At 72.1% G+C, this 54875-nt stretch carries 57 protein-coding genes (2 of these 57 running past the window's edge); 36 read left to right on the top strand and 21 right to left on the bottom strand.

Annotated elements, in window-relative coordinates; all coding sequences use genetic code 11:
- The 4 genes from ACFQMF_RS12530 to ACFQMF_RS12515 all read right to left on the bottom strand — a co-directional run.
- On the bottom strand, positions 1-100 hold the start of the coding sequence (locus ACFQMF_RS12530) for a 50S ribosomal protein L11 (RefSeq protein WP_256408135.1). It extends 377 nt beyond the left edge of the window; the window shows 100 of its 477 coding nt (coding positions 1-100); the start codon lies at positions 98-100; its stop codon lies beyond the left edge, outside the window.
- Between the two features lie 99 nt (positions 101-199).
- Positions 200-1579, bottom strand: a complete 1380-nt coding sequence (locus tag ACFQMF_RS12525; RefSeq protein ID WP_256408134.1) for an MFS transporter — start codon at positions 1577-1579, stop codon at positions 200-202.
- Positions 1580-1633: 54 nt separating this feature from the next.
- Positions 1634-2326, bottom strand: a complete 693-nt coding sequence (locus ACFQMF_RS12520) for a TetR/AcrR family transcriptional regulator (protein ID WP_256408133.1) — start codon at positions 2324-2326, stop codon at positions 1634-1636.
- 119 nt (positions 2327-2445) lie between these two features.
- Positions 2446-2640 carry a cold-shock protein gene (locus ACFQMF_RS12515; RefSeq protein WP_092566404.1) on the bottom strand — a complete coding sequence of 65 codons (195 nt, stop codon included), beginning with the start codon at positions 2638-2640 and terminating at the stop codon, positions 2446-2448.
- 152 nt (positions 2641-2792) lie between these two features.
- Here ACFQMF_RS12515 and sdhC point away from each other — a divergent pair, with 152 nt between their 5' ends.
- From sdhC to ACFQMF_RS12485, 6 genes are all read left to right on the top strand, one after another.
- Positions 2793-3218 (top strand): succinate dehydrogenase, cytochrome b556 subunit, encoded by a 426-nt coding sequence (sdhC, locus tag ACFQMF_RS12510; RefSeq protein WP_092566405.1) that lies wholly within the window; start codon positions 2793-2795, stop codon positions 3216-3218.
- Position 3219: 1 nt separating this feature from the next.
- Positions 3220-3591: a succinate dehydrogenase/fumarate reductase transmembrane subunit gene (locus tag ACFQMF_RS12505; RefSeq protein ID WP_256408132.1), complete on the top strand. Its 372-nt coding sequence runs from the start codon at positions 3220-3222 to the stop codon at positions 3589-3591.
- A gap of 7 nt (positions 3592-3598) precedes the next feature.
- Entirely contained in the window at positions 3599-4489 is an 891-nt protein-coding gene (locus ACFQMF_RS12500; protein WP_256408131.1) for a succinate dehydrogenase/fumarate reductase iron-sulfur subunit, read from the top strand.
- Positions 4490-4542: 53 nt separating this feature from the next.
- Positions 4543-6372, top strand: coding sequence for an FAD-binding protein (locus ACFQMF_RS12495; RefSeq protein ID WP_256408130.1), 1830 nt, complete (start codon positions 4543-4545; stop codon positions 6370-6372).
- 235 nt (positions 6373-6607) lie between these two features.
- Positions 6608-6835, top strand: coding sequence for a helix-turn-helix domain-containing protein (locus ACFQMF_RS12490; RefSeq protein WP_256408129.1), 228 nt, complete (start codon positions 6608-6610; stop codon positions 6833-6835).
- 83 nt (positions 6836-6918) lie between these two features.
- Positions 6919-7554, top strand: coding sequence for a uracil-DNA glycosylase (locus tag ACFQMF_RS12485; protein WP_256408128.1), 636 nt, complete (start codon positions 6919-6921; stop codon positions 7552-7554).
- 42 nt (positions 7555-7596) lie between these two features.
- Here the strand turns inward: ACFQMF_RS12485 and ACFQMF_RS12480 are convergent, their stop codons facing one another.
- The gene (locus ACFQMF_RS12480) at positions 7597-8772 is read right to left on the bottom strand and encodes an NAD-binding protein (protein ID WP_256408127.1); all 1176 of its coding nucleotides are present in this window, start codon (positions 8770-8772) and stop codon (positions 7597-7599) included.
- A gap of 132 nt (positions 8773-8904) precedes the next feature.
- Here ACFQMF_RS12480 and ACFQMF_RS12475 point away from each other — a divergent pair, with 132 nt between their 5' ends.
- From ACFQMF_RS12475 to ACFQMF_RS12460, 4 genes are read left to right on the top strand one after another with little or no spacing between them, the layout of a single operon-like run.
- Positions 8905-10209, top strand: a complete 1305-nt coding sequence (locus ACFQMF_RS12475; protein ID WP_256408126.1) for a potassium channel family protein — start codon at positions 8905-8907, stop codon at positions 10207-10209.
- Positions 10206-11573, top strand: coding sequence for a DUF8167 domain-containing protein (locus ACFQMF_RS12470; protein ID WP_256408125.1), 1368 nt, complete (start codon positions 10206-10208; stop codon positions 11571-11573). The genes ACFQMF_RS12475 and ACFQMF_RS12470 overlap by 4 nt, the downstream gene beginning before the upstream one ends.
- A gap of 22 nt (positions 11574-11595) precedes the next feature.
- On the top strand, positions 11596-11880 hold the full coding sequence (locus tag ACFQMF_RS12465) for a ubiquitin-like small modifier protein 1 (RefSeq protein WP_256408124.1): 285 nt from the start codon (positions 11596-11598) through the stop codon (positions 11878-11880).
- A gap of 39 nt (positions 11881-11919) precedes the next feature.
- On the top strand, positions 11920-13014 hold the full coding sequence (locus ACFQMF_RS12460) for a deoxyhypusine synthase (protein ID WP_256408123.1): 1095 nt from the start codon (positions 11920-11922) through the stop codon (positions 13012-13014).
- 391 nt (positions 13015-13405) lie between these two features.
- On the opposite strand, the gene ACFQMF_RS12455 is transcribed toward ACFQMF_RS12460, so the two are convergent.
- From ACFQMF_RS12455 to ACFQMF_RS12445, 3 genes are all read right to left on the bottom strand, one after another.
- Positions 13406-14440 (bottom strand): MsnO8 family LLM class oxidoreductase, encoded by a 1035-nt coding sequence (locus ACFQMF_RS12455; protein WP_256408122.1) that lies wholly within the window; start codon positions 14438-14440, stop codon positions 13406-13408.
- A 195-nt stretch (positions 14441-14635) separates the two neighbouring features.
- Positions 14636-14812 carry a 50S ribosomal protein L37e gene (locus tag ACFQMF_RS12450; RefSeq protein WP_094523663.1) on the bottom strand — a complete coding sequence of 59 codons (177 nt, stop codon included), beginning with the start codon at positions 14810-14812 and terminating at the stop codon, positions 14636-14638.
- On the bottom strand, positions 14809-15051 hold the full coding sequence (locus ACFQMF_RS12445; protein WP_256408121.1) for an LSM domain-containing protein: 243 nt from the start codon (positions 15049-15051) through the stop codon (positions 14809-14811). The genes ACFQMF_RS12450 and ACFQMF_RS12445 overlap by 4 nt, the downstream gene beginning before the upstream one ends.
- A 392-nt stretch (positions 15052-15443) precedes the next feature.
- On the opposite strand from ACFQMF_RS12445, the gene ACFQMF_RS12440 reads away from it, so the two are divergent.
- The 3 genes from ACFQMF_RS12440 (at position 15444) to ACFQMF_RS12430 (ending at position 18883) form a co-directional block, all read left to right on the top strand.
- On the top strand, positions 15444-16796 hold the full coding sequence (locus ACFQMF_RS12440; RefSeq protein WP_256408120.1) for a ribonuclease J: 1353 nt from the start codon (positions 15444-15446) through the stop codon (positions 16794-16796).
- Complete coding sequence (gene idsA3, locus ACFQMF_RS12435; RefSeq protein WP_256408119.1) at positions 16793-17839, top strand: geranylfarnesyl diphosphate synthase; 1047 nt, start codon at positions 16793-16795, stop codon at positions 17837-17839. Before ACFQMF_RS12440 ends, idsA3 begins: the two co-directional genes overlap by 4 nt.
- 117 nt (positions 17840-17956) lie before the next feature.
- Positions 17957-18883 (top strand): DMT family transporter, encoded by a 927-nt coding sequence (locus ACFQMF_RS12430; protein ID WP_256408118.1) that lies wholly within the window; start codon positions 17957-17959, stop codon positions 18881-18883.
- Positions 18884-19396: 513 nt separating this feature from the next.
- Here the strand turns inward: ACFQMF_RS12430 and ACFQMF_RS12425 are convergent.
- The gene (locus ACFQMF_RS12425) at positions 19397-19864 is read right to left on the bottom strand and encodes a peroxiredoxin (protein WP_256408117.1); all 468 of its coding nucleotides are present in this window, start codon (positions 19862-19864) and stop codon (positions 19397-19399) included.
- A gap of 79 nt (positions 19865-19943) precedes the next feature.
- Here ACFQMF_RS12425 and ACFQMF_RS12420 point away from each other — a divergent pair, with 79 nt between their 5' ends.
- The 3 genes from ACFQMF_RS12420 to ACFQMF_RS12410 are packed head-to-tail and all read left to right on the top strand — an operon-like array spanning position 19944 to position 23632.
- A complete protein-coding gene (locus ACFQMF_RS12420) occupies positions 19944-22118 on the top strand; it encodes a histidine kinase N-terminal 7TM domain-containing protein (protein ID WP_256408116.1) in 2175 nt (724 codons plus the stop codon).
- A 54-nt stretch (positions 22119-22172) separates the two neighbouring features.
- Entirely contained in the window at positions 22173-23081 is a 909-nt protein-coding gene (gene map, locus ACFQMF_RS12415) for a type II methionyl aminopeptidase (RefSeq protein ID WP_256408115.1), read from the top strand.
- Complete coding sequence (locus ACFQMF_RS12410) at positions 23081-23632, top strand: HIT family protein (protein ID WP_256408114.1); 552 nt, start codon at positions 23081-23083, stop codon at positions 23630-23632. The genes map and ACFQMF_RS12410 overlap by 1 nt, the downstream gene beginning before the upstream one ends.
- Before the next feature lie 467 nt (positions 23633-24099).
- On the opposite strand, the gene ACFQMF_RS12405 is transcribed toward ACFQMF_RS12410, so the two are convergent.
- Genes ACFQMF_RS12405 through ACFQMF_RS12395 form a run of 3 tightly spaced genes read right to left on the bottom strand, consistent with a single transcriptional unit; the run spans position 24100 to position 26536 of the window.
- The gene (locus ACFQMF_RS12405; RefSeq protein WP_256408113.1) at positions 24100-24852 is read right to left on the bottom strand and encodes an amino acid ABC transporter ATP-binding protein; all 753 of its coding nucleotides are present in this window, start codon (positions 24850-24852) and stop codon (positions 24100-24102) included.
- The gene (locus ACFQMF_RS12400; RefSeq protein ID WP_379792049.1) at positions 24852-25598 is read right to left on the bottom strand and encodes an ABC transporter permease; all 747 of its coding nucleotides are present in this window, start codon (positions 25596-25598) and stop codon (positions 24852-24854) included. Before ACFQMF_RS12400 ends, ACFQMF_RS12405 begins: the two co-directional genes overlap by 1 nt.
- Positions 25599-25600: 2 nt before the next feature.
- Positions 25601-26536, bottom strand: coding sequence for an ABC transporter substrate-binding protein (locus ACFQMF_RS12395; protein WP_256408112.1), 936 nt, complete (start codon positions 26534-26536; stop codon positions 25601-25603).
- Between the two features lie 239 nt (positions 26537-26775).
- Here ACFQMF_RS12395 and ACFQMF_RS12390 point away from each other — a divergent pair, with 239 nt between their 5' ends.
- The 3 genes from ACFQMF_RS12390 to ACFQMF_RS12380 all read left to right on the top strand — a co-directional run bounded on the left by ACFQMF_RS12390 (position 26776) and on the right by ACFQMF_RS12380 (position 28577).
- Positions 26776-27636, top strand: a complete 861-nt coding sequence (locus tag ACFQMF_RS12390) for a TOBE domain-containing protein (RefSeq protein WP_256408111.1) — start codon at positions 26776-26778, stop codon at positions 27634-27636.
- Positions 27637-27676: 40 nt separating this feature from the next.
- Positions 27677-28375, top strand: a complete 699-nt coding sequence (locus ACFQMF_RS12385; RefSeq protein WP_256408110.1) for an SDR family oxidoreductase — start codon at positions 27677-27679, stop codon at positions 28373-28375.
- A 76-nt stretch (positions 28376-28451) separates the two neighbouring features.
- The gene (locus ACFQMF_RS12380) at positions 28452-28577 is read left to right on the top strand and encodes a hypothetical protein (protein WP_256408109.1); all 126 of its coding nucleotides are present in this window, start codon (positions 28452-28454) and stop codon (positions 28575-28577) included.
- A gap of 48 nt (positions 28578-28625) precedes the next feature.
- Here the strand turns inward: ACFQMF_RS12380 and ACFQMF_RS12375 are convergent, their stop codons facing one another.
- On the bottom strand, positions 28626-28805 hold the full coding sequence (locus ACFQMF_RS12375; RefSeq protein ID WP_256408107.1) for a hypothetical protein: 180 nt from the start codon (positions 28803-28805) through the stop codon (positions 28626-28628).
- A gap of 43 nt (positions 28806-28848) precedes the next feature.
- Positions 28849-30642, bottom strand: a complete 1794-nt coding sequence (gene infB, locus ACFQMF_RS12370; protein ID WP_256408106.1) for a translation initiation factor IF-2 — start codon at positions 30640-30642, stop codon at positions 28849-28851.
- 183 nt (positions 30643-30825) lie between these two features.
- Between infB and ACFQMF_RS12365 the strand changes: the two genes are divergently transcribed.
- Both ACFQMF_RS12365 and ACFQMF_RS12360 read left to right on the top strand, forming a co-directional pair.
- The gene (locus ACFQMF_RS12365) at positions 30826-31071 is read left to right on the top strand and encodes a PRC-barrel domain-containing protein (protein WP_256408105.1); all 246 of its coding nucleotides are present in this window, start codon (positions 30826-30828) and stop codon (positions 31069-31071) included.
- Positions 31071-31529, top strand: coding sequence for an NOB1 family endonuclease (locus ACFQMF_RS12360; RefSeq protein WP_256408104.1), 459 nt, complete (start codon positions 31071-31073; stop codon positions 31527-31529). The genes ACFQMF_RS12365 and ACFQMF_RS12360 overlap by 1 nt, the downstream gene beginning before the upstream one ends.
- A gap of 80 nt (positions 31530-31609) precedes the next feature.
- Here the strand turns inward: ACFQMF_RS12360 and uppS are convergent, their stop codons facing one another.
- The gene (gene uppS / locus ACFQMF_RS12355; RefSeq protein WP_256408103.1) at positions 31610-32605 is read right to left on the bottom strand and encodes a polyprenyl diphosphate synthase; all 996 of its coding nucleotides are present in this window, start codon (positions 32603-32605) and stop codon (positions 31610-31612) included.
- Positions 32606-32669: 64 nt separating this feature from the next.
- On the opposite strand from uppS, the gene lwrS reads away from it, so the two are divergent.
- The 4 genes from lwrS to ACFQMF_RS12335 all read left to right on the top strand — a co-directional run bounded on the left by lwrS (position 32670) and on the right by ACFQMF_RS12335 (position 34685).
- A complete protein-coding gene (gene lwrS, locus ACFQMF_RS12350; protein ID WP_256408102.1) occupies positions 32670-33038 on the top strand; it encodes an LWR-salt protein in 369 nt (122 codons plus the stop codon).
- An 88-nt stretch (positions 33039-33126) separates the two neighbouring features.
- Positions 33127-33780, top strand: a complete 654-nt coding sequence (locus tag ACFQMF_RS12345; RefSeq protein WP_256408101.1) for an HAD family hydrolase — start codon at positions 33127-33129, stop codon at positions 33778-33780.
- 60 nt (positions 33781-33840) lie between these two features.
- The gene (locus ACFQMF_RS12340; protein ID WP_256408100.1) at positions 33841-34182 is read left to right on the top strand and encodes a PadR family transcriptional regulator; all 342 of its coding nucleotides are present in this window, start codon (positions 33841-33843) and stop codon (positions 34180-34182) included.
- A 26-nt stretch (positions 34183-34208) separates the two neighbouring features.
- Positions 34209-34685, top strand: a complete 477-nt coding sequence (locus ACFQMF_RS12335) for a CopG family ribbon-helix-helix protein (RefSeq protein ID WP_256408099.1) — start codon at positions 34209-34211, stop codon at positions 34683-34685.
- A 24-nt stretch (positions 34686-34709) separates the two neighbouring features.
- On the opposite strand, the gene ACFQMF_RS12330 is transcribed toward ACFQMF_RS12335, so the two are convergent.
- A complete protein-coding gene (locus tag ACFQMF_RS12330) occupies positions 34710-35660 on the bottom strand; it encodes a rhomboid family intramembrane serine protease (RefSeq protein ID WP_256408098.1) in 951 nt (316 codons plus the stop codon).
- Between the two features lie 3 nt (positions 35661-35663).
- Positions 35664-37931: an AAA family ATPase gene (locus ACFQMF_RS12325; RefSeq protein WP_256408097.1), complete on the bottom strand. Its 2268-nt coding sequence runs from the start codon at positions 37929-37931 to the stop codon at positions 35664-35666.
- 150 nt (positions 37932-38081) lie between these two features.
- Here ACFQMF_RS12325 and endA point away from each other — a divergent pair, with 150 nt between their 5' ends.
- Both endA and ACFQMF_RS12315 read left to right on the top strand, forming a co-directional pair.
- On the top strand, positions 38082-39251 hold the full coding sequence (gene endA, locus ACFQMF_RS12320) for a tRNA-intron lyase (RefSeq protein ID WP_256408096.1): 1170 nt from the start codon (positions 38082-38084) through the stop codon (positions 39249-39251).
- Between the two features lie 76 nt (positions 39252-39327).
- Positions 39328-39930: an LURP-one-related/scramblase family protein gene (locus ACFQMF_RS12315; protein WP_256408095.1), complete on the top strand. Its 603-nt coding sequence runs from the start codon at positions 39328-39330 to the stop codon at positions 39928-39930.
- A gap of 28 nt (positions 39931-39958) precedes the next feature.
- Here the strand turns inward: ACFQMF_RS12315 and serS are convergent, their stop codons facing one another.
- Positions 39959-41329, bottom strand: coding sequence for a serine--tRNA ligase (gene serS / locus ACFQMF_RS12310; RefSeq protein WP_256408094.1), 1371 nt, complete (start codon positions 41327-41329; stop codon positions 39959-39961).
- 357 nt (positions 41330-41686) lie between these two features.
- Here serS and ACFQMF_RS12305 point away from each other — a divergent pair, with 357 nt between their 5' ends.
- The 5 genes from ACFQMF_RS12305 (at position 41687) to yciH (ending at position 48322) form a co-directional block, all read left to right on the top strand.
- A complete protein-coding gene (locus ACFQMF_RS12305) occupies positions 41687-43102 on the top strand; it encodes a dihydroorotase (protein WP_256408093.1) in 1416 nt (471 codons plus the stop codon).
- Positions 43103-43425: 323 nt separating this feature from the next.
- A complete protein-coding gene (locus ACFQMF_RS12300) occupies positions 43426-44415 on the top strand; it encodes an AAA family ATPase (RefSeq protein ID WP_256408092.1) in 990 nt (329 codons plus the stop codon).
- Between the two features lie 6 nt (positions 44416-44421).
- The gene (locus tag ACFQMF_RS12295; protein ID WP_379792042.1) at positions 44422-45633 is read left to right on the top strand and encodes a DUF58 domain-containing protein; all 1212 of its coding nucleotides are present in this window, start codon (positions 44422-44424) and stop codon (positions 45631-45633) included.
- Complete coding sequence (locus tag ACFQMF_RS12290) at positions 45630-47861, top strand: transglutaminase TgpA family protein (RefSeq protein ID WP_256408090.1); 2232 nt, start codon at positions 45630-45632, stop codon at positions 47859-47861. Before ACFQMF_RS12295 ends, ACFQMF_RS12290 begins: the two co-directional genes overlap by 4 nt.
- 167 nt (positions 47862-48028) lie before the next feature.
- Positions 48029-48322, top strand: coding sequence for a stress response translation initiation inhibitor YciH (gene yciH, locus ACFQMF_RS12285; RefSeq protein WP_256408089.1), 294 nt, complete (start codon positions 48029-48031; stop codon positions 48320-48322).
- A 135-nt stretch (positions 48323-48457) separates the two neighbouring features.
- On the opposite strand, the gene ACFQMF_RS12280 is transcribed toward yciH, so the two are convergent.
- The gene (locus tag ACFQMF_RS12280) at positions 48458-49291 is read right to left on the bottom strand and encodes a geranylgeranylglycerol-phosphate geranylgeranyltransferase (protein ID WP_256408088.1); all 834 of its coding nucleotides are present in this window, start codon (positions 49289-49291) and stop codon (positions 48458-48460) included.
- A 171-nt stretch (positions 49292-49462) separates the two neighbouring features.
- On the opposite strand from ACFQMF_RS12280, the gene ACFQMF_RS12275 reads away from it, so the two are divergent.
- Entirely contained in the window at positions 49463-50509 is a 1047-nt protein-coding gene (locus tag ACFQMF_RS12275) for a cell division protein FtsA (RefSeq protein WP_256408087.1), read from the top strand.
- A gap of 161 nt (positions 50510-50670) precedes the next feature.
- The gene (locus ACFQMF_RS12270; protein WP_256408086.1) at positions 50671-51282 is read left to right on the top strand and encodes a helix-turn-helix domain-containing protein; all 612 of its coding nucleotides are present in this window, start codon (positions 50671-50673) and stop codon (positions 51280-51282) included.
- Positions 51283-51288: 6 nt separating this feature from the next.
- On the opposite strand, the gene ACFQMF_RS12265 is transcribed toward ACFQMF_RS12270, so the two are convergent.
- Positions 51289-52512: a TIGR04347 family pseudo-SAM/SPASM protein gene (locus ACFQMF_RS12265; protein ID WP_256408085.1), complete on the bottom strand. Its 1224-nt coding sequence runs from the start codon at positions 52510-52512 to the stop codon at positions 51289-51291.
- Positions 52509-52928, bottom strand: a complete 420-nt coding sequence (locus tag ACFQMF_RS12260; RefSeq protein WP_256408084.1) for an Htur_1727 family rSAM-partnered candidate RiPP — start codon at positions 52926-52928, stop codon at positions 52509-52511. The genes ACFQMF_RS12265 and ACFQMF_RS12260 overlap by 4 nt, the downstream gene beginning before the upstream one ends.
- 271 nt (positions 52929-53199) lie before the next feature.
- On the opposite strand from ACFQMF_RS12260, the gene ACFQMF_RS12255 reads away from it, so the two are divergent.
- Together ACFQMF_RS12255 and ACFQMF_RS12250 are read left to right on the top strand one after the other, a co-directional pair.
- On the top strand, positions 53200-53955 hold the full coding sequence (locus ACFQMF_RS12255) for a helix-turn-helix domain-containing protein (RefSeq protein WP_256408083.1): 756 nt from the start codon (positions 53200-53202) through the stop codon (positions 53953-53955).
- 78 nt (positions 53956-54033) lie between these two features.
- Positions 54034-54875: the start of a heavy metal translocating P-type ATPase gene (locus tag ACFQMF_RS12250; RefSeq protein ID WP_256408082.1), read on the top strand. Its footprint extends 1618 nt past the window's final position; the window shows 842 of its 2460 coding nt (coding positions 1-842); the start codon lies at positions 54034-54036; its stop codon lies beyond the right edge, outside the window.

Here is a 54875-nt window from a genome sequence, read left to right as displayed (position 1 = left end):
CGTCCTGGACGTCCACCGGCGTCGGTCCGAGCTCGGGACCGAGCGGCGGGCCGGGGGTGGCCTGCCCGCCGGGGACGAGCGCTTCGATAGTTCCAGCCATGTCCGTACGAACCCGACGCCGACTTTTAACGGTTGTTCTTTCGGGTAGGGGGCGCTAGCGGTTCGCATACGGCGTGACGACGAGCGGGCGCGTCCCGACCTACGACTCCGCGCCGGCCGCGTCGCCCGCGGCGGTCCCCGGGTCGCCGTCGGTGCGCCCCGGGAGGAACGTCCCGGTCTCGCGGCGGACGCCGACGAGCAGCGCGACGCCCGCGGCGAGGGGGAAGACCGCGCAGGCGGCGTACACCGGCGCGAAGCCGACCGCGTCGATCAGCGGCAGCGACACCATCGGGCCGAGCGCGCCCCCGACGTCGCCGAACACGTTGTTCGTCCCGGAGGCCCGCCCCATCCGCTCGTCGGGGGTGAGGTCGGCGAGCAGCGCCATCATCGGGCCGCTCGTGCCGCCCTGTCCGGCGCCGATACAGACGCAGGCGAGCGCGAGGTCGAGGACGGACCCCGACCGAGCGAGCAGGAGGAACCCGACGAACGAGACGACGAGGAAGGTCAGGAGGACCGGCGTGCGCGAGTCCCGAGAGTCCGATATCCGACCGCCGACGAGCATGAAGCACGCGGCCGAAACGACCGTACCGGCCATGAACAGCCCGGAGGTCCCCTGCGGGGCGAGTCCGAGGAGAGAGATGTCGTTCTCGCCGAGGAATAAGACGAGGGTGGAGAACAGCGCGCCGATGTACGCGAACAGCAGCCCGAAGTTGACCAGCCCGACCGTCAGCGCGGGGACCGCGGTGTCGACGTCCCACGGCCTGATCGAGTCCCCCGAGCGGTCGCCCGTGACGTGCGTCTCCGGGACGAACCGGTGGGCCACGACGCTGGCGGTGAGCGCGAACGCGGCGGCGACGGCGAAGGCGGCGGCGTTGCCGGCCAGCGACGAGACGACCCCGCCGAGCACGAGCCCGGCAGGGAACCCCATCGTGATGCCGCCGCGGACGACCCCCATGTTCGTCCCGCGCGAGCCGCTGTCGGAGAGGTCGGCCGCGATGGTGTAGGCCGTCGCGAACACCGCGGCGGAGCCGACTCCCCAGAGGATCCGCGCGAGGAGGAACCACGTCTCGGGCGCGACGGCGACCGAGACCGCCGCGAACCACCACTCGGGTCCGACGGTGACGGGGCCGGCCGCGATCCGCGGCAGCGACGCCGCGAGGGGGCGGAGCGACTCGGCCGGCGGCACCGCGAGCGCGACCACGTAGCCGAGCGTCGCGACCCCCTCGACGAGGAGCCCGTAGACGAACGGCCTGCGCGTCCCGTACCTGTCGACGAGGGCGCCGGCCGGCGCGTTCGCGACGAGCCGGACCCAGCGGTTCGCCGAGAGGATGAGCCCGACCGTGAACGCCGAGATGCCGAGGACCGCGCCGAGGTTCGGCAGGATCGGGAAGACGACGCCCCCGCCGAACCCGACGAAGAAGGTGCTGGCGATGACCGCGAGCAGCACGGTCGGCGGCCGGTCGAAGCCGAGCCGCCCCATCTCAGGGGCCTCGCCGAGGGGCCGAGTCCAGCCCGCGTCGCGTCGGGCCCGCGGTCATTCGGTCTCGTCCTCGCGGAGCATCGAGGCGATCCCGTCCTCCGGCGAGGGGAGCGCCACGCCCTCGGCGAGCAGCGGCTCGACGACCCGCTGGAGCGTCGCCTCGGCGACCCGCCGGGTGTACGTCGGCTCGGGGAGGTCGGCGGCGTCGACCGCGTCGTCGCCGTCGCCGCCGGTGAGGGTGATCTGTCTGGTCCGCGCGCCGTCGAGGGTGGCGACGACGAGGGCGGCCGTCTCCTCGACGTCGACCTCGCGGAAGACCCCCTCCTCGATCCCCGATTCGAGGATGTCGGCGACGGTGCCGCGCAGCAGCCGGTCGCTCCTGACCAGCTGCTCGCGGATGCGCTCGTTGAACGGGCCCTGCGTCCGGAGCTCGAGCAGGGCGATGTGGAACGCCTCGCGGTCGGCGGCGTCGGCCTCGAAGACGAACCAGCCGACGAACCCCGCGAGCCGCTCCGCCGGGGGATCGTCGGCGCGGGCCCGGATCCGCGCCTCCGAGTCGGTGATGACGTAGTCGAGGAACGCGACGAGGAGGTCCTCCTTCGTGTCGTAGTGGTAGTGGAGCAGCGACTTGCTCTTCGAGCACTCGTCGGCGATGTCCTGCATCGTGACGTCGGCGTAGCCGTGGGCGCGGAGCGCGCGGTAGACCCCGTCCATGATCTCGTCGGCCGGGCCCGGCTGGTCGCTCATTGACTGACCAGTCAGTCAGCGATCGGTAAATCCCTGTCGGTCGGCGTTGCGCGTAGCCGCCGCTCGGGGTCTAGAGCGGTCGAAAAGCCGATACAACCTTGAAACGTCGTCGTCAGCGGTTACAGACGGGTGACGTTCGTGGCGCGCGGACCCTTGTCCGCCTCCTCGATGTCGAACTCGACTTCCTGACCCTCCTCCAGGTCCGGGCCGCCGACGTCCTCCATGTGGAAGAACACGTCCTCGTCCGCGTCGTCAGTCTCGATGAATCCGTAGCCGCCGGTGTCGTTGAAGAAGTCAACCTTCCCTTTCGCCATTGCGTCCGTACGAGCGGGAGGAGTACATAAAAGGCTTCCGCGAGCGGGAGCGGCGTGACAGGCGGAGTCACACCCCGGCGAGCCGGGATCGTTTCGGGCCGTCCCCGCCGTGTTAGTAACTACTATACGACCCCAGTACGGAACCGTTAGACATGAGTCAGTCGTACAATCGAGGCCTCATCGAGGACTTCAGCCGGTGGCGGGAGTTCGAGGCGGGGATGTGGGCCTGGATCTTCCATAAGTTCACGGGGTGGGTGCTCATCGGCTACCTGTTCACCCACATCGCCGTGTTGAGCACCGGTATCCCGGCGGCGGGCGCGAGCGAGGCCGCGATCATGGCGGGAGAGGACGTGTACACCCAGACGATCGTCAGCCTCGAGAGCCTGCTCTTAGTGCGGCTCCTCGAAGTCGGGCTGCTGGCGGTGGCCGTCTTCCACATGCTCAACGGGACCCGGCTCCTCCTCGTCGACCTCGGCGTCGGTCTGGAGTCGCAGAACAAGAGCTTCTACGCGTCGCTGATCCTGACCGGAGCGATCACCGTCGCGTCGGTGCCGACGTTCATCGCGGGGGCGTTCTGAGATGGCCGAGCGCTACTCCTCGTTCCAGTCGGGCGGGCGGATGTGGCTGCTCCAGCGGGTCACGGCGGCGTTCCTGCTCGTCGTGTTAGCGTTCCACTTCTTCCTGCTCCACTTCGTCCACCACGCGGACGAGGTCTCGTTCCTCGCCAGCTCGGCGCGGATGGAGAACCTGAGCTACTACTCGCTGATGATCCTCTTCCTCGTGACCGCGACGTTCCACGGGGTCAACGGCGTCTACAACGCCCTCGTCAATCAGGGGCTCACCGGCACGAAACGCACCGTCATCAAGTGGACCCTCGTCGCCGCGAGCGTCGTCCTGATCGTGCAGGGCGTGCGCACCGCGAACGCGTGGGCCGGAATCGGACTCTACTGAACCGACCATGAGCACACAGATACCCAAGCAGACCGAGGAATCGAGCGAGACCGAGACCGAGGCCGACGTCGCCTCGAAGGGCGACGAGCGGCGGACCGAGAAGCGCCGCCGGGCCGCGGAGGAGCGCGCCCGCCGGCAGGCCGAAGAGGCCGAGAAGGCCGCGGCCGACGAGGACACGATCGAGCTGAAGGTGTTCCGGTACGACCCCGAGATCGAGGGGAAACAGGAGCCCCGGTTCGACACGTTCCACGTCCCGTTCACCAAGGGGATGACCGTCCTCGACGCGCTGATGTACTCGCGGGACAACTACGACTCCTCGCTCACGTTCCGCCACTCCTGCCGGCAGGCGGTGTGCGGCTCGGACGCCATGTTCGTCAACGGCGGCCAGAAGCTGGCGTGTAAGACCCAGATCGTCGACTTAGAGGAGCCGATCCGCGTCGAGCCGCTCCCGCACGCCGAGGTCGAGAAGGACCTCGTCGTCGACATGGAGCACTTCTACGACCAGATGGAGGCGGTCGAGCCCTACTTCCAGACGAACGAATACCCCGACGGCGAGCTGGAGGAGCAGCGCCAGACGCGGGAGAACCGCGAGAAGGTGAAGATGTCGACGCGGTGCATCTGGTGCGGCGCCTGCATGTCCTCGTGTAACATCGCCGCCGGCGACAACGAGTACCTCGGTCCCGCCGCGATCAACAAGGCGTACCGGTTCGCCATGGACGAGCGCGAGGGCGAGGACATCAAGCAGAAGCGGCTGGAGATCATCGAACAGGAGCACGGCGTCTGGCGGTGTCAGACCCAGTTCTCCTGTACCGAGGTGTGCCCGAAGGACATCCCGCTCACAGAGCACATCCAGGAGCTGAAGCGCGAGGCCGTCAAGAACAACCTGAAGTTCTGGTAGCGACGGGAGACACCCCTAAGTCACTCCAGATCCAACCGATTACCATACCAACAATGCACGAACACGACGTCATCGTTGTCGGCGCCGGGGGGGCGGGGCTCCGGGCGGCGATCGCGGCACAGGAAGCCGGGGCCGACGTGGCCATCGTCTCGAAGCTCCACCCGGTCCGCTCGCACACGGGCGCGGCCGAGGGCGGGATCAACGCGGCGCTGCGCGACGCCGACTCCTGGCAGGACCACGCGTACGACACCATGAAGGGGTCGGACTACCTCGGCGACGCGCCGGCGGTCGAGGCCCTCTGTCAGGAGAGCCCCGAGGAGGTCATCCAGCTCGAACACTGGGGGATGCCGTTCTCCCGCGAGGAGGACGGCCGGGTCTCCCAGCGCCCGTTCGGCGGGCTCTCGTTCCCCCGGACGACGTACGCCGGCGCCGAGACCGGCCACCAGATGCTCCACACGATGTACGAGCAGGTGGTCAAACGCGGCGTCACCGTGTACGACGAGTGGCACGTGATGGACCTGGCCGTCACCGACGAACCGGACCCGGCCGACCGCACCTGCCACGGCGTCGTCGCCTACGACATCCAGAGCGGCGAGGTCAGCGGCTTCCGCGCCGACGACGGCGTCATCCTCGCGACCGGCGGGATGGGCCAGGTGTTCGACCACACCACCAACGCGGTCGCGAACACCGGCGACGGCGTCGCGATGGCGTACCGCGCGGGCGTCCCGATGGAGGACATGGAGTTCATCCAGTTCCACCCGACGACGCTGCCGTCGACAGGCGTCCTCATCTCCGAGGGCGTCCGCGGCGAGGGCGGCATCCTCTACAACAGCGAGGGCGAGCGGTTCATGTTCGAGCACGGCTACGCGAACAACGACGGCGAGCTCGCCTCCCGCGACGTGGTCTCCCGCGCCGAGCTCACCGAGGTCAACGAGGGGCGCGGCATTGAGGACGAGTACGTCCACCTCGACATGCGCCACCTCGGCGAGGAGCGCATCCTCGACCGGCTGGAGAACATCCTCCACCTCGCGGAGGACTTCGAGGGCGCCGACGGGCTGACGGAGCCGATGCCGGTCAAGCCCGGGCAGCACTACGCGATGGGCGGCATCGAGACGAACGAGCACGGCGAGACCGTCATCGACGGGCTGTACGCCGCCGGCGAGTGCGCCTGCGCCTCCGTCCACGGCGCGAACCGCCTCGGCGGCAACGCGCTCCCCGAGCTCATCGTCTTCGGCAAGCGCGCCGGTCGGCACGCCGCCGGCGAGGACATGGGCGAGGCCGAGATCCCGACCGGGAAGGAGGGCGAGTGGGAGCCCGCCGACTACGAGTTCGGGGTCGAGGTCGGCGAGACGGGCGGCCAGGGGCCCGCCGCGGCCGACGGCGGCGCGGTGGCGACGGACGCCGACAGCGTGCTCGGCGCCGCGGTCGACCGGGCCAAGGACCGCGTCGACGCGCTGCTCTCGCGGCGGGGCCGCAACCACGCCGAGATCCGCTCGCAGGTCCAGGAGACGATGACCGCCAACGTCAACGTGTTCCGCGAGGAGGGCCGGCTCGAAGAGACGCTCGACGACCTCCGCGAGGCGCGCGAGGCGTACGAGGACGTCGCCGTCTCCGACCCGTCCCGGACGTTCAACACCGACCTGATCCACACGATGGAGACGCGGAACATCCTCGACATCGCCGAGGCGCTCACGATGGGCGCGCTCGCCCGCGAGGAGTTCCGCGGCGCCCACTGGCGGAAGGAACACCAAGAGCGGAAAGACGAGAACTGGCTGAAGCACACGCTCGTCTCGTGGAACGACGGGGAGCCCGAGCTCTGGTACAAGCCGGCCATCCTCGAAGGCGAGAACAAGACGTACGAGCCGAAGAGCCGCTCGTACTGAGCCGCCGACCGCGACGCGGGCCCGGTCCGACGGGAACCGCCTCGGCGCGGTCCCGTATGCGTCGTCGGTCGAAACGACCGGAGCGATCGGGAGCCGGTTCCGCCCCGACGCCGAACTCGCGGTCGCCGGTTCGCCGCGTTTCGCGCGAGTCGCTCCCGCTCTCGACCGCTTCGCGCCTTTTCGACGATCGTTGTATAGGGGGTTTATTATCGTCGAACTCAACGCTTCGAACAAGATGATAGAGACGAAGACCGCACGCACCGCGGCGCCGGCCCTGCCGCCGGAGCTGCAGTCGCCCCGCGCGAAGCTCGTGTACCTGTACCTGACCACGAACGGCGACGCCACCGTCTCGGAGATGGGCGAGTCGCTCGGCATGAAGAAAATCTCGCTGTACAGCATCCTGAAGACCCTCAAGCGGGAGGGGATGGTCGACTGCGACGGCGACACCTACGCGCTGAACTGACGCGCTCGCCGGGACCGTTCTCGACGCCGACCCCGCGACCTCGCCGGCGGAGCGTTTAGGGGCTCGGGGGGCGGAGTACGCCCGTGGACGCGAACCAAGAGGAGTTCCGGAACCCGTTCGGGATGGACGCGGCGTGCGAGAACTGTCCCGAGCTGTGCGACGCGCGGGAGCGCGTCGTCCACGGGTACGGCGACGTGGGCGCCGAGTTCCTCGTCGTCGGGACCGGGCCGACGGCGGCCGCCGAGGCGAACGGCGTCCCGTTCACCGGAGCGGGCGGCGGCGAACGGGTCCAGTCGATATTCGGCGACCTCGGGTTCGTGCGGTCGCCGCCGGACGCGACGGAGCCGGACGTCCAGAACCTGTTTCTCACGAGCCTGACGCGCTGTCGACACCCGGAGCGCGAGCCGACCGACCGCGAGGTCGACACCTGCGAGCCGTTCCTCAACGCGGAGATCCGGATGATCAACCCGCAGATCATCGTCCCCGTCGGGGACCGCCCGCTCCGCGAGCTCGCGGTCGAGTACACGACGCGCCGGCCGGACTCCTTCGACGTCGACGCCGAACACGCGACGACGATCCGCGGCCGCGGGTTCGAGCTGGTGCCGATGAAGGAGCCCGCGTCGATGACCGACGCCGAGGCCGACACGTTCCGCGAGCACATGCGCGAGAACGTGTTGAGCCGGGACTACCGGCAGACGAAGGGGCGGCAGAGCCGGTGAGAGCCGGCGGTCGGACCCCGGCGGACGGACCGCGGGCCGGCGTCAGCCGTCGAGGTCGACGTCGTCGAGGATCCCCTCGGTCGCCTCTTTGCTGTCCGCGCCGAACGCGCAGTCGACGAGGATGTGCCCGCCGAGCGTCGACGGCGAGATCACCTGGTCGGCGCCGGCGCGGCGGAGCTTGTCGACGTTCTCCCGCTGGGTCACCGCCGCGACGATCCGGACGTCGGGGTTGAGCTGGCGGGCGGTGAGGATGGCGAGCGCGTCGCGCGCGTCGTCCTCGGTCGCGGCGACGACGGCGCGGGCCCCGCCGAGGTTGACCCGTTCGAGCGGCTCCACGTCGCTGGGGTCCGCGGTGTACACCGCGACGTCGCGGTCGGCGAGCCGCCTGGCGGCGGTCTCGTCGGGGGTCACCACCGCGTACTCGACGCCGTCGCGGGCGGCGAGCTCTTCGAGAATCGGTTCCGTCAGGTCCCCGTAGCCGAGCACGAGGACGTGGTCGTCGAGGAGGTCGATCTGTCTGTCGGTCATCTTTCCGAGCGCCTTGGAGAGCTGCGCCTCGATGGCGGGCGTGAGGAGGACCCCGAGCGCCACCGCGAAGGCGGCGACGTTCACCACGAGCGAGGAGAGCGCGAACAGCTGCGCGATGTCGGAGGCGGGACCGGTCGCCGGGTGGACGTCGCCGTACCCCACGGTCGAGGCCGTGACGACCGTGAAGTAGAACGCGTCGACGATCGTCTCGATGCCCTCGAACTGGTCTCTGAGGGCGTACGAGCCGACCGTTCCGTACGCGACCGCCCCGACGAGCGCCGCGCCGGCCGCCAGCTGCGTCGGTGAGGGGCTGAACCGGCGGTCGAACCGCCCGCGGTTGATCACCAGCGTCGGCGCGGAGAGGATCGACAGCGCCACGAGCGGGAACGACAGCACGGACGCCTGTAACAGCCCCTGAAGCGCCGTCAGCGGGAGGAGCACCGCCGTCGAGTACCACCCGACGCGGTACCCGTTCCTCAGCGCGAACCCGCTCGCGAACATCGCGAAGCCGGTGATGGTCCCGGTGAACCCGACCGTCTGCCGGACGACGCCGCCCACGTACGGGGCGAGAGGTCCGTCGACCCCGAGTCCGCCGATCTGCGCCAGGCCGGCGAGGATGGAGAGAATCGCGACGGCGAACGTCAGGGCGATCGACGCCCGCACGGTCACCCAGTCACGGGTCAGCTCCATACCGGCCCGTCGCCGACGCCGAACTTAAACCCCGCGAGGGCGGGGCGGCGCCGCGGAGGGTCGCTCCGACGGCGACCACGACGCGACCGCCCCGCCGACAGGCGTTTAAACGCCCCGCCGAGTGTGAGGCGTATGTCACTGCCGGTCGAGATCGTCTTCGGGATCTACCTCGGGATCATCACGGGGATCGTCCCCGCGCTGGTCTCTGGGGTGCTCGGCTTCGTGTTCAAGTACGTCACCGGGGTGACGATCCCGGGGCTCGGGGTCGTCGTCCTCGCGCTCGCGATCGCCGGCATCAACGGCGGGCTGCTCGCGCTCAACGACGAGACGATCCGGTCGTCGGAGCGCGCGCCGGCGATCCTCACGGCCATCGTGGTCGTCCTGATGATCTCGCTGTACGCGCACGCCAAGGGCGACACGCTGGGCGCCAGCGTTCCGAAACGGCTCTCGCTCCAGCAGCTCCGCGACCGGACCCTCTCGACTGACGTCGTCGAGCTGGTCGGCGGTCGCGGGCGGGTCACCGTCGAGATCCCCGGCGAGGTGAACGACATGGAGGGGTACCCGCCGCTACCGTCTGAGACGCGCCGCGCGATCGTCGACGGCGAGTGGATCTTCCCGGCCGACCTCCCGCTCGCCGAGCTGGAGGACCGCTTCGCCGAGCGGCTCCGGACCGAGCTCGACCTGGCGGACGTCGCCGTGCGGATCGACGAGCGCGCCAACGCGACGGTGGCCGCCGCCCCGCCGACCGGCGCGCTGTCGAAGCGGGTCCCGCAGGGGAAGCGCGCGGTGTCGGTGCCCGCGCTCGTTCCCACCGGGATCGCCCGCGGCGACGTCGTGCGGGTGATCGCGTCCGACCTCAGCGTGGACGGGACGGTGCTGGCCGCCCGGACGAGCGGGAAGCCGGAGCCGGGGGCGTCGACGCCGGCGGCCGGCGGCTCGGAGGGCGACGCGGTCGACGGGAGCGAGCGGAGCGACTCCGAACCCCGCGGGGACGGCGACGCCAGGACCGACGGCGGTAGCGCGTCGGAGGCGGGCCCGCCGGCCCCGCCGGTCGCGAGCGCGCCGACGACGACCGGCGGGGAGGGGCGGGTGACGGTCGCCGTCGACCGGTCGCGGGCGACGGCGCTCCTCCGCGCGGCCCGCGGCCGGGTCCTCGTCCTCTCCCGCGGCACGCGCCGGGAGTACGAGCTGACGACGCTGCTGCGGCGGACGGGGAAGCGGTTCCGAAAGGTGTCCGTCGTCCCCGGTGGGGCCCTCGACGGCCACACCATCGGCGAGGTCGGCGTCCGGGAGGCGTACGACGTCGCCGTCCTCGCGGCGCGCCACGACTCGTGGACGATCGCGCCGAGCGGCTCGCAGCCCCTCTCGGCCGAGGACCAGCTGTTCGTCGTGGGGAGCCGAGACGCGCTCGACCGGTTCGCGGAGGTCGCGAGATGACCGCGACCGCGGGGGCGATCGCGCCGGTCGCCGCGGGGCTCGGCGATCCCGCGGGTCCCCTCGTCGCGGTCGCGGCGCCCGCGGTCGACGTCGGCTTCGCGCGGCCGCGGCAGGCGGCGGTCACGCTCGTCACGTTCGCGGTCCTGTCGGTCCTGATCGCGGGGTCGGCGGCGCTGACGTACCGCTGGTACTTCCGCGACGAGATCCCCGAGGGAGTCACGGTCCTGCTCGGCGTCTCCGTCGTCGCACTGTACCTCAACACCACCTCGCTGGGCGCCATCGCGGTCGGGGACAGCCCGGCGCTGCTCGAACCGGGGAGCGTCTTCTTCAACGTCGTCTCGCTGGGCGTCGCGGCGGTCACCGCTCCCGGCGGTCGGTACGCCGGGGACCGGCTCGCGGTCGACGTGTTCGCGCTCTCGGGCGCCAGGCAGCTGGAGGGGGAGCTGTCCGGGATCGTTCGGGCGGTCGGGCGGTTCACCGCCGTCACGCTCCCGCCGGCGGAGGAGATCGAGGACATGGACACCTACGACCCGGTGTCGCCGGAGAAGAAGGCCGAGATGGCCGGGAAGACGCTGCTGTTCGCGCGGAAGCTCTCCGGCGAGGAGCTCCGCGAGCGGCTCGTCGCCCGCGTGAAAGGCGATCACGGCGTCGGCTACGTCGACGTCGACGTCACCGGCGACGGCGGGGTCGAGTACTTCGCGGTGGGCTCCCGCGCGGCGGGGCTCGGCCCGACGCTCGCGCCGGGGTCGGCCGCGGTCGCCGTGGCCGCAGACCCGCCGAACAACGCGACCGCCGGCGACGCGGTCCAGCTGTGGCGGACCGACCCGGAACCGAAGCGGGTCGCCACCGGCGAGCTCCGGGGCGTCGCCGGCGACGCGGCCACCGTCGTCCTCGACGAGTCCGACGCGGAGCGGCTCGCCGAGGAGGGGTCGTACCGGATCGTGACGCTGCCGGCGGAGCCGCAGGCCGACCGGGAGTTCGCCTCGCTGCTCCGGAACGCCGACGAGACGATGGCCGCGATCGCGGTCGGCGCCGGGAGCGCCCTCGCCGGGAGCACCGTGGGCGAGGTCGAGGTCGTCGTCGCCGCCGTCCGGCCCGAGGCGGGCTCGGTCCAGCCGATCCCGCCGCGGTCGTACGCCTTCGCCGCCGGCGACCTGGTGTACCTGGTCGGTCGCCCCGACGCGCTCCGCCGGTTCGAGGGCGACGCCGCCGGCGAGCGCGCGGACCCGTCGACGGTCACCCCGTCGCCCGAGTCCGGCGACGGCGACGCCGCACCGGGTGACGCCGACCCCGAGTCCGGCGATCCTGAATCCGGCGACGCCGACGTCGACGCCGGATCGGAGGACGGGACGCAACGCTCTTGAGGCGTCCGTGCGGGGCTCACGTATGGAGTGGAAGCTGTTCGCGGACCTCGCCGAGATCGCCGGCGGCCGCGCAGTCGAGGTGGAGGCGTCGCCCGGCGACACGGTCGGGGACGCGCTCGACGCCCTCCTCGACGCGCACCCCGACCTCCGGGACCGCGTGCTCGACGACGGGGCGGTGGCCGACCACATCAACGTCCTCCGGAACGGGCGGAGCGTCCGCGACGACGAGGGGCTGGAGACGACGCTGGAGGCGGGCGACGAGCTGGCGCTGTTCCCGCCGGTGAGCGGGGGGTCGACCGAGCGGTAGATCGGTCGTTTCAAACGGTCGCCCGCCGCATCACCCGACATGAGCGACGGCGACGAGCACGACGGTGAGAGAGCCGACGACGGCGAGGGACACGGCGACGAGGGCGACGACGAGCGCGACGACCCCCACCGCGAGGAGTTCCACGAGGACCCGGTCGGGCACACGCGCGCGACGGCGGACATGACGGTCGGCCAGCTCGTCGAGGGGTACGGCGACGCCGGGATCGGCGCGGCGTCGGTCAACGAGGCGGGCGACGTGCTCGCGGAGATGTTCGCGAACGAGGACTGCACCGTCTTCCTCTCGCTGGCGGGCGCGATGGTGCCCGCCGGGATGCGCCGGATCGTCTCGGACCTGATCCGCGACGGCTACGTCGACGCCCTCGTGACGACGGGCGCGAACCTCACCCACGACGCGATCGAGGCGATCGGCGGGAAACACCACCACGGCCGGACCCACGACCCCGAGAAGAGCCTCCGCGAGCACGACGAGGGGCTCCGCGACGAGGGCGTCGACCGCATCTACAACGTCTACCTACCGCAGGAGCACTTCGCCGCGTTCGAGGGGCACCTCCGCGAGGAGGTGTTCCCGGCGCTGGAGGCCGATCCGGACGCCGAGGGCGACGACGCCGTCTCCATCGCCGACCTCACCCGCGAGCTCGGCCGCGCGAACGCCGCGGTCAACGAGCGCGACGACGTGGCCGAGGACCCCGGCGTCGCCGCCGCGGCCTACGACTGCGACGTCCCGATCTACTGCCCCGCCGTGCAGGACTCGGTCCTCGGGCTCCAGGCGTGGATGTACGCGCAGACGGCCGACTTCACGCTCGACGCGCTCGCCGACATGACGGAGCTGACCGACCTCGCGTTCGAGGCCGACGACGCGGGCTGCCTGCTCGTCGGCGGCGGCGTCCCGAAGAACTTCACCCTGCAGACGATGCTCGTCACGCCCCGCGCGTACGATTACGCGGTCCAGATCACGATGGACCCGGAGGCGACCGGCGGGCTCTCCGGCGCCACGCTCGACGAGGCCCGGTCGTGGGGGAAACTGGAGAAGGACGCGCGCAACGCCTCCGTCTACGGCGACGCGACCGTCATGCTGCCGATGCTGATCGCGGCGGCCCGCGAGCGCGTGGAATAGGGTTCCCGGTGCGGTTCCGTCCGCGTCATCGTTTATAAATAGCGGGTGCGGTGGCGCGTGCCTCCGAGCGGTCGCCGTCGGCGACCGCGAGGAGCACGCGCGAGGGACGCGGCGAACGCGAGCGGCGAAGCCGCGAGCCGTGAGCCGCGAGGCTGGGGAGGCGTGAGGTGCGGTCGCTGTGCGGTCGGGTGGGACTCAAAGGGGCAGCCGCGAGGACGGCGCAGGCGAAGCAAGCACTAGAGGGAGCGAACGAAGTGAGCGACTGAAGCGCGCAGCGAGCGTGCGCCGTCCTCGCGGCTGGGGCTTTGGAGGCGTTCACCGTCGATCCGTAAGCAACCATTTATAAAAGAATAGTCGCGGGACCGAGAGTACGCCTCGAATCGACACCCAACTAAGCACGCGAGTCTAGGTCCATCGCCTCGGCAAGTAGCGCGTGCGACGCCAGCGCGTCCCCGTGGTCCGGCACCGCGTGCTGGATCATCACCTCGTCGACGCCGACGCGGTCGGCCAACTGCGCTAACACCCCCGCGATCGTCTCCGGGCTCCCGGAGACCGACCGCGGCCACTCGTCGGCGTCGAGCGTCGCGGGCGTCGGCTCCGGAACGCCGCCGAGCTCGTCGATCGCCGCCTCCACGCTCGGCGTCGAGTCGCCGAGCTCGCCGCGCCGCATGCGCCTGAACGTCGCCTCCGCGGGCGCGCGGCGACGCGCCGCGGCTTCGTCGGTCTCGGCGGCGACCGCGTTGACCGCGACCATCCCGGTCGGCTCGTCGGGGCCGCCGGGGAGCGCGTCGGGCTCGAACGCCTCGCGGTAGGCGGCGAAGGCGCGCTCCGCGAACCCCGGGCGGATGAAGCCGGCGAAGCAGTAACGGAGCCCGAGCTTGCCGGCGATCTCGCCGCTGGCCGGGCTCGATCCGAGCACCCACGGGACCGGTGGGCCGTCCCCCGAGCGCGGGACCCCGAGGTCGGCGTACTCGTGCCCGTCCGGGTAGTCGTCGTAGAGGTGGCTCACGAGCGCGCGGATCCGCTCCTCGTGGTCCTCGTCCGGGTTCTCGACGCGGCGGTCGGTCCCGAGCGCGCGGTCCGCGGCCGGCGGGCCGTTCGCCCGACCGACGCCGATGTCGACGCGCCCGGGCGCGAGCCCGTCGAGCGTGCCGAACGCCTCGGCGACCTTGAACGGGCTGTAGCGGTTGAGGAGGACGGCCCCGCTGCCGAGCCGGATCTCGTCGGTCGCCGCCGCGAGCCGCCCGAGCAGCACCTCCGGGGTCGTCCCCGCGAGGCGGTCGGTCCGGCCGTGGTGCTCGGCGACCCAGAACCGCGAGTAGCCGAGTCGCTCCGCCTGCTCGGCGGCCGCGACGGTGTTCGCGAAGGCGTCGGCGGCGGTCCCGTCCGCGGGGACCGGCGAGAGGTCGACGACGGAGAGGTCCATGTCCGCGCTCGGCGACCCCCGGTGGTAAGCGTTCGGTCGACGGCGGAACTATGGGGGTTCGGTCGACGGCGGAACTATGGGGGTTCGGGCGACGGCGGAACCGTCGGGGATTCGGACGACGCGGTGAGATCGCGAGGTCCGAGCAGAGCGGCCGCTACGGGGATCGGAGGAAACGAGAGATCAGAGAGAGCGTCGTCAGTTGTCGCCGGTCTTCGACTGCCACGCGTAGTCGCGGCGCTTCGCGGACTTCCCGAAGCCGCAGGAGGAGCAGCGCTCCTTCTTGACGTGGTAGGACTTCTCGCCGCAGCGGCGGCACTTCACGTGAACCGTCTTGTTCTTCTTCCCCTGAGAGGGCGTTCCGGAGCCGGTCATGCTTTGATGGTGACGACGTTATCGCCGCGTATAATCGTTGTGTCTTCGATCGCGACGGCGAACTCCCCGTCGAGATCGCCGTCGACGCGGTCGCTCACGTCGTCCTCCGGTTCGATGACGACGTTCATGTGCTGGTCGTAGCCGGCCAGGGTCCCGTAGTAGGTCGTCCCGTCCTTCAGGTGCACCGTCACCGGCTCCTCCAGCGACGCTTCGAGCACGTCGAGGGGTCGTCCACTCATTGTACGTGTCGACTCTCGTCGCAGCAATAAAAATACCGGGACGCGAGGGCGACGGGGAGAGAGGTCCGAGCCGTCGGGTGGAGAGACGCGAGGGCGACGGGGAGCGGACGAGCGGAGGGGTCCGAGCGCGACGGATCGGAGGTAACGCCCCGCGCACGCGGCCGTGAGCGGCCGGTGACCGCCGTGTTACCGGCCGGCTCGGCGGAGCCCGAACCCCGGTGTTTTTAAGACGGGCACCTGTATCTCGGGATACCACACTCCCGCGGGACACGGTGAGCCGACGCCGGCTCGGCCGTAGCGGGGCCTCAACGACGCGCGGTCGGACGAAGCGCTGACGGCTCCTTGCGGGGTTTCAGTGATGGACGCCGGACAGGCGTTCGATATACAAAACCATGGAAATCGAAATTGCGACACTCGGCGGTTACGAAGAGGTCGGTCGACAGATGACGGCGGTCCGCGCGGGCGACGACATCGTCATCTTCGACATGGGCCTGAACCTCAGTAAGGTCCTCATCCACGACAACGTGGAGACCGAGAGCATGCACAGCCTCGACCTGATCGACATGGGCGCGATCCCGGACGACCGCGTCATGAGCGAGCTGGAGGGCGACGTCCAAGCGATCGTCCCCACCCACGGCCACCTCGACCACATCGCGGGCATCCCGAAGCTCGCCCACCGGTACGACGCCCCGGTCGTCGGCTCCCCGTACACGATCGAGCTCGTCAAACAGCAGATCGCCGACGAGGGGAAGTTCCAGGTCGACAACGACCTCGTGAAGATGAAGGCGGGCGGGACGATGGCCATCGGCGACTCCGAGCAGGTCGAGATGGAGTTCGTCAACGTCACCCACTCGATCATCGACGCGATCAACCCGGTCCTCCACACGCCCGAGGGCGCGATCGTCTACGGCCTCGACAAGCGCCTGGATCACACCCCCGTCATCGGGGACCCGATCGACATGGACCGCTTCCGCGAGATCGGCCGCCAGGACGAGGGCGTCCTCTGTTACATCGAGGACTGCACAAACGCCGGCCGGAAGGGCCGGACCCCCTCCGAGTCGTACGCCAAGAAGCACGTCGAGGACACGCTGACCTCGATGGAAGACTACTCGGGCGGGATCGTCGCCACGACGTTCTCCTCCCACATCGCCCGCGTGAAGACGCTCGTCGAGTACGCCCGCGAGATCGGCCGTCAGCCGGTCCTGCTCGGGCGATCGATGGAGAAGTACTCCGGCACCGCGGAGCGGCTCGACTTCGTCGACTTCCAGGGCGACGTCGGCATGTACGGCCACCGGAAGTCCGTCGACCGCGCGTTCAAGCGGATCATGAAGGAGGGGAAGGGGAACTTCCTCCCCATCGTGACGGGCCACCAGGGCGAGCCGCGCGCGATGCTCACCCGCATGGGACGCGGCGAGACCCCGTACGAGATCGACGACGGCGACAAGGTCGTCTTCAGCGCCAGCGTCATCCCGGAGCCGACGAACGAGGGCCAGCGCTACCAGAGCGAGCAGCTCCTCCGGATGCAGGGCGCGCGCCTCTACGACGACATCCACGTCTCCGGCCACCTCCGCGAGGAGGGCCACTACGAGATGCTGCAGGCGCTCCAGCCCCAGCACCTCATCCCGGGCCACCAGACGCTGGAGGGTCGCTCGCCGTACGTGAACCTCGCCACCTCGCAGGGGTACAAGCTCGGCCGTGACATCCACGTCACGCAGAACGGGAGCGTCGTCCAGCTCGTCGAATGACGAACGGGACGAAGGAGGCGCGGGTGCTGGACGCCATCCGCGAGCGGCGTGACCTGGTCAACGCCGCTATCGACGAGGAGCTGCCGGTACAGCACCCGGAACGCCTCTACGAGGCGACGCGGTACATCCTCGAAGCGGGCGGGAAGCGGCTCCGGCCGACGGTGGCGACGCTCGCGGCCGAGGCGGTCACGGGCACCGAGCCGATGGGCGCCGACTTCCGCGAGTTCCCCGGCCTCGACGGGACCGAGGTCGACGTGATGCGCGCGGCGGTCGCCATCGAGGTGATCCAGTCGTTCACCCTCATCCACGACGACATCATGGACGAGGACGAGCTCCGGCGCGGCGTCCCCGCCGTCCACGAGCAGTACGACACGTCGACGGCGATCCTCGCCGGCGACACCCTCTACTCGAAGGCGTTCGAGTTCATGACGGAGACGGGCGCGGCCCCCGCGAACGGGCTGGAGGCGATGCGCATGCTCGCGTCCACCTGCACGGAGATCTGCGAGGGGCAGGCGCTCGACGTCTCGTTCGAGTCCCGCGACGACATCCTGCCCGAGGAGTACTTGGAGATGGTCGAGCTGAAGACCGCGGTCCTCTACGGCGCGTCGGCCGCGACGCCGGCCGTCCTGCTCGGCGCCGACGACGAGACCGTCGACGCGCTCTACCGGTACGGGATCGACTCGGGACGGGCGTTCCAGATCCAGGACGACGTGCTCGACCTCACCGTTTCCTCCGAGGAGCTCGGCAAGCAGCGCGGCTCGGACCTCGTCGAGGGGAAAGAGACGCTCATCACCCTCCACGCGCGTCAGGAGGGCGTCGACGTCGACGGGCTCGTCGACGCCGACACCCCGGCCGAGGTCACGGAGTCGGCCATCGAGGACGCCGTGGCCGCCTTGGAGGAGGCCGGCTCCATCGCGTACGCCCGCGAGACGGCCGAGGACCTCACCGCGCGGTCGAAGGAACACCTCGAACGGCTCCCCGAGAGCGGCTCGCGGGGCCTGCTCGAAGACCTCGCGGACTACCTGATCGTCCGCGGCTACTGAGCGGGCCGGGAGGGCGAGCGGTCGGCGACGCGCCCGCGCAGGTCCGGGCGACGCGCCCGATCCGGCGGCGTCGTCCGCAACGGACACCGCTTTATCCCCGGTCGCCCTCCTCCCCGTGTGTCCCGGTATCGAGACGTCGCCCTGTTCTTCGCGCTCGCCTCGCTGTGGGGCGGCTCCTTCGTCGCCATCGAGGTCGGGCTCGACTACTACCCGCCCGTGCTGTACGCCGCCTTCCGGTTCGACGTGGCGGCGCTGGTGCTGGTCTCGTACGTCCTCCTGACCGAGTCGGAGCCGCTCCCGCGCACCCGCGGCGACCTCGCCGCGATCGGGTTCAGCGGCGGGCTCTCCGTCGCCGCCAACAACTCGCTGCTGTTCGTCGGCCAGCAGTACACGACGAGCGGCATCGCCTCGATCACCTACAGCCTCGTGCCGATCGCGACCGCCGCGGTCGCGGCCGCCTGGGTCGGCGGCTCCGACCTCGACGCCCGCGGCGCGTTCGGCGTGGTGCTCGCGTTCGTCGGCGTCGGGCTCGTCGCCCAGCCGGACCCCGCGAACCTCGCCGGCGGGGTCACGATCGGCGTCGGACTCATCTCGATCGGCGTGCTCGCGGTCGCGGTCGGCAGCGTCGGGCTCCGGACCGTCGAGACGAGCTTCTCAAGCATCGCGCTCACGGGGTGGGCGATGCTGTTCGGCGCCCTGCTGATCCACGGGCTCAGCGTCGGACTGGGCGAGCCCCAGCAGCTCCCGGTCGCGGAGCTCCCGGCCGTCGGGGCGCTGCTGTTCCTCGGCGTGCTCTCCTCGGCGGTCGCGTACACCATCTACTTCACGCTGCTCGACCGGCTGGGCGCGTTCGAGATCAACCTGGTCTCCTACGTCGTCCCGGTCGTCGCCACCGTCGCCGGCGCGGTCCTGCTCTCCGAGCCCGTGACGCCCCTGACCGTCGCCGGCTTCGCCGTCATCGTCGCCGGGTTCGCGCTGCTGAAGCGGCACGCCATCGCCGACGAGGTGCCGCGGCTGCTCTCGCGGGTCGGCGGTTTATTCTGACGTATTGATGGTCGGAGTAGTGAACGAGGCTTCCGGTGCTGGGAGTTATATGTCGACTCGGGGCGTTGCTGTCGGTTGTTTATACGTGGGCGGTGACGCTGTGTAGACTGTTTCCGGGGACCGAGCCGCTCATTCATACGTTATCAGCACCGAATCGACAGAATCCACCTCTGAAGTCACAGCCTCCTGTTTATAAATGACGGATACCGGATCAACAGCGAACACCGCCAAAGCCCCAGCCGCGAGGACTCGCGCGGCTTGCTGCGCGCTTCAGTCGCTCACTTCGTTCGCTCCTTCCAGTGCTTACTGCACCGGGCTTCGTCCTCGCGGCTGCCCCTTTGAGTCCACCCAACCGCAACCGCACCGCAGCCTCACGCCTCCCCAGCCTCGTCAGTCGCCCTCCGCGTCGCTTCGGGCGACTGACTCCCTCGCGCGTGCGACTCGCGCCCTTCGGGCGCTTGTCGGCACGCGCCACCGCACCGCTCTTTATTTAGAATCGTCGCTGTCGCCGCGTCAGTCCTCCAGCGCGGCGATATCCTCGACGATCTCGACCCCGTGGTCCTCGGGGGAGACGCCCTCGTACGCGAGGACGACGATCCCCTCGTCGTCGAGGACGTACGTGTTCCGGAACACGCCGTCGAAGGCGTTGCCGAACATCTGCTTCTCGCCGTAGGAGTCGTACGCGCTCGCGACCTCGCCGTCCGGGTCGGAGAGCAGCGTGAACGGGAGGTCGTGCTTCTCGGCGAACGGCTTCAGGTCCTCGGGCGGGTCGTCGCTGATCCCGACGACCGCGACGTCGGCCCCCTCGAAGGCGTCCCACTCGTCGCGGAACCCGCACGCCTCGGCGGTACAGCCCGGCGTGTCGGCGCGGGGGTAGAAGTAGACGACCGTGTACCGCGCGGCGGCGGGGTCGACCGCGACGGTCTCGCCGCGCTGGTCGGACAGCGTGATCGGGGGTGCGGGATCGCCCGGTTCGAGCATACCTCCCGTCGGATCGGCCGCGTCTTATGGCGTTCGGTCCGGTTCATTTTTATCCGCTACCGTCATGGGCTCGATACAGATGGCGTGGCAACCGACGCCGTACACGGCCCCGTTGCTCGTGGCGGCGGTCGCCGCCGTCTGCTTCGCCGCGTACGCCGCGACGAAGCGGCGGCGCGGAGACGGGCCCCTCGTCCACGCCTTCGTCGGCGTCGCGGTCGGGAGCGGGGTCTGGTCGCTGGCGTACGCGGCCCAGCTGTCGGCGACCGCCCTCGACGCGACCCTCTTCTGGAACCGGTTCGTCTGGGTCGGGATCGGCGTCCTCGGGGTCGCCTGGCCCGCGTTCGTGCTCGCGTACCTCGATCGGACGGCGTGGTTCCGGCCGCGCCGGTTCGCGCTCCTCTGTCTCGTCCCCGCGACCGCGGCCGGCGGTGCCCTCCTGTTCGGCGCGGAACAGCTGTTCTACCGCGCCCCGTCGCTCGCCGACGCCGGGGGGTACCTCGTCGTGGAGTTCGCCCCGACGCCGGCGCTCCTCGCGTTCGTGGCCTACTCGTACGCCGTGAACCTGCTCACCTTCGCCGCCCTCGGCCGCGCGGCGCTCGTCCGGGAGGGCGTGTTCCGGCGGCAGGCCGCGCTGCTGCTCGTCGCCGGCGCGGCGCCGACCGTCGCCGGAATCGTCGGCGTCTGGAGCGCGTCGGGCCCGCCGTTCGTCGACCTCACCCCGGTGACGTTCGCCGCCACGTCGGGGGTGATCGGCTGGGTCGCGTTCAAGGGCCGCCTCCTCGACCTCTCGCCGATCGCCCGCGACGCCGTCTTCGCGAACCTCGCCGACGGGGTCGTCGTGACGGACGCGACGGGTCGGATCGTCGACGCGAACGGGCCGGCGAGGGGGCTGTTCCCGTCCGTCGCGGTCGGACGCGACGTCGCGGCGGCGTTCGACCGCGCCCCGAGCGTCGCCGAGGCGGTGACCGGCGAGGGCGACGCCGGACCGCGCGAGGACGAGTTCCGAGTGACGCTCGACGGCGAAAGCGGTCACCGGTTCCTGACCGTGAGCGTCCACTCCATCGCCGCCGACCGCGGGGGGACGAGGCGCGACCGGAGCGGGACGGTCCTCCTCTTCCGAGACGTGACCGAGCGGGAGACGCTCCAGCGCCGGTACCGGACGCTCATCGAGAAGTCGCCGAACGTGATCGCCGTCTGCGGCGCCGACGGCCTGCTCCGCTACGTGAGCCCCTCGATCGAGCGGCTGCTCGGCCGCTCGCCCGCCGAGATCGAGGGGCGGCCGATCGTCGACCTGGTCCACCCGGACGACAGGCTGGACGCTCAGCGCGCGTTCGAGCGCGCCTTCGAGACGGGGGACCCGCAACCGATCGACCACCGGATCGCGCACGCCGACGGGAACTGGCGCCGGTTCGAGACGACCGTCGAGCGGCTGTTCGACGACGCGGAGGAGGTCGTGATCACCGCGACGGACGTGACCGAGAGCCGCCGGTACGAGCAGCGCCTGCAGGTGCTCAACCGCGTCCTCAGACACGACCTGAAGAACGACGCGAACGTGATCGGCGGGTACGCCGACCTGCTGCGCGACCACGTCGACTCGGAGGGCGACGGCTACCTGGACATCATCGACCGGAAGGTGGAGACGCTGACGCACCTCAGCGACCAGGCCCGCGAGATCGACGTCGCGCTCCACAGCGAGGGCGGACAGACGACGATCGACCTCGCGGAGCTGGTCGAGCGCCTCTGCGCGTCGCTCGGCTCGTCGTTCCCGCACGCGACCGTGCGGATCTCGACCCCCGACGCCGCCGTCGCCTGCGCCGACGAGCTGCTCGAATCGGCCGTCCGGAACGTGCTGGAGAACGCCGTCGTCCACAGCGACCGTGACCGCCCGACCGTCGAGGCGAGCGTCGCGGCCGCCGACGGGGGGTACCGGATCGAGGTCGCCGACGACGGGCCGGGCATCCCGCCGGCCGAGCGGGCGGTCTTCTCGGAGGCGCGCGAGACGGAGTTGGAGCACGCGAGCGGCCTCGGCCTCTGGCTCGTCCACTGGATCGTGACGGAGTCGGGCGGCGAGCTCGACATCGACACGCGGGAGCCGACGGGGACGCTGGTCGCGATGTGGCTCCCGGCGGCCGACGCGGGCGACGGGGAGGCGGCGGTCGCCGAGCGCGAGGGGAGCCCGCCGACCGCGGCCGACGGTGAGAGTTCGACCGCGGTCGACGGCGGGGACTCGGCCGCGGCCGACGCCCCGGACTGACGTCGTCGCCGTCGCTCCGCAACCTCTTTGCGGTCGCTGACCGAACCGACGGGCATGAGCCACGGATCCCTGGACGACGAGGCCGTCGAGAGCTACCGGGAGGCCGGCGCGGTGTTGGTCGAGGCGACGAACGAGGCCCGGAAGATGGTCGAGCCGGGGCGGACGCACCTGGAGGTCGCCGAGTGGACCGAGGACTTCGTCCGCGAGCGGGGGGCCGGGCTCGCGTTCCCCGTCAACATCAGCGTCGACCCGGAGGCGTCGCACGCCACGCCGAGCCGCGGCGACGAGACCGAGTTCGGCGAGGAGATGGTGTGTCTCGACGTCGGCGTCCACGTCGACGGCTACATCGCCGACGCCGCGGTGACCGTCGACCACTCCGGGAACCCGGAACTCGTCGAGGCCGCCGAGATGGCGCTGGAGGCCGCGGTCGACGAGGCCGGCCCGGGCGTCGAGGTCGGCGTCGTCGGCGGGGCGATCGAGGACGTGATCCGGGGGTACGGCTACACGCCCGTCCTGAACCTCTCCGGACACGGCGTCGAGCGCTACGACGCCCACACGGGGCCGACGGTCCCGAACCGCGGCGTCGACCGCTCCGTCGAGCTGGAGCCCGGACAGGCGGTCGCCATCGAGCCGTTCGCCACCGACGGGCGCGGCAAGGTCGGCGAGGGGACAGACGAGGAGATCTTCGAACGCCAGGGCTCCGCGAGCGTGCGCGACCGCCGCGCGCGGCAGGCCCTCGAAGAGATCGAGGCGTTCGACGACCTCCCGTTCGCGGCGCGGTGGCTGGAGGGCGACCGCGTCGGGATGGCGCTCCGGCGCCTCAAGCAGGCGAACGCGGTGAAGGGGTACCCCGTCCTGAAGGAGGCCGACGACGCCCTCGTGAGCCAGGCGGAGCACACCCTCCTGATCACGGAGGACGGCGTCGAGGTGACGACGGCGGGGATCCACGGCTTCGACGACTGATGGACCGGATCTACGCCCCGTGGCGGATCGAGTGGGTCGAGCGCGACGCCGACCCGATCGACGGCTGTCCGTTCTGCGTCCTGCCCGAGCGCGAGGACGCCCGCGAGGCCCGGATCGTCGCCCGCAGCGAGCGCAACTACGTCCTCCTCAACAACGCGCCGTACAACCCCGGTCACGCGATGGTGATCCCGGACGAGCACGTCGAGGACCCGACGGACCTCGGCGACGCGACCCTCCTCGACCACGCGAGACTGAAGGCGGCGACGCTGGCGGCGCTGCGCCGCGATGTCGACCCCGACGGGGTGAACACGGGCCAGAACCTCGGCGGGGCCGCCGCCGGCGGCTCGGTCGACCACCTCCACACCCACGTCGTCCCGCGGTGGGACGGCGACACGAACTTCATGCCCGTGACCGGCGACACGAAGGTGATCGTGGAGGCGATCGACCGCACCTACGAACACCTCCACGCCGGCTTCGCCGCCGACGAGGACGCCGTCGATCCGGGCGACGTCGAGGGCGGTGACCCGGTCGAGATCGACTTCGAAATCTGAGGCTGTGATACTGATCGGATACAGAAAGGGGTGCGGTGGCGCGTGCCGACGAGCGGCCACCGGCCGCGAGTCGCACGCGCGAGGGACGCCGCGAACGCCCACAGGGCGTGAGCGGCGAGGCTGGGGAGGCGTGAGGCCGCGGTGCGGTGTGGGGTGGGACTCAAAGGGGCAGCCGCGAGGACGGCGCAGGCGACGTAAGGACCGCAGGGAACGAGCGGAGCGAGTGACCGAGGACCGCAGCGAGCGTGCGCCGTCCTCGCGGCTGGGGCTTTGGAGGAGTTCACCGGCAATCTAGTAGCAATCGCGTACAGCCGAGCGGATGGGCTTTGGCGGTGTCTGCCATCGATCCGCAGTCGATCACGTATCGCCGAGCGGCTGGGGCTTTAGAGGCGTTCACCGTAGACCCCTTGATCACCGCTATCGAATCGCCGACTTCCGGCCGGGTTCCCGTCTCTTCTCGGTATCCGTCAGTACACCAGTTCGCCGGAGATGAACTTCCGGGTGCGCTCGTCCGAGGGGTCGTCGAAGATCCGCTCCGTCGGGCCGACCTCCGTGATCCCGTCGTCGAGCAGCACCGCGACGCGGTCGGCGACGCGCTCGGCCTGATGCATGTCGTGGGTCGCCACGACGACGCCGATGCCCCGACGTCTCGCCTCCTCGATCGCCTCCTCGATGACGGCCGTGTTCCGCGGATCGAGGTCGGATGTGGGCTCGTCGAGCAGCAACACGTCGGGGTCGTACGCCAGTGCGCGGGCGAACGACACGCGCTGCGCCTCCCCGCCCGACAGCGAGTCGGCGTGCTGGTTCGCCTTCTCCGTCAGTCCGACCACGTCGAGCGACTCGCGGACGGCGTCGGGCGTCTCGGCGAGCCCCAGCGCCGCGGCGATCCGGTCGCCCCACGGGCTCCGGACCCGGAGCCCGTACTCGACGTTTCGGCCCACGGACGCGTCGAAGAGGCTCGCCTCCTGGAACACCATGCCGACCCGCCGCCGCAGGGCGAGCCGGTCGGACTCGTCGACGGCCCACGCGTCCGTGCCGTCGAGTTCGACGGTCCCGGCGTCGGGTTCGAGCGAGAGCGCGAGCGTCCGGAGCAGCGTCGTCTTGCCGACGCCAGAAGGGCCGATGACGCCGAGGACCTCGCCGGCGTCCGCCGCGACGGAGATCTCGTCGAACACCCGCTCGCCCGCGAACGACTTCGAGACGCCGGTCGCTCGGAGCATCACCGCGTCACCCCGCTGTCGCCGAAGTGAACGACAACGGCGTTGATCGTCAACACGAGCGTCACGAGGACCGCGCCGAGCACCATCGCGGTTCCGTACTGTCCCTGGCGCGCCTCCAGCTGGATCGCGGTCGTCAGCGTGCGGGTCTTCGAGATCCCGTCCGCGCCCGTGATGTTGCCGCCGACGATGAGCACCGAGCCGACCTCGCTGATGGCGCGGCCGAACCCGGCGAGGATCGCGGTCGCGATCCCGTACCGCGCCTCCTTCAGGACGACGAGCGCCGTGTCGACCCGCGTGCCGCCGAGCGCGCGCGCCGCGTCGCGGACGCCGTCGTCGACCCCGGAGACGGCCGCGAGGGTGATGGCCGTGATCGGCGGCGTCGCGAGCACGAACTGCGACATGATCATCGCCTGCTTCGTGAAGATCAGGTCGAGCGCGCCGAGCGGCCCCTGGTTCGAGACGGCGAACAGCACGACGAGGCCGACGACGACGCTCGGAAACCCCATCCCGGTGTTGATGACGGACTTCACGAACCCCTTGCCCGGGAACTCGGCGAATCCAAGCACGACGGCGACCGGCACGCTGAACAGCGTGCTCAGCGCCACGGCGGTGAGGCTCACGTACAGGGAGACGTAGACGATGCTCCAGACGTACCCGTCCCTGAACGGGAGGTCGAGGAGGAGCGGCAGATCGACCGCGACCCGGACGATTCCGGGAAGCGACTGTGCGACTGGCTCGATCGGCACGCTTACTCGTCGGACGAGTCGCTACTCCAGCCTTCCGGAACGTACTGCTGGAAGTCCGGGTCCTCGGAGACCGCCCTGGGGAAGAACAGCTGCTCCCCGTTCACCTGGTACTCCGAGATGGACTCCTGGACCTCCGGGCTCGTGATCCAGCCGATGTACGCCATCGCGAGGTCGTAGTTCGCGTTGTCGTGGACGCCGGGGTTGACCGCCATGATCCCGTACGGGTTCGCGAGGGTCTCCGGCCCGCCCTCGATGGGGCCCTGCACGAGGATCGTGAGGTCGATCTCCGAGCGCTGCGAGATGAACGTGCCGCGGTCCGAGAGGGTGTACGCGCCCTGCTGGTTGGCGATGTTCAGCGCCTCGCCCATCCCGGTGCCGGTCTCCTGGTACCAGTCGCCGCCCGGCTCGGTGCCGGCCGCCTCCCAGAGGTTCAGCTCCTTCGTGTGCGTGCCGGAGTTGTCGCCGCGCGAGACGAACCCCGCCTGCGCCTCGGCGATGGCGGTGAGCGCCTCCGTCGCGGACGACATCCCCTGGATCCCGGCGGGGTCGCTCTCGGGGCCGACGATCACGAAGTCGTTGAACATCAGGTCCCGGCGGTTGACCCCGTACCCGTTGCGCAGGAACTCGTCTTCGAGCCCGCGGGCGTGGACCATCACCACGTCGGAGTCGCCGTTGCGGGCCGACTCCAGGGCCGCGCCGGTCCCCTGTGCGACCGCGTCGACGGTCACGGCGTACATCTCCTCGAAGTCGGTGTGGATCGCGTCGAGCAGCCCCGTGTCGTAGGTGCTCGTCGTGGTCGTGAGCGTCAGGGTCTCGCCGGCCACGCCGGCCCCGCTACCGCTCTCCGACTGGCCCTGACCGAACTGCGTGCATCCGGCCGTGCTCGCTACGGTTCCCGCGCCGAGCGCGGCGACGAACTGCCGTCGATGTATCGGCATAGATACACCGACGGACCGACCCCAAATATAGCTTCTGCCGTCGGTTAATCGCGAACGGTTACCCGCTCTCGGACGAGGAACCCGGAGCGAGCCGTCGGGGCCGAGGCGGTCCCCGATCGCGTTCCGCGGCCGGTCGGGACCGGAACGGGGGGCGACCGCGAACGGTTACGTTGCCGTCAGCGAGGTCGACGCTTCCGGGGAGGGAAAGCGCCAACACCTCCCGGAACGACGGCTTCCGTATGGACGAGAGCGGCGAAGAGGGCGCCGCGGATGGGAGCGCCGCGGAGGAAAGCGCCGCGGAGGGGAGCGCCACCGGAGCGGGCCGCGGCAGCGCGGCGCTCATCGAGGGCGACGCCGAGTTCGACGGGCGCGACGCCGCGCTCCTCAGGGCGGTCCATGAGGCCGGCTCGGTCGCGGGCGCGGCCGCCGAGCTGGGGCGCTCGCGGGCCCGGGCGCTCTCGCGGATCGAGGCGCTGGAGGAGTCGTTCGGCCGGCTCGTCGAGCGGCGGCGCGGCGGCTCGGGGGGCGGCGGCAGCCGGCTCACCGAGGCGGGGCGCGGGCTCCTCGACCGCTACGACCGGCTGCAGACCGTGCTCGCCGCGACCGCGAGCGTCCCCGAGACGGTGCTCGACGGGACCGTGGCGAGCGTCGACGGCGAGCTGGCCGACGTCGACACCGCGGTGGGGACGGTCCGGGGGCTCCGCGGCGGCGCCGGGGATACGGACGGCGGCGGTTCCGACGGCGCGAGAGGCGCGGGCGACGCGGTCGGCGCGAGCGACGGCCGCGACCGGGTCGCCGTCGGCGACGCGGTGCAGGTGCGGATCGGCGCCGACGCGGTGACGATCCACAGGGGCGACGTCGGCGTGGACCCGGACGCGACGAGCGCCCGGAACCGCCTGCGAGGGGAGGTGGTCGAGGTCGACGCCGGCGAGACCGTCTCGACGGTGCGGGTCGAAGTGGGCGAGACGGCGTTCCGCGCGCTGGTCACGGCCGAGAGCGCGGCGCGGCTGGACCTGGAGCCGGGCGACGACGTGGCGATCCGCTGGAAGGCGACCGCGACGCGCGTGGTGGAGCACGTGGGGCGGTCGGTCCGGGAGTGAACCCCCCGACGCTCTTTAGGCTCGGCGCCGAGGGACCGGTATGCCCACGCACGACGTCGACGCGGTCCTCGTCGCGGGCGCCACCGGCGGAACGGGTCGGGAGGTGCTGCGGCGGGCCGGACCGCGAGTCGACACCGTTCGCGCGCTCACGCGTTCCCCGGGGGCCACGGCCGACCTCCGCGCGGCCGGCGCGGACGAGGTCGCGGTGGACGACCTCCTCGACCCGTCCGACCTCGCGGCCGCCGTCGAGGGGGTCGACGCGGTGATAAGCGCCGTCGGGAGCACGACGTCGGCCGTCCGGAGCGGCCCGCCGTTCGTCGACGGGGCCGGGAACCGAGCGCTCCTGGACGCGGCGGTCGACGCCGGCGTCGACGCGTTCGTGATGGAGTCGGCGATCGGCGTCGGCCCCGAGCCGGCGAGCCCGCTGGCGTCGGCGTTCGGCGCGTTCATCGGGCCGCTCCAGGAGGCGAAGGCGGACGCCGAGGCCGCGATCCGCGAGGCGCCGATCCGCCACACGATACTCCGTCCGGGCGTCCTGACGAACGGGCGCCGGACGGGGCTCGTCACGACGGCCGAGCCGGGCGCGAAGCTGTGGGGGACCGTCTCCCGGGCCGACGTGGCCTGGCTCATGACCGCGGCGCCGACGACCGAGGGCGCGGCGGACCGGACGTTCGAGGTCGTCTCCACGCCCCGGTTCCCAGAGCGCGGCGTCGACGTGAACTGGACGCTCCCGCGGTGAGTCCGGGCCTCGCGGCCGTCACGGTGCGCCGGGGCGTCGGTAACGATTATAACCTGGTCGTGCGTAATGACAACGTATGTCACATGACGTGCCGACCGAAGAGACCCGGGGGCGTCGGTGGTGTGAGACCTGCCGTCTCAGCGTCGAGCCCGTCGACGGGGGCCACGGTCCGGAGTGTCCGAGCTGCGGCGAGTCGCTCTGAGGGCGCCGATCCGCCGCGGGCCGGTCGGAGAAGACACGCAGAGCCGTCTCACGCCTCCTCGCGGGCGTCGAGGTAGCCGTTGAGGAGCTGAGGAACGACGACTCCGACCGTCAACAGCGCTCCGATCAGGACGGTGTCGCTCAGCTCCGTGAGGACGCGACCGCCGTAGGCCAGCGCCAGTCCGGCGGCCATACAGAGGAGGATGACGGCGTTCTCGCGAGAGACCATAGCGGACCTTTCGTCGCCCGGCTAAAAGTGTGCTGTGGGGCCGCTACTTCCCCCAGAAGGGGTCCCGCTTCCGCTTCGTGTCGAGGTACGCCGCGAGCGCCTCGCGCTCGTCGGCCGTGATCTCCTCTTTCAGCTCCTGTTCGAGGATCTTCGCGTGCTTCTCGGGCACCTCGGTCCAGAGGGTGTCGCCCTCCTCGATGCCGCGCCCGACGGTGGGGCCGTCGATGGCGATGCTCACGCGCTCGCCGGCGCGCGCCTCGTCGACGTCGTCGCCCTGCTTCTGGATCCCGGAGAGCTGGCCGACGCGGTCGAACTCGTTGCCCTCGAACGTCCCGACGTTCCGGTTGTTCTGGAGGGTCCCGGAGATGACCTCGACGCCGACGACCGCGGGGTCGTTCTGGCGGAACGTGTGGTCGGGGAGGATCCGGAAGCGCGCGGGGCGGACGACCTTGTCGAGCACCGTCTCCTGTTGCGCGCGCTGGCGCTCCTCGACGAACGTCTCGTAGTCCTCGATCAGCTGGTAGATCACGTCGTTCGTGAACAGCTTCACGTCGGCGTTCTCCAGCTCCGCCTCCGCGTTCGCGAGGAGGTCGACGTTGAAGCCGAGGATGGCCTTGTGCTCGTCCTGGTTCGCCGTCTCGGCCACGGCGATGTCGCGCGGCGCGATGTCGCCGACCTCGGCGCGCAGGACGGGCACCTCGGCCTCGCGGAGCGCGTTCGCCATCGCCTCCAGCGAGCCGAGCGTGTCGGCCTTGACCACGACGCCGTCCTCGGCGGTGTCGACCTCGATCTCCGCGAGCTCGGCCTTCACCTCCTCGACGACCTCGACCTCCGGCCGGTCGCGGACGACCCGGACCGGCGCGCCGGCCATCGCCCGGTCGAGGTCGGGCGCGGCGATCTTCACCCCGGCCGCGGCGCCGACCTCCGCCACCTTCTCGAACTCCTTCTCGGTGCGGATCTCCTCCAGGGGCCGCGGCTGCAACAGCGCTCGGATCTCCGTGACGATCGGCTCCTCCTGCCCGCCGACGACGAGCCGGTCGCCGTTGCGCACGACGCCGTCGTACACCACCGTGTCGATGGTGGCGCCGAAGCCGCGCTCGTCTTTCACCTCCAGCACCGTCCCCTCGCCCGGCCCGCGCACGTCGATCGCCATCTCCTCCTTCATGAACCGCTGGGAGAGCCCCATCAGGACGGTGAGGAGGTCGGGGACGCCCTCGCCGGTGAGCGCCGACAGCGGGACGACGCCGATGTTCTTCTGGAAGTCCTGCACGCGCCAGTAGAGGTCGGCGGAGAAGCCGGCGTCGGAGAGCTGGCCGATGATCTCGTAGAGGTTCTCGTTGAGCATGGACTCGGCGCGCTCCGACTGCGCCTCCAGGCTCTTCTGGATCGGCTGACCGTCCTGCGGGTTCCACCCCGGCGTCGTGTCCACCTTGTTGGCGGCGACGACGAAGGGAGTCCCGGTGCGCCGGAGGATGTCGATCGCCTCCTCGGTCTGCGGCTGGAACCCGTCGTTGACGTCGACGACGAGCACCGCGATGTCGGCGAGGGCGCCGCCGCGGGCGCGCAGCGTCGAGAAGGAGTGGTGGCCCGGCGTGTCGATGAAGAGGAGGCCGGGGAGGTCGAAGTCGGTCGGGTCGATGAGCTCGCCGGCCATGCCGGAGATGGTGTCGAGGGGGATGTCCGTCGCCCCGATGTGCTGGGTGATCGCGCCGGCCTCGCCCTCGCTGACGGCGGAGCCGCGGATCGTGTCGAGCAGGCTCGTCTTGCCGTGATCGACGTGGCCCAACACGGCGACGATCGGCGTCCGAAGGGTGTCCGCGTTTGTGTGGTCGGTCATGGGTGATCGCCCCGAGAAGGTCGGTTACCGTGTGTTCCGCCCGGGCGTCAGTTAAGCCTTTCAAAACGCCGCCGGCCGGACCGCCCGGGTTCGGGGCCGCCTCGCTCGGGGGTCCCGGTCGGCGTCCGTCGCCCGTCGGACGCCCCCGTGGCGTTTAAGACCGTTGCCACGGACGGTGAGAACATGGTAGACATCCTCGCGGAGAACCTCTCCGGGAAGGCGGTGATGAGCTCGGACGGCACGGAGCTCGGCGACCTGTACAACATCACGATGGACCTGAAGTCGGGGGAGCTGAACGACCTGCTCGTCAGCCCGCACGAGCAGCTCAGCGCCGATCGGGTCGGCTTCGACGTCGACGAGATGGGCCGACTGAAGGTGCCGGTCGCGAACGTGCAGGCGGTGAAGGACTACATCGTCGTCGCCCGCTGATGGAAGTCCTCGACACCTCGGCGTTCATCCACGAGTACACCACCGACGACGACGTCGTCTCGGTGCCCGAAGTGCACGAGGAGCTCACCGGCGAGGGGGCGCTCCGCTTCGACGCGATGGAGGGCTCCGGGATGACGATCCACGTCCCGGCCCCCGAGGTCATCGACAACGTCCGGCGCGCCGCGCGCGGCTCGGGCGACGAGGCGGAGCTGTCCGACACCGACACCCGGCTGATCGCGACCGCGCTGGAGTTGAGCGCGACGCTCGTCACCGACGACTACGCGATGCAGAACGTCGCCGAGCGGCTCGACCTCGCCGTCGAGCCGATCGCCAGGGACGGGATCGCCGAGGAGCGCGAGTGGCGCTTCCAGTGCGTCGGCTGCAACCGCACGTTCGACGAGAACCGGGAGCGGTGCCCGATCTGCGGCAGCGACCTGACGCGGAAGAACCCGGCCTGACCGGACGGGGGAGTCGGACCGAAGGGTCCGCGGCCGGGGCGGCGGGCTCGGGAGCGACGGCGCCGATCGCTCCCGCGCGGTCAGTCCGCTCTCGACTGTTCTCGGACGTCGCGCTCGACCCCACCGGCCGCGTCGCCGTTAGCCCTCCCGACCGCGTCGCCCTCGGCGATCCCGAGGGCGTCGTCGGAGAGGTCGCTCCCGTCGAGGCGAGGGACGCGCTCGCGGAGCCGCCCGGCGACGGTTCGGGCCTCGGCGAGCTCCGCCTCGGCGACCGCCCGGACGAGGGCGACGGCCCGCTCCGCGCGGGCGCGCTGCCACGACTCCTCGCGGGACTGGTAGGTGCGGATGGCCCGGAGGAACTCCCGCTGCGAGAACTCCGGCCAGTAGGGCGCACAGAAGTAGACGGCGGCCTCGTTGCCGTTGGCGTGCCACGGGAGGAAGTTCGAGGTGCGCTCGTCGCCGCCGGTCCGGACGATGAGGTCGACGTCGCGGACCGGCCGGTCGTACAGCCGGTCCTCGACGGTCCCGGCGTCGACGTCGCTCGGGTCGAGGTCGCCGGCGTCGACGTCGGCGGCGATCGTCCGGGCGGCGTCGAGGAGCTCGGTCCGGCCGCCGTACGCGAGCGCGACGTTCAGGGTGAACCGGTCGTTGTCGGCGGTGCGGCGCTCGGCGTAGTCGACCGCGTCGCGGACGCGGGGCGGGAGCCGGGCGACGTCGCCGATGGCGCGGACCCGGACGCCCTGCTCGTGGACGCGGTCGGCGTCGGCGAACTCGCGGAGCTTGCGCTCTAAGAGGTCGAACAGCGGCGTCAGCTCCTCGTCGGGGCGCTCGAAGTTCTCGGTCGAGAAGGCGTACAGCGTCAGCTCCGCGACGCCGAGGTCGGCGCACCAGTCGAGCACGCGCTCGGTGGTGTCGGCGCCGGCGCGGTGCCCGTCGGGCGCGTCGTCGCCGCGCTCGCGGGCGTACCGCCGGTTCCCGTCCTGGATGATCGCGACGTGGGCCGGCACGTCGTCGATCTCGCGGCGGAGGTGGCGGCGGTAGGCGCGCTCGCCGAGGTCGCGGAGGCGATCCAACATACGTGGGGACCGACACGACCGAGGGATATGTACTTTTACCCTCCGACCGCGCAGATCGCGACCGATGGACGCCGCCTACGTCTTCGCCGTCGCGTTCCGGCTCGACCCGGACGGCGCGGCGGTCGACCCGGACCGGTTCGAGGCGACGATGGAGATCCCAGCGAGCGAGCCCGGCGCCGACGGGTGGCTGTTCTTCCGCGACCGGCTCTGGCGCGGCGAGATCGGCGACGAGCCGACGTTCCGGACCCTCGCGAGCGATCGCCTCGACGTCGACGTCGTCGCCGTCGAGTTCCGCGAACTCCGGACCGACCGGGAGCAGCTCGACGCGCTGCGACGCGAGATCGCCGACGACCTCGCTCGGTTCAACGCCGACTCGGTCGACGAGGTCCTCCGCAAGTACCTCGGGTCGTCGATCCACGTGCGAGGGGAGTGAGGGCTTTCGGAAGGGAGTCCGAGCACCGCGGTACCGTCTCTCGCGACCCCGCAACGCACTTATCGGTCGGCGGCGTACCGGTCGGCCCGTGTTCGTCGCCGACTACGACTTCCACCTGTTCGACCTCGACGGCACGCTCGTCGACGCCGAGTGGGCGTACACCCGCGAGGTGTTCGACCGCGTCGGCGACCGGCTCGGTCGACGCTTCTCCGACCGCGAGGCGCGCGTCCTCTGGAACGGGCTCGGCGGGTCGCGCGCCGAGACCCTCCGCGGGATGGGCGTCGACCCGGACGACTTCTGGCCGGCGTTCCACGCGGTCGAGGACCCGACGGTCCGCGCGGAGGCGACGTTCCTCCACGACGACGCCGCCCGCCTGCTCGACCGCGTGGACGACGCCGGCGGGCCGACCGGGCTCGTCACCCACTGCCAGCGGTTCCTCGCCGAGCCGGTGCTCGACCGGGTCGGCCTCGACGGCCGGTTCGACGCCGTGGTCTGTTGCACCGACGAGACGGGCTGGAAGCCGGACCCGGCGCCGATCGAGCTGGCGATGCGCGAGCTCGGCGTCGACCCGCGCGCCGACCGCGGCTACTACGTCGGCGACGGCGAGAGCGACGTGGGCGCGGCGTGGAACGCCGGCCTCGACGCGGTCCACGTCGAGCGCGTCGGCCACGGCGACCGCGGGCGGTGCGTGCTCGGCGACCGGCGCGTCGGCCGGCTGGACGAGCTGCTGGGGTGCGGGTGAGCCCCCGTGCCGTCCGCCCGCGACCGAAACGGTCGTGAGTCGGCGCGCGCTAACCGACCCATGACGAAGTGGTTCCACAGCGGTCGCCGGCGCGACCTCTGCGCGCTGCTGTACGACGCCGGCGAGCTGCGGGCGCAGTCGCTGAAGAACCGGCTGGAGTCGCACTACGACGAGCGGATCGACCCCGGCTCCTTCTACGCGACGCTCCGGTCGCTGGTGGACTCCGGGTTCCTCGACCGCCGGACCGAGGGGATCGCCGACGTCTACGCGCTCACCGACGCGGGCGAGCGCGCCCTCCTCGACCACTACGAGTGGCTCTCCGAGCGCGTCGGTGCGCCGGGGCTCGCGGGTGACGAGACCCCGGACGGCCGGCCCGCCGACGGGCCGGACCTCAAGGATTAACAACATCGCCGGTCTGGGTTATTACAATGACCGTCGTCAGCGTCTCGATGCCGGAGGAGCTACTGGAGCGGATCGACGGGTTCGCCGACGAACACGGCTATACCGGGCGCAGCGAGGTCGTCCGGGAGGCCTCGCGGAACCTCCTCGGCGAGTTCGAGGACGCCAAGCTGGAGGACAGGGACCTGATGGCGGTGGTGACGGTGCTGTTCGACTACGAGACCACGAGCGTCGAGGAGCGGATGATGCGGCTCCGCCACGAGCACGAGGGGCTCGTCGCCTCCAACTTCCACAACCACGTCGGATCCCGCTACTGCATGGAGCTGTTCGTGTTGGAGGGACGCTTGGAGGAGATCTCCGCGTTCGTCGGGAAGATCCGGGCGACGAAGGACACGCTCACCGTCGACTACAGCGTGACGCCGGTCGACGAGTTCGGCGGCGACGGCGAGGCCGCGGACGGCGGACACGGTCGCGGCGGACGCGGCCACGGACACGCCGACGAGTAGCCGGCGCCGGACCGCGACGCCGACTCACCCGTCGAGGACGACGCCGACGAGCGGGACCGCGACGCCGACGACGTAGCCGGCGAGGTGCGCGAACACGTTGCTGCCGAACGGGACGACCACCAGCGAGCCGATCACCCCGGCGGCGGCGACGCTCGCGCCGGTGACGTACAGGAGCTCCCGCTCCGGGGAGAGGCCGAGCCCGACCACCCGCGGGCGGCCGACGGCGGCGTAGAGCCCGGCGGCGACGAGGGCCGCGCAGAGCGCGAACAGGGAGCCGACCGCCGGCAGCGACGGGAAGTAGCCGACGCCGCTCGGCGCGAGGTACGCGACCGCGAGCGACCCGAGCGCGGCCACGACCGCCCACCGCGCGTCGACGCCGGCGGCGGGCGGACCCCGGTCGGGACCGCTCTCCCCGTCCGTCTCGGTCGCCAGCGCGGCGAACCAGACGACGACGACGTAGCCGAGGAGCGCGCTGTTCACGTCGGAGAAGCCGGCCGTCGGCGCGTCCGTGAGCCCGCCGAGCGCGACGATGGTCGCCCACGCCGAGACGAGGGGGACGACCGCGAGGTATATCGCGGCCGACCCCAGCAGCCGCCCGCGCCAGCCCGCGACGACGGAGAGGGGGTACGCGACGGCGACGAGCAGCCAGTAGTTGACGAGGTTGTCGAGGAGGTGCGCCGGGCTCGCGTGGACGAAGCTCGACGCGAACGCGGTCCACAGCGCCCATCGGCTCTCGAAGACGCCGCCGGTCGCGAGCGAGAGGCGCCAGGCGTCGGTCCCCGGCGCGAGGCCCACCGCGACGAGCAGCGCCGGCAGGGGGACCGCGATCAGGAAGAGGTCCCTCGGCGGGATCGACAGGACGGCCGAGCGGACGCTGGCGAGGAGCCCGCGGAGGGTGGGGGAATTCGGGTCAGGATCGGAGTCGCTCGGCGAACCGTCGACGTCCCCGTCGGCGCGGTCCCCCTCGCCGCGCATCGCTCACGGGGTCGCCGGCCGCACCGTCTCCAGCGCGGCCGCGAAGTCGTCGCTCCCGATCGAGACCTCGTCGGCGTGGTCGTTCGCGGCCGCGCCGTGCTCGTCGGCGACGCGCTCGATGGCGACGAGTGCGGCCTCGCGGCACAGCGAGGCGATCTCCGCGCCCGAGTACCCCTCCGTCTCGTCGGCGAGGCGCTCCAGGTCGACCCCCTCCGCGACGGGCTTCTCGCGGGTGTGGACGTCGAGGATCTTCCGGCGCGCCTCGCGGTCGGGCTCGGGCACCTCGATGTGCGTCTCCAGCCGTCCGGGTCTGAGCAGGGCGGGGTCGAGCGCGTTCCGTCGGTTCGTCGCCGCGAGCACGACGAGGTTCGGGTTGTCGCTGGCGCGGTCCAGCTCGGTCAGGAGCTGGGAGACGACGCGCTCGCCGACGCCGGAGCCGTCCCCGCCCGCGCCGTCGCGGTCGGCCGCGATGGCGTCGATCTCGTCGAAGAAGACGATGGCGGGGGCCGCCTGCCGGGCGCGGTCGAAGAGGTCGCGGACCGCCTTCTCCGACTCGCCGACGTAGCGGTCGAGCAGCTCGGGGCCCGCGACCTGGATGAAGTTGACGCCGCTCTCGCCCGCGATCGCCCGGGCGAGCAGCGTCTTCCCGGTGCCCGGCGGGCCGTAAAGCAGGACCCCCGTCGGCGGGTCGGCGTCGGCGGCGTCGAAGAGCGGCCCGTAGGTCAGCGGCCACGTCACCGCCCGCTCCAGCTTCTCCTTCGCCTCCGGGAGCCCGCCCACGTCGGCGAAGTCGGTGGTCGGCTGCTCGGCGACGTACTCCCGCATCGCGCTCGGCTCGACGTTGGCGTGGGCGGCCTCGAAGTCGGCCTTCCCGACGGTCACGTCGTCGAGCGCCCTCGCGTCCGACTCGCGGGCGCGGCGCAGCGCCGTCATCGCCGCCTCCTGCGCGAGCCCCTCGATGTCGGCGCCGACGAACCCGTGCGTCCGGCTCGCGATCCGGTCGAGGTCCACGTCGTCGGCGAGCGGCATCCGGCGCGTGTGGACGTCGAGGATCTGGCGGCGGCCGGCCTCGCCGGGGACGCCGATCTCGATCTCGCGGTCGAACCGACCGCCCCGCCGGAGCGCGGGGTCGAGGGTGTCGACGCGGTTCGTCGCGCCGATGACGATCACGTCGCCGCGGGCGTCGAGCCCGTCCATCAGCGAGAGCAGCTGGCCGACGACGCGGTTCTCCACGTCGCCGCCGTCGTCGCGCTTGCCGGCGATCGAGTCGATCTCGTCGAAGAAGACGATCGCGGGAGCGGCCTCGCTCGCGCGGTCGAACACGTCCCGGAGGCGCTCCTCCGACTCGCCCTTGTACTTCGACATGATCTCCGGCCCGTCGACCGTGATGAACTCGGCGTCGACCTCGTTGGCGACGGCGCGGGCGATCAGCGTCTTGCCGGTGCCGGGCGGGCCGTGGAGCAGGACCCCCTTCGGCGGGTCGATGCCGAGCCGGGTGAACACCTCGGGCTCGGAGAGCGGGAGCTCGATCGTCTCGCGCACCAGCTCCAGCTCCTCGTCCAGCCCGCCGATGTCCTCGTAGGTCGCGCCCGCGGTGTGGTCCGCGGGGGGCGCGGCCCCCTCGCCCGTCGATCGAGCGTCGCTTCCGGGCGGCGCGGCTCGGTCGGAGCGGTCGCCGCCGGCTGACGCGTCGGTCGTCCCGCGTCGGCCCTCCCGGTCGGCGTCGCCTCGGCTTTCGGAGCGGGCGGACCCGCCGTCCTCCCCGTCCCCGTACGTCACCGAGACGTCGGTCCGGTTCGTCACGCGCACGGTCCCCGCGGGGTCCGTCTCGGCGACGACGAACCGGAGGCCGCCGAGCCGCTCGACGTGGACCGCCTCGCCCTCGGTGACGGGGCGGTCGCGGAGGTCGCGGGCGAGCGCGCGCTCGACCACCTCGCGGCTCACGTCGACGTCGGCGAGCCGCGCGGGGGCGGCGAGGACGACGCTGTCGGCGTCCTCGACGGTGACCGGCGCGACGGCGACGGTGTCGCCGACCTTCACGCCGGCGTTCGCGCGGGTGTCGGCGTCGATGAGGACGGCGCCGTCCGTCGCGTCGGGACCGCCGGGCCACACCTTCGCGACGGCGACGCGCTCGCCGCGGATCTCGACGGTGTCGCCGCTGAGGAGGCCGAGCCGCTTCCGGGCGGGTTCGGGGAGCCTTGCGATCCCCCGGCCCGCGTCCCGCTTCTCGGCGGCACGCACCGTGAGCCGGAGGCCTGCGGAGTCGTTCATGGGTTCCGTACTGGCCGATCACCCTTTACCTTTGTCCGGGGGCGGGGCGACCGGCGGCGGAGAGGGGTGACGGGGGCAGCGGGCGGCGACGCCGGGCGCGGGGCACCGCCGACCGCAACCCCCTTACCTCGCCCGGGCGCGCCTTCGGGTATGCAACCGACAGGGCACCTGCGCGGCGACGCGGTCCGCGTCGCCGGCGACGCCCGCCAGCGCTTCTACGACTCCCGGGGGTACGGTCGCCCGCTCGACGGGAACGAGATCGCGCTCTCGCGCGTCGAGGCGGCTCACCTCCTTTTCCGGGGCGACCTCTCCGGGGTCGCGCTCGCCCCCGACGCCGACCCGGTCGGCTTCGAGCGCTTCTTCGTCGAGAGCGCGGCCGCCGCCGACCGGTTCGCGGTGCGGTACCTCGTCTACGCCGACCTCCGCGATCGCGGCTTCTACCTCTCGCCGGCCCGCGAGCCCTGGCCCGGCGGGGAGGCCGCCGTTCCCGACGCGGTCGACTTCGTCGCCTACGAGCGCGGCTCGACGCCCGACACCGGGAACGTCGAGTACCCCGTCCAGGTCGTCGGCGAGCGGGAGGCGCTCGCGGCCGCCGAGCTCGCCGGCCGCACCCTCGCCGTCGTCGACGAGGAGTCCGACATCACCTACTTCGCGGCGGAGGGCGGGCGGATCGAGGGCGCGACCGGCTACGAGCCCCCGGAGCGGCTCGACGGCGTCCTCCTCGCCGACCGCGTCGTCGTCTGGGACGCCCCCGAGGCCCTCTACGAGCGCGGCTTCTACGGCCAGCCGCTCACCGGTCGCGCCGCGGCGGTCGAGGGCGCGCTCCAGCTCTCCCTCGTCGAGGCCGCGTCGCTCGCGGCCGACGGCGTCCTGTCGCTGTCGGCGTCGGTGGGGGCCGCGAGCGAGGGCGCCCCGGACGAGACGCCGCCGGACGGTCCCGCCGCCGCGGTCGTCGCCCGCGGCCGCGACGTGGAGGGCGAGCGGTTCGAAAGGCGGCTCGCGGTCTATCGGCGCCTCCGCGCGGCGGACGCCGTCCCGAAGACCGGCTTCAAGTTCGGCGCCGACTTCCGGACGTACCTCGACGTGGAGACGGTCGAGGACCTGCCGCACTCCGAGCACCTCGTGCGCGTCGTCGACGCCGACCACCGCTTCTCGCCGCGCGAGCTCTCGCTCGACGTGCGGCTCGCGGGCGGCGTCCGCAAGGAGATGGTGTTCGCGCTGACGACCGTCGAGGGAGACGCCGACAGCCCCGGAGACGCCGGCGACGCGGTCCGCGACGCCGACGTGACGTGGCTCTCGGTCGGGCGGCTGACGCCCTGACGAGCGAGCGACGCCCCGACGCCGCCCCGTCGAGGCGAACGGAACCGTTTTCCGACGCCTGATTCTCTTGCCGGCCATGAGCGAGCACTCCGTGTTCCCCTCCGACTCGGACGCCTACGACATCTCGACGGTCGACCTCAGCGACGACCGCTACGAGGTGAAGCAGTCGATGGTCCGGAACAAGTACGCCGTCCGCGACAGCGCCGGCGACGTCGTCCTCCGCGGGAAACAGAAGATGTTCAAGCTGAAAGAGGAGTTCCCGTTCGTCACCGGCGACGGCGACGACGCGTTCACGGTGAAGGCGGGCGGGATCGTCGACATCGGCGGGAACTACGCCATCGTCGACTCGGGCACCGGCGAGGAGGTCGTCGTCCTCGACGAGGACTACTCGCTGTTCGTCGAGAACTGGACGATCCGCGACCCCGAGACGGGGGAGGCGCTGGCGACGATCAGGTCGAAGAGCAAGCTGATGGCGGCGCTCCGGCACCTCGTCGGCGCCGCGAACCTGATCCCGAACAAGTACGAGATATTCGACGCCGACGGCGGCCACGTCGGCGACATCGAGGGGCAGTTCTCGCTGCGGGACACGTACGCGGTCACCATCGACGACGCGAGCGACGTGCCGAAGGAGGCGGTCGTCGCCGCCGCGTGTATCCTCGACGCCTTAGAGAACCAGTAGCGGCGGTCGGTCGCACCGCGCCGCTCGCCTACTCCCCGCCCAGTTTCGTCTCGCCGACCGCGTCGTGGCCCTCGATGACCTCGGTGCCGCCCATGTACGGGCGCAGCGCCTCGGGGACGGTGACGGTGCCGTCGTCGTTCTGATAGTACTCCAGGATCGCGACGACGATCCGCGGGACCGCGAGCCCGGAGCCGTTCAGCGTGTGGAGGTACTCCGCGGACTCGTGGTGCTCCTCGCGGTACCGGATCCCCGCTCTGCGCGCCTGGAAGTCCTCGAAGTTCGAGACGGAGGAGACCTCCAGCCACCGGCCGCCGCGGTCGGGCCCCTCGTCCATGTCGTCGGCGGGCGCCCACACCTCGACGTCGTACTTCTTCGCCTGCGTGAACCCGAGGTCGCCGGTACACATCTCCAGGATGCGGTAGGGGAGTTCGAGGCGGCGCAGCACCTCCTCGGCCTCGTCGACGAGCCCCTCGAAGCGCTCGTCGCTCTCCTCGGGCCGCACGAAGTTCACCATCTCCACCTTGTTGAACTGGTGGACGCGGACGATACCGCGCGTCTCGGTGCCGTGCTCGCCCGCCTCCTGCCGGAAGTTCGGCGTGTACGCCTGGTACTTGAGGGGGAGGTCCTCGCCGAGCAGGATCTCGTCGCGGTGGAGGTTCGTGACGGGCACCTCCGCGGTCGGGAGCAGCCAGAGGTCGTCGTCGTCGTACGCCTCGTCGTTCGACCCCTCGACGCGGTAGGCGTCCTCGGTGAACTTCGGGAGCTGGCCCGTGCCGCGCATCGACGCGGAGTTGACCGGGATCGGCGGGAACACGTCCTCGTACCCCTGTTCGCGGTGAACGTCGAGCATGAACTGGATCAGCGCGTGCTCCAGTCGGGCACCGTCCCCCTTCGCGACGTAGAAGCCGGCGCCCGCGACCTTCGCGCCGCGCTCGAAGTCGAGGATCTCGAGGTCCTCGCCGAGGTCGTAGTGCGGCTCCACGTCGGCGGGGAGCTCGCGGAGGTCGTCGAACCCCTCGCGGCGCCGCTCGACGTTCTCGGACTCGTCGGCGCCCACGGGGACCGACTCCTGCGGGATCTGGGGGAGTTCGAGCAGTGATTCCTCCAGTTCCGCCTCCAGCTCGTCGGCGCGCGCCTCGACCTCTCGGAGCTCCGACTTGAGCTCCTGCGAGCGCTCGATCGCCTCCTGGGCTTCCTCCTCCTCGCCCGCCTGCTTCAGCTCGCCGATCGTCGAGGAGACCTCGTTGCGCTCGTGGCGCAGGTCGTCGCCGCGGCTCTTCAGCTCCCGCCACTCCTCGTCGACGTCGAGTATCCGGTCGAGGTCCACGTCGACGCCCTTGTCGTCGAGCGCCTCGCGGACAACCTCGGGGTTCTCCCGGACGAACTGTCGAGACAGCATTTACCGGAGGTTCCGCGGGGCGACCCAAAACCGTATCGGAGCGTCGGTGTCGGTCGGCACGGGCGGACCGCCTGGCCGAGTTGAGTTTTCGAGGCGCAGGTGTGCGCTTATGAGCGATTGTAGCCGATTCGCCGGCGAACACCGCCAAAGCTTCAGCCGACCGCAACCGCACAGCACCTCACACCTCCCCGACCTCGCGCGCTCCTTCGCGGCCGCCGGTAGCGGCCGCTCGGCGGCGCGCGCCACCGCACCGCCGGTCGTTCATGGACTCCCGTCGCGGTCGACGCCCGCCAGACGGCGTCGGTCCGGTCGCGCGGATCACCACGGTTTAAATAGCGTGCCGCGAGCGGATGTGGCATGCTCATCACCGGCGCGGAGCTCGCCGACGGGCGGGTCCGCGACGTTCGGATCCGAGACGGGACCATCGACGCGGTCGAGCCGGCGAACGCCGGGATCGACCCGGACGCGGGCGAGCGCGTCGTCGACGCCCGCGGGCGACACCTCCTGCCCGGCGCCGTCGACGCCCACGTCCACTTCCGGGAGCCGGGCGGGAGCCACAAGGAGACGTGGGCCTCGGGCTCGCGGAGCGCGGCCGCCGGCGGCGTGACGACCGTCGTTGACCAGCCGAACACCTCGCCGCCGACCGTCGACGGCGACGCCTACGACGGGAAGGCCGCGCTCGCCGCCGACTCGCTCGTCGACTACGGGATCAACGGCGGCGTCACCGCCGACTGGGACCCCGAGGGCCTGTTCGAGCGACCCCTCTTCGCGCTCGGCGAGGTGTTCCTCGCGGACTCGACCGGCGAGATGGGGATCGCCGTCGACCTGTTCGAGGACGCGCTCGCCGAGGCCGCCGCCCGCGACGTCCCGGTCACGGTCCACGCGGAGGACGAGGCGCTGTTCGACGCGAGCGCGCTCAGTAGGGACCTCGGCGGAGTCGGCACCGCCGCGAACGCCGACGCGTGGTCGGCCTACCGGACCGCCGAGGCGGAGGTCGCCGCGGTCGAGCGCGCGCTCGCGGCCGCCGCCGAGAGCGACGCGCAGGTGCACGTCGCTCACACGTCGACGCCGGAGGGGATCGACGCGGTCGTCGCGGCCCGCGAGTCCGAGGGAGACGAAAGGGGGTCCGAGGGGGACGGAAGCGGGCCCGAGAGGGACGAGAGCGAGGCCCGGGCGACCGCGGGCGCTGCCCCGCCCACCTGCGAGGTCACCCCGCATCACCTCTTCCTCTCGCGCGAGAACGCCGGCCGGCTCGGCACCTTCGGCCGGATGAACCCGCCGCTCCGCTCCGAGGAGCGGCGGGCCGGGGTGTTCGAGCGCCTCCGCGACGGCGACGTCGACGTCGTCGCCACCGACCACGCGCCCCACACGGTCGCCGAGAAGCGGCGGGGGCTCACCGAGGCGCCGAGCGGCGTCCCCGGGGTGGAGACGCTCTACCCGCTCCTCCTGGAGTCCGTGCGCAAGGGCGAGCTGAGCCTGGAGCGCGTCCGCGACGTGGTCGCGGCCAACCCCGCGTCGATCTTCGGGGTCGAGGCGAAGGGGCGCGTCGCCGAGGGCGCCGACGCCGACCTCGTCCTCGTCGACCTGACGAACCCCCGCGAGATCGAGGCGGGCGCGCTCCACGGCGCCTGCGGCTGGACGCCCTTCGAGGGGTTACAGGGCGTCTTCCCGGAGCTGACGCTCGTCCGCGGCGCGGTCGTCTACGAGCGCGACCCCGTCACGGGCGCCGAGTCGTTCGGCGAGCCGGTCGGTCGGAACGTCCGGGAGTCGTAAGGCGGGCGCGATCCGGGGCGTCCGAGGGTCGAGTTTCGGCACGCGCCGGGGCGTCCGAGGGTCGTCGCTCGCGGTCCGAATCGGGCGTGTACGGACCGCACCGCTCGGCGGAACGCATATGCCGCTGCTATCCTAAGCGAGTTCGTATCGATGATCGTGGGAGTCCGTATCACGGGTGAGAGCGACGGGACGGGCGCACCGAGGGAGCGGACCGCGCGGCGGGAACGGTTCGCGGGAACGGAACGGTTCGCGCGATCGGAAGGCTTCGCGCGACCGAGGCGGACCGCGGGAAGCGACCGGGCCGCCGCGCGACGGGCTCCGACATGACGGACGCCGCGGAGACCGGACCGAGCGGGGTCGACGCGGACGGGGCGGGGGCGACCGAACGGCCCCCGCTGGCGCCCGACGAGGTCGCCGCGCTCGCGGAGCGCGTCGCCGACAACGTCGAGGAGGTGATCGTCGGGAAGCGGACGGCGGTCGAGCACGTCCTGATCGCCGTCCTCGCCCGCGGGCACCTCCTCGTCGAGGACGTGCCGGGCGTCGGGAAGACGACGCTCGCGAAGTCGGTGTCGCGCTCGATCGGCGGCTCGTTCAAGCGCGTCCAGTTCACGCCCGACCTCCTCCCCGCCGACGTCACCGGCGTCAACGTGTTCAACCAGCGCACCGACGAGTTCGAGTTCCAGCCGGGGCCGGTGTTCGCCAACGTCGTCCTCGGCGACGAGATCAACCGGGCGCCGCCGAAGACGCAGTCGGCCCTGCTGGAGGCGATGGAGGAGGGTCAGGTGACGACCGACGGCGAGACCCGGTCGCTCCCGGATCCGTTCTGCGTGATCGCGACCCAGAACGACGTCGAGCCCGGGCAGACGTACGACCTCCCGGTGGCAGAGATCGACCGGTTCACGAAGAAGATCCGGCTCGGCTACCCGAGCACCGAGGAGGAGGCCGAGATCATCGGGCGCATGGCCGGCGACCACCCCGTCGACGCCGTCGATCCCGTCGCCTCGATCGAGGAGGTCCGGCGCGCCCGGGCGACGGTCGCCGGCGTCGACGCGACCGAGTCGGTCCGGGAGTACGTCGCGCGGCTGGCGGCGTACACCCGGCGGAACGCGCGGCTCGGCGTCAGCCCGCGGGGGAGCCTCGCGCTGCTCCGGACCGCGCAGGCGCGGGCCGCGCTCGACGGCCGCGGGTACGTGATCCCCGACGACGTCCAGGCCGAGGCGCCGACCGTGTTCGCGCACCGCGTCCGCGCCGACTCCGGAACCGACGGGGCGACGGTGGTCGAAGACGCCTTAGACCGGACGAGCGTGGAGTGATCGCCCGTGTCGTCGCCGACCCTCACCCGACGCGGTCGCGTCGTCCTCGCGGTCTGCGTCGGCGGCGTCGCCATGGCGTTCGCGGCCGGCGGGCGGTCGCTGGAGGCGGTCGTCCTGCCGGGCGCCGTCGCGCTCGCGGCCGGGTACGTCCAGCTCGCCCGGATCGACGAGCCGGCGGTGGACCGGACCCTCCCGCCCGAGGGGTTCGTCGGCGAGGGCGGCGAGGTCCGCCTCGCGTTCGAGGGGCGGGACGCCGGCGGGCTGTCGCCGACGTACGTCGCCGACGTCGACGACGCGCTCGACGACGGGCTGGCCGGCCCCGACGAGCCGGTCCGGACCTCCGTCGGCGACGCGCCGGCGACGTACCGCGTCGACTACCTGCGCCGGGGCGAGCGGCGCTTCGGTCCGGTCACGGTGACCGCGAGCGACGTGTTCGGGCTCTTCGAGCGGGAGGCGGTCGTCGAGGCGTTCGACGAGACCCTGACCTACCCGGCGTGCCGCGAGATCCCGGCGCGGCTCCGCCGGTCGCTGTACGCCGACGACGCCGTGGGAGCGAGCCGGCGGCGCGAGGAGTTCGACCGGCTCCGGGAGTACACGCGCGGGGACCCCCTCCGCGACGTCCACTGGGCGGCGACCGCAAAGCACGACGAGCTCGTGGTGAAGGCGTTCGCCGCGCGGACGGAGCGCGGCCGGGTCGCGATCGCCGGCGAGACCGCGGGCGACCGGGAGGGCGCGGCCGGTCGCGATAGCACTGGAGGTCGGGGGGGCGCGGCGGATCGGGACCCCGCCGACGCCCTCGCGAGCGCGGCCGCCAGCCTCGCGCTCGCGCTGCTGGACGACGGCGTCCCGGTCGATCTGACGCTCCCCGGGGGCGAGGTCTCGGCCGACCCGGGCGCCCGCGGACGCCGGGCCGTCCTGGAACTGGCCGCGCGCGCCGGCCTCGGCGCGGTCGCCGTCGAGGAGGCCGACGCCCGCGTGGTCGCCGGCGAGCGCGGCGCGCGGTACCGGATCGGCGACCGGACGCTCGCGTTCGGCGAGGTGGCCGGTGCGCCCGTCCGCGCGGCGGTCGGCGGCGGCCGGGGCGCCGGCGTCGACGGGACGGCGACCGAAGGCGAATCGCCGGAGGAGGGCCGAGGCGGGGCCACCGCTCGCGGGGGAGTCGCCGCCGCGGCTCGGGGCGAGGCGGCCGGTCGACGAGACGAGGTGATCGGCGGATGAGGCGGCCGCTGACCGGCGACCGCGCCCGGCGGCTGCGGTCGGTCGTCGACCCGCCGGCGCTCGGCGTCGCGGTCGTCACGGCGGCGTACCTCTCGGTGTTCCTCTCCGCGACCGACGTCGTCGGGGGGACGGGCCGGACCGCGGTCGCCGTCGCGGTCGCCGGCGGCGCGGGGCTCGCCCTCGCGCGGCACGTCGGCGAGCGGACCGCGGTCCGGCTGACCGCGGGCCTGTTCGCCGCGACGCTGGCGGGGTACTACCTCGCGATCCCCGCGAGCCGGCGGGCGCTGTTCTCGGTCGAGAACGTCGCGCTCGACGTGATCTCGCTGCTGACCGGGCTCTCGGTCCTCCGGCTCGCGCTCGCGGACCTGTGGGTGCTCGCGGTCGCGCCCGTCCCGACGTTCCTCGTGGGGTACCTCGTCGGCCGCGGGCGACAGATGAGCGCCGCCGGGGTCGCGGGCGGCACGCTGGGGTTCCTCGTGCTCACGGGCGACGCGGGCGGGACGGCCACGCTCGCCGGCGCGGTCGGGGTCGCGCTCGCCGCGGGCCTCTCGACGCTGTCGATGCCGGGCGGGATCCGGGACCACGGCGACACCCTCGCGGCGGTGTTGGCGGCGATGGTGCTCGTGAGCGCGACGCTCAGCCTCCTCCCGGCCGGCGCGGCCCAGCCGTGGGCGCTCGACCGCGGCACCCCCACGTTGGAGTCGTCGATCGAGGCCGACGACGAGGTGGAGGTCGTCGGTCCGACGCGGCTCTCGCCCGAGGTCAGGTACACGATCGAGAGCCCGGTCGCGGCGAACTGGCACGCCGGCAGCTACGACACCTACACGGGCGACGGCTGGGTGCGGTCCGGCGAGCAGTCGCCGCTGGAGGGGCCGCTCGACGGCCCCCCGGGCGACGCGACGCGCGCGAACGTCACGATCACCGCCGAGGGGGAGTCGTCGTCGCTGCCGGCGCCGTGGCAGGTCGTCGACGTCCGGGGCCCCGCGGCGCAGACCGCGCGGGTGGACGAGCACGGGACGGTCCGGCTCGCCGAGCCGCTGGGGGCGGGCGAGACGGTCACGGTCGAGAGCCGTGTACTCGACGCCGACCCCGACGCGCTCCGGGACGCCGGGACCGACTACGACCCCGCGATCGAGGACCGGTACACGCAGCTCCCGGCGAGCACGCCGGAGCGGGTCGGCGAGCGCACCGAGGAGATCCTCGCGGCGGCGGGCGCGGAGAACCCGTACGATCGGGCCGTCGCGATCGAGCGCTACCTGCGCGAGGAGTACGAGTACTCGCTCACCGTCCGGAAGCCCGACGGCGACGTGGCGGACGCGTTCCTCTTCGAGATGGACGCCGGCTACTGCGTCTACTTCGCGACGACGATGACCGCGATGCTGCGCTCGCAGGGGATCCCGGCGCGGTTCGTCACCGGCTACTCCGAGGGCGAGCGGATCGGCGAGGACCGGTACGTCGTCCGCGGCCAGGACGCCCACGCGTGGGTGAAGGCGTACTTCCCGGGCCACGGCTGGGTGACGTTCGACCCGACGCCCGCCGCCGAGCGCGACGAGGTCCGGAGCGCGCGCCTCGCCGACGCGCGCTCCGCGGGCGAACCGGGAGTCGACGTGCCGGCCTCGGAGCCGGCGGTGACGTCGCCGTCGATCGTCCCGGAGTCCGGGGCGGCCCCGGCCGCGACCGGCGCGGCGAACGGCAGCGCCGCGACGGGGGACGACGCCGCGACCGACAACGCCACGACCGGCGCGGACGCCGCCGACCGGCGGCGGACCGGGCTCACCCGCGGCGCGGTCCCCGGCGAGCCGCGATCGGGGGAGGAGGACTCCCCGCTCCCGTCCGGCGAGACCGTCGCGTACTGGCTGTTCGCGGCCGTGATCGGCGTCACCGGCGCCCGCCGCTTCGGCGTCGGCGAGCGGGCGGTCCGGGCCGCCCGGCTCCGGCTCCCGCGGGGCGGCGCCGACCCGACCGCCGACGCGAAGCGAGCGTTCGCGGACCTGGAGTACCTCCTCGCCCGCCGGTACCGGGAACGGCGCGCGGGGGAGACCCCGCGGGAGTACCTCGACGCCCTCCGCCGCCGCGGGCTCGACGAGCGGGCGCTCGCGGTCGGGGAGGCGTACGAGCGGGCGGCGTACGCCGGGACGGTGACGCGCGCCGAGGCCGACGAGGCGCGGCGGACCGTCCGGCGGCTCGCGCTGGAGGCGACGCCGGTCGTCGGGCGGCTGTTCGACTGACCCGTTCGCGTCGTCTCCCGGGCCCGTTCCCGGCGTCGGCTCGACCCGTTTCCGGCGTCGGCTCTCGGGCCGTTTCCGTCGCTCGCCCGCCTGAGCCGGCGGCGAACGCGCGCCGCGGTCGCACTCCCGACACTATTTAATACGGTCACCATGTACGTTCGACCGTAATGTCGGAAGTCTGCTCGACGTGCGGACTGCCCCAGGAACTCTGCGTCTGCGAGGACGTCGCGAAGGAGTCCCAGCAGATCAGCATCCGCATCGACGAGCGCAGGTACGGAAAGGAGGTAACGGTCATCGAAGGATTCGACCCGAAGGACGTCGACATGAGCTCCCTCTCGTCGGACCTCAAGTCGAAGTTCGCCTGCGGCGGCACCGTCGAGGACGGCGCCATCGAGCTGCAGGGGAACCACTCGGGCCGCGTGGAGGAGTTCCTCCGCGACAAGGGCTTCAACGTCGCGTGACCGTCACCTGACCGTCCGCCGTCGAGCGATCACGGATCCGGTTTTTCGAGCGATCCCGTCCGGCGAGCCGCGGCTCAGTGACTCGCGCCCCCGCGAGTCGGGGAGCGCGGCTCGCGGCCCGCGCTCCGGCGGTTTTTAAATGAGCAGCGCCGCCCGCCCGACGACGAACGCGGCCGCCGCGAGGAAGGTGCCGTACTTGAAGCGGCGCTGCGCGGTCGCCGGGTCGCCGAACCCCTCGTAGCAGGCGTACAGCATCGCCGCGTCGGCGACGGCGACGAGGAGGAGGTAGGCGCCGCCGAAGGTGCCGGTGAAGTACGGGACCGGGCTGGCCGCGACGGCGACGACGAGGGCGGCGGCGCCGATCCACAGCGCGCGGCGCTCGCCGACCGCGATGGGGAGCGTGCGGAGCCCCTCCTCGCGGTCGCCGGCGACGTCCTCGACGTCTTTGATCACCTCGCGGGTGAACGTCGAGAGCCCCGCCAACAGCGCGAGAACGACGACGGATCCCGGCTCGCCGACCGCGGCCCCGCCGAACAGGAACGTCGAGCCGACGAGGTACGAGACGAGCGCGTTGCCGAGCCCGGGCGTTCCCTTGAACACCGTCGTGTAAGTGACGAGCGCGACGAGGTTGACGGCGGCGATGGCGACCGCGAGCGGCGGCAGGAGGGCCGCGAACGCGACGGCGACGAGGAACCAGGCGGCGGCGACGGCGAGCGCGCCGCGCGGCGAGACGGCGCCGCGCGGGATCGGGCGGTCCGGCCGATTGACGGCGTCGATCTCGCGGTCGAAGTAGTCGTTGATCGCGTTGCCCGCGGCGACCGCGAACGCCGTGACGACCGCGGCGACCGCGGCGGGGACGGCGGCGCCCGCGGCGCCGGCGACGAACGCGCCCGTCCCCGTGAGGACCGCGGCGGCGACGCAGTTCGTCGGCCGGGCCAGCTCCGCGACCCCGCGCGCTGTGTCGTGCACGTCGTCTCCACACCGCGGCGCGGCACATAAACGACCCGGGATTCGAGGCGGGATCGCGGCGGCCGAGGGCCGCGGTGACCGAGGGCCACCCCCGGCGACGTCCCGGCCGCGATTCTCTCGGCACGGAATTGGCCACGAACGTTTATGACGTGCGCAACGGAAGGGGCGTGTATGGCCAAGGGCCTTGACGTCGGCACGATGAACATCCTCTCCGGGCGACAGGAAGGCGCGGAGACGGTGTTCGTACAGCAGCGCAACTCGTTCGTCGAGATCGAGTACAGCGACATGGCCGAGCAGATGCTCTCCCGCAGCGACGTCCTCCACATCCGGAAGGAGGACAAGGTGTACGTCGTCGGCGACGACGCGTTGAACTTCGCGAACATCTTCAACAAGGAGACGCGCCGCCCGATGCAGCACGGGATCTTGTCCAGCGACGAGGCGTCCGCGATCCCGATGATCAAGCTCATCACCGAGCAGGTGGTCGGCGAGCCCTCGAAGCCGAACGAGCGGCTGTTCTACTCCAGCCCGGCCGACCCGATCGACTCCGGGCTGACGACGCTGTACCACGAGAAGACGCTCGAATCGATGCTCGGCGACATGGGGTACGACCCCGAGCCGATCAACGAGGGGATGGCCGTCATCTACTCCGAGCTCGCCGACAACAACTTCACCGGGCTCGGGATCAGCTTCGGCGCCGGGATGACGAACGTCTGTCTCGCCTACTACGCGGTGCCCGTGATGAAGTTCTCCATCGCCCGCGGGGGCGACTGGATCGACGAGCAGACCTCGCAGGCGACGGGCACGCCGGTCGACAAGGTGACGAGCATCAAGGAGGACGACTTCGAGCTCGACTTCCGCACCGACGTGGGCGGCGTCGAGGGCGCGCTCGCCATCTACTACGAGAACCTCCTCGACTACGTCATCGAGAACATCAGCCGCGAGGTCGACGAGGAGGACGTCGAGGAGGGGCTCGACGTGCCCGTCGTCGTCACCGGCGGCACCTCCAGCCCGAACGGGTTCGAGGACCTGTTCGCGGACCACCTGGAGGACGCGAACATCCCGTTCTCGATCAGCGGCGTGCGCTCGGCCGACGAGCCGATGTACAGCGTCGCCAGCGGCGCGCTGGTCGCGGCCCGCTCGGAGGAGGGCGAGGACGACTCCGCCGGGGCCGCCGAGGAGCCCGCCGCGGAGGAGGCCGCGCCCGAGTCCGAGGACTGAGCGCTCGCGCCAGACGCCGAGCGCCCCGACGCCGAGCGCCCCGACGCCGAGCGCCCCGGCTCCGAGCCGACTCGGGTTTCCCGACCCCGCCGCCCGACCCCGATTTTTCGATCCGTGAGGACGCGCCGAACGCCTAAAGCCGAGGCTCATCGATCGGGCGTATGGTCGAACCCGCCGGCGACGACGGCGAACGACGGCTCCGCGTCGACCTCGAGGTCGACCCGTCCGACGAGTGGGACTGCCCGATCGTCTCGCAGGCGGAGAGCGCGGCCGACGTCACCGTCAACGCGGTCGGCGACGAGTGCACGGTGGAGGTCCGGCCCGCGGACGGGGAGGGGATCCGCCGCGACCGCGGCGAGGTCGCGGACGACTGCCTCTGTCGCGTCTTCCAGGAGTTCGGCTACGTCCCCCACGTCCGGCGGGTCGACGAGGGGACGGTGCTCGTCACGTCGTACGTCGACGACCGCGACGCCGTCCGCGAGCTCGTCGCGGCGCTCAGGGAGGCGCTCGACCGCGTGCGGCTGGTCCGGCTCGCCGTGGTCTCGGGGCCCGAGTCGACCGAGCAGGCGACCGTGGACCTCTCGGCGCTCACCCCGAAACAGCGGGAGGGGATGGAGCTCGCCGTGGTCCGCGGCTACTTCGACGACGGCGCCGACGTCTCGCTCGGCGACCTCGCGGCCGAGCTGTCGATCAGCAAGTCGGCGCTCTCACAGCGGCTCCGGGGCGCGCAGGCGAAGCTCGTGACGGACGTGTTCGACGGCGTCGAGGAGTAGGTCCCCTCAGTCGGCCGGGGACCCGCCGCGGACGCGGCGCAGCGCCTCCGCGCCGTCGCGTTCCGCCTCCGTGAGGTAACACTTCGGATCGGGCGCGAAGGGGTCGCCGTGCGCCGAGAGGGCGCGGAGCCGCGAGCCGCCCCGGCAGATCGACTTGTACGCGCAGTCGGCGCATCGCCCGGTGAGCCGGTCCTCGCGGTCCCGGAGCCCGGCGAGGAGCGGGTTCGACTCGTCCGACCAGATCGCGCCGAACGAGCGGTCGCGGACGTTGCCGAGCGAGTACCCCTGCCAGAACTGCGTGAGGTGGACGTTGCCGACGGGGTCGACGTCGGCGACGCGCTCGCCGGTCGGGTCCCCGCCGTTGCGCCGGAGGTGCTCGTAGATCAGTCGGGCGCGGTCGGTCCCGATCTCGCGGTCGGCGTACTCGACGAGGTGGCCGGCGTCGGCGTAGTTGCCGACGAGCAGCGTCTCGATCTCCTCGCCGGCCGCGTGGTACTCGCGGGTGAGGTCACAGAGGTCGGCGACCGCCTCCCGGGTCGCCTCGGGGCTCAGGTCGACGTCCGAGATGTCGGCGCCGCGCCCGCCGTAGTCGAGGTGGTAGAAGCAGAAGCGGTCGACGCCGACGTCGACGAGGAGGTCGACGACGCCCGCGAGGTCGTCGACGTTGTGCTCGGTGATCGTGTAGCGGAGCCCGGTCTTGAGGCCGACGTCGAGACACGCCTCGATCCCGCGGACCGCGGCGTCGAACGCGCCCTCCTCGCCCCGGATCCGGTCGTTGCGCTCGGGGAGCCCGTCGACGGAGACGCCGGCGTACTTGAGCCCCGCCGCCTTCAGCTCCCGAGCGCGCTCGCGGGTCAGGAGCGTCCCGTTCGTCGAGAGGACGGGCCGGATCCCGGCGTCGTCGGCGTGGGCGACGAGCTCCGCGAGGTCCTCCCGGACCAAGGGCTCCCCGCCGGAGAAGAGGAGGACCGGCACGCCGAACGCGGCGAGGTCGTCGATGAGCGCCTTCCCCTCCGCGGTCGACAGCTCGTTCGGCGCCCCCTCCTCGTCGGCCGCGGCGTAGCAGTGCTCGCAGTAGAGGTTACACCGCTTCGTCGCGTTCCAGACGACGACCGGACGCCGCTGTTTGTCCTCCGTGATCTGCGGCTTCTCCGAGCCCTCGGCGGCGTCGTACCGGAGGCCGTCGCTCTCGGCGTCGAGCCCGCAGAGGAGCTTGCTGACCGAGATCATCGGTCGCCCTCCGGACCGGGAGCGTCGTCGGGGTCCGCCGCTTCGGCGTCGCCCTCGACCGGCGCGCCGCCGCAGGCGACGGTCGGAGTCCCCTCCGCCGCCTCGGAGGCGCGCGGGTCGCCGTCGCGGTCCGGAGACGCGCCGTCGCCCGCGTCGCCGGACTCGCGGTCGTCGCCCGCCAGCGACTCGGCGGAGTAGCGGTGCGTCTCCTCGGCGGGACAGAGCCACACGTCGCGGGCGTACCGGGCGAAGAGCTCGCTCGCCTCCTCGTGCGCGGCGTCCGGCGTCGGCGCCGCGACGGTGCCGACGTGGCGGAGCGGGTCGGCCTCCGCCTCCCTGACGAACACCTCGAAGCGTCGGCCGTCCGCCGAGCGCGGGCCGCCCGGTCCGGCGGTTCGGTCCGTCTTCTCGACCATACGCCGCGTAGGACCGACCCACCGAACCCGGTTTCGCGCGTTCTCACGGGGGCGAAATCCGACCGAACACGTTCGGACCCCCGACGCGTAAATCGCATGCCGGTATAGCGAATCCGGATTCGGGGCGGATTTCGCGAGTGAGACGCACGCGGATTCGACGGCGACGAGGCGGACCGCCCGTGACCGGCTCGAAACCGGCTCGGACGGCGTCCGTGGCGGTCGCGGCGCTTCGGGGCCACCAGTTATGTCCGACCGTCGCCTAGCGGCCCCCATGCGCGAACTCGTCTTCGCCCTGGAGTACGAGCCGGGGCGCAACCGGGTGGCCGACGCGCTCGCGGGCCATCCGGGGACGCGGGTGCGGTCGCTGTCGCTCCACGCCACCGACGACCACCTCTGGCGCGTCGACCACGCGACCGGGACCCCGGAGGCGCTCGCGGCCGTCGAGGACGCCTTCACCGACGGCGACTACTACGCCGACTGCCTCGCGACCGAGGACTGCGGCGCGACGCAGACCACCCGCGTCCTCGACCGGACCGACGACACCCTCGTGTTGTACACCGACTGGGAGCCCACGCCCGTCTGCGCGTCCGTCCCGCACATCGCCCGCGACCACCTCGGCGACGGCGTGCTGTTCGAGACCCGCCACGAGGGGCGACACTACACCTGGCGGCTGATCCACTCCGGCGAGGGCGACGTGGGCGCCTTCTTCGACGCGCTCCGGGACGCCGTCGGCGACGCGGCGCGCACGGAGCTGCTCAGGACCGCGAACGCCTCGGCGGGCGGCGGGACGCGGGCCGACGCGGACGGCGTCGGGCTCTCCCCGGAGCAGGAGGCCGCCCTCAGGGCCGCGGTCGAGCACGGCTACTACGAGTCCCCGCGGGCGGTCGACGCGGGCGAGCTCGCCGACCACCTCGACGTGCCGCGGTCGACGCTCACCTACCGCCTCCGCCGGGCCGAGGAGCGCCTCGCGAAGGCGCACGTCGCCCGGTCGGTCGCGGGCGACGCCGCGCCGGCGCCGTTCGAGTAGCCGAGCCGAGGCGTTTTCGCGGAAGAGTTGGAAGTCTCCAACCAAGGCTTATCGACGCGAGGCCCCTCCCTCGACGTAATGAGCGACAAGTCGGACGGACGCGGCGGGCCCGACGGCGGCGGGGCCGGAAGCGGCGCAAGCGGGACCGCCGGGGACGGGGTCCCCGATACGGGCGCGGACGGCGGGCGGCGCGAGCTGACGGCCGACCTCGCGGTCCCCGAGATGGACTGCCCGTCGTGCGCCGGGAAGGTCGACAACGCCCTCGGGCGCGTCGACGGCGTGGTCGACGTCGCGCTCAATCCCACCGCCGGGACCGCGACGGTCACGTACGATCCCGACCGCGCCGACGAGGGGGACGTGGTCGCCGCGATCGAGGGCGCCGGCTACGAGGTCACGGGGGGACGGTCGGCGGGCGACGGTGACGCGGACGACGGCGACGGGGGCGCCGGCGGGGGACCCGGCGTCGCCGTCGCGCCGCCCGCCGAGGTCTGGACGACGCCGCGCGCGAAGAAGACGTGGCTCGGCGCGGTCCTCGTGGTCGGGGGGCTCCTGTTCGAGTTCGTGCTGACCGCGTCCAATCCCGTCGTCGCGAGCGTGCTGAGCGTCCCGCTCACGCTCGCGGACGCGCTGTTCGTCGGCGCCGTCGCGGCCAGCGGGATCCCCGTCGTCCGCGCCGGTTACTACTCGGCGCTGAACCGCAGCCTCGACATCGACCTGCTGATGGGGACGGCGATCGTCGCCGCGACGGGGATCGGCTACTTCGTCGAGGCCGCCACGCTCGCCGTCCTCTTCAGCGTCGCCGAGCTGCTGGAGGACTACGCGATGGACCGCGCCCGCGACTCGCTGCGCGAGCTGATGGAGCTGTCCCCGGACGAGGCCACCGTCAGGCGGGAGGGCGACGAGGTGACCGTCCCGACCGA

Origin of the sequence: Halorubrum rutilum, assembly GCF_042665015.1 — an archaeon.
GTDB lineage: Archaea > Halobacteriota > Halobacteria > Halobacteriales > Haloferacaceae > Halorubrum > Halorubrum rutilum.
The sequence above is the reverse complement of the archived record's forward strand: the minus strand, read 5'-3'. Positions and strand labels throughout refer to the sequence as shown.

Coding starts and splice junctions, on each gene's coding strand:
- lwrS (WP_256408102.1), top strand. CDS start 32,670: ATGGACGCCGCCTACGTCTTCGCCGTCGCGTTCCGGCTCGACCCGGAC.
- ACFQMF_RS12490 (WP_256408129.1), top strand. CDS start 6,608: ATGATAGAGACGAAGACCGCACGCACCGCGGCGCCGGCCCTGCCGCCG.
- ACFQMF_RS12340 (WP_256408100.1), top strand. CDS start 33,841: ATGACGAAGTGGTTCCACAGCGGTCGCCGGCGCGACCTCTGCGCGCTG.
- endA (WP_256408096.1), top strand. CDS start 38,082: ATGCAACCGACAGGGCACCTGCGCGGCGACGCGGTCCGCGTCGCCGGC.
- idsA3 (WP_256408119.1), top strand. CDS start 16,793: ATGACGAACGGGACGAAGGAGGCGCGGGTGCTGGACGCCATCCGCGAG.
- ACFQMF_RS12330 (WP_256408098.1), bottom strand. CDS start 35,660: ATGCGCGGCGAGGGGGACCGCGCCGACGGGGACGTCGACGGTTCGCCG.
- ACFQMF_RS12495 (WP_256408130.1), top strand. CDS start 4,543: ATGCACGAACACGACGTCATCGTTGTCGGCGCCGGGGGGGCGGGGCTC.
- ACFQMF_RS12515 (WP_092566404.1), bottom strand. CDS start 2,640: ATGGCGAAAGGGAAGGTTGACTTCTTCAACGACACCGGCGGCTACGGA.
- yciH (WP_256408089.1), top strand. CDS start 48,029: ATGTCGGAAGTCTGCTCGACGTGCGGACTGCCCCAGGAACTCTGCGTC.
- map (WP_256408115.1), top strand. CDS start 22,173: ATGAGCCACGGATCCCTGGACGACGAGGCCGTCGAGAGCTACCGGGAG.
- ACFQMF_RS12375 (WP_256408107.1), bottom strand. CDS start 28,805: ATGGTCTCTCGCGAGAACGCCGTCATCCTCCTCTGTATGGCCGCCGGA.
- ACFQMF_RS12450 (WP_094523663.1), bottom strand. CDS start 14,812: ATGACCGGCTCCGGAACGCCCTCTCAGGGGAAGAAGAACAAGACGGTT.
- ACFQMF_RS12260 (WP_256408084.1), bottom strand. CDS start 52,928: ATGGTCGAGAAGACGGACCGAACCGCCGGACCGGGCGGCCCGCGCTCG.
- ACFQMF_RS12385 (WP_256408110.1), top strand. CDS start 27,677: ATGCCCACGCACGACGTCGACGCGGTCCTCGTCGCGGGCGCCACCGGC.
- ACFQMF_RS12505 (WP_256408132.1), top strand. CDS start 3,220: ATGGCCGAGCGCTACTCCTCGTTCCAGTCGGGCGGGCGGATGTGGCTG.
- ACFQMF_RS12270 (WP_256408086.1), top strand. CDS start 50,671: ATGGTCGAACCCGCCGGCGACGACGGCGAACGACGGCTCCGCGTCGAC.
- ACFQMF_RS12275 (WP_256408087.1), top strand. CDS start 49,463: ATGGCCAAGGGCCTTGACGTCGGCACGATGAACATCCTCTCCGGGCGA.
- ACFQMF_RS12405 (WP_256408113.1), bottom strand. CDS start 24,852: ATGCTCCGAGCGACCGGCGTCTCGAAGTCGTTCGCGGGCGAGCGGGTG.
- serS (WP_256408094.1), bottom strand. CDS start 41,329: ATGCTGTCTCGACAGTTCGTCCGGGAGAACCCCGAGGTTGTCCGCGAG.
- ACFQMF_RS12445 (WP_256408121.1), bottom strand. CDS start 15,051: ATGAGTGGACGACCCCTCGACGTGCTCGAAGCGTCGCTGGAGGAGCCG.
- ACFQMF_RS12315 (WP_256408095.1), top strand. CDS start 39,328: ATGAGCGAGCACTCCGTGTTCCCCTCCGACTCGGACGCCTACGACATC.
- ACFQMF_RS12475 (WP_256408126.1), top strand. CDS start 8,905: ATGTCACTGCCGGTCGAGATCGTCTTCGGGATCTACCTCGGGATCATC.
- uppS (WP_256408103.1), bottom strand. CDS start 32,605: ATGTTGGATCGCCTCCGCGACCTCGGCGAGCGCGCCTACCGCCGCCAC.
- ACFQMF_RS12390 (WP_256408111.1), top strand. CDS start 26,776: ATGGACGAGAGCGGCGAAGAGGGCGCCGCGGATGGGAGCGCCGCGGAG.
- ACFQMF_RS12335 (WP_256408099.1), top strand. CDS start 34,209: ATGACCGTCGTCAGCGTCTCGATGCCGGAGGAGCTACTGGAGCGGATC.
- ACFQMF_RS12305 (WP_256408093.1), top strand. CDS start 41,687: ATGCTCATCACCGGCGCGGAGCTCGCCGACGGGCGGGTCCGCGACGTT.
- ACFQMF_RS12440 (WP_256408120.1), top strand. CDS start 15,444: ATGGAAATCGAAATTGCGACACTCGGCGGTTACGAAGAGGTCGGTCGA.
- ACFQMF_RS12465 (WP_256408124.1), top strand. CDS start 11,596: ATGGAGTGGAAGCTGTTCGCGGACCTCGCCGAGATCGCCGGCGGCCGC.
- ACFQMF_RS12380 (WP_256408109.1), top strand. CDS start 28,452: ATGTCACATGACGTGCCGACCGAAGAGACCCGGGGGCGTCGGTGGTGT.
- ACFQMF_RS12520 (WP_256408133.1), bottom strand. CDS start 2,326: ATGAGCGACCAGCCGGGCCCGGCCGACGAGATCATGGACGGGGTCTAC.
- ACFQMF_RS12500 (WP_256408131.1), top strand. CDS start 3,599: ATGAGCACACAGATACCCAAGCAGACCGAGGAATCGAGCGAGACCGAG.
- ACFQMF_RS12255 (WP_256408083.1), top strand. CDS start 53,200: ATGCGCGAACTCGTCTTCGCCCTGGAGTACGAGCCGGGGCGCAACCGG.
- ACFQMF_RS12455 (WP_256408122.1), bottom strand. CDS start 14,440: ATGGACCTCTCCGTCGTCGACCTCTCGCCGGTCCCCGCGGACGGGACC.
- ACFQMF_RS12265 (WP_256408085.1), bottom strand. CDS start 52,512: ATGATCTCGGTCAGCAAGCTCCTCTGCGGGCTCGACGCCGAGAGCGAC.
- ACFQMF_RS12425 (WP_256408117.1), bottom strand. CDS start 19,864: ATGCTCGAACCGGGCGATCCCGCACCCCCGATCACGCTGTCCGACCAG.
- sdhC (WP_092566405.1), top strand. CDS start 2,793: ATGAGTCAGTCGTACAATCGAGGCCTCATCGAGGACTTCAGCCGGTGG.
- ACFQMF_RS12470 (WP_256408125.1), top strand. CDS start 10,206: ATGACCGCGACCGCGGGGGCGATCGCGCCGGTCGCCGCGGGGCTCGGC.
- ACFQMF_RS12325 (WP_256408097.1), bottom strand. CDS start 37,931: ATGAACGACTCCGCAGGCCTCCGGCTCACGGTGCGTGCCGCCGAGAAG.
- ACFQMF_RS12290 (WP_256408090.1), top strand. CDS start 45,630: ATGAGGCGGCCGCTGACCGGCGACCGCGCCCGGCGGCTGCGGTCGGTC.
- ACFQMF_RS12420 (WP_256408116.1), top strand. CDS start 19,944: ATGGCGTGGCAACCGACGCCGTACACGGCCCCGTTGCTCGTGGCGGCG.
- ACFQMF_RS12410 (WP_256408114.1), top strand. CDS start 23,081: ATGGACCGGATCTACGCCCCGTGGCGGATCGAGTGGGTCGAGCGCGAC.
- ACFQMF_RS12360 (WP_256408104.1), top strand. CDS start 31,071: ATGGAAGTCCTCGACACCTCGGCGTTCATCCACGAGTACACCACCGAC.
- ACFQMF_RS12480 (WP_256408127.1), bottom strand. CDS start 8,772: ATGGAGCTGACCCGTGACTGGGTGACCGTGCGGGCGTCGATCGCCCTG.
- ACFQMF_RS12460 (WP_256408123.1), top strand. CDS start 11,920: ATGAGCGACGGCGACGAGCACGACGGTGAGAGAGCCGACGACGGCGAG.
- ACFQMF_RS12300 (WP_256408092.1), top strand. CDS start 43,426: ATGACGGACGCCGCGGAGACCGGACCGAGCGGGGTCGACGCGGACGGG.
- ACFQMF_RS12395 (WP_256408112.1), bottom strand. CDS start 26,536: ATGCCGATACATCGACGGCAGTTCGTCGCCGCGCTCGGCGCGGGAACC.
- ACFQMF_RS12365 (WP_256408105.1), top strand. CDS start 30,826: ATGGTAGACATCCTCGCGGAGAACCTCTCCGGGAAGGCGGTGATGAGC.
- ACFQMF_RS12525 (WP_256408134.1), bottom strand. CDS start 1,579: ATGGGGCGGCTCGGCTTCGACCGGCCGCCGACCGTGCTGCTCGCGGTC.
- infB (WP_256408106.1), bottom strand. CDS start 30,642: ATGACCGACCACACAAACGCGGACACCCTTCGGACGCCGATCGTCGCC.